Source organism: Rhodococcus sp. P4_F5, assembly GCF_056401315.1.
The window spans coordinates 1-41,378 of sequence record NZ_JBFUJP010000074.1; the positions used below are offsets into that span (position 1 = coordinate 1).

General features: G+C 71.1%; 42 protein-coding genes. 15 read left to right on the forward strand and 27 right to left on the reverse strand.

What is annotated here, in order from left to right:
- A partial coding sequence (locus AC1DU4_RS21775; RefSeq protein WP_477843371.1) for an HNH endonuclease signature motif containing protein occupies nucleotides 1-222 on the forward strand: 222 nt, incomplete at its 5' end.
- Between the two features lie 205 nt (nucleotides 223-427).
- Here AC1DU4_RS21775 and AC1DU4_RS21780 read toward each other — a convergent pair.
- From AC1DU4_RS21780 to dxr, 6 genes are all read right to left on the reverse strand, one after another.
- Complete coding sequence (locus AC1DU4_RS21780) at nucleotides 428-1,150, reverse strand: hypothetical protein (RefSeq protein ID WP_477843373.1); 723 nt, start codon at nucleotides 1,148-1,150, stop codon at nucleotides 428-430.
- Nucleotides 1,151-1,197: 47 nt separating this feature from the next.
- On the reverse strand, nucleotides 1,198-3,009 hold the full coding sequence (locus AC1DU4_RS21785; protein WP_477843375.1) for a penicillin-binding transpeptidase domain-containing protein: 1,812 nt from the start codon (nucleotides 3,007-3,009) through the stop codon (nucleotides 1,198-1,200).
- A 90-nt stretch (nucleotides 3,010-3,099) separates the two neighbouring features.
- Nucleotides 3,100-3,936 (reverse strand): GNAT family N-acetyltransferase, encoded by an 837-nt coding sequence (locus tag AC1DU4_RS21790; RefSeq protein WP_477843377.1) that lies wholly within the window; start codon nucleotides 3,934-3,936, stop codon nucleotides 3,100-3,102.
- Nucleotides 3,937-4,001: 65 nt separating this feature from the next.
- Complete coding sequence (gene ispG, locus AC1DU4_RS21795; protein ID WP_477843379.1) at nucleotides 4,002-5,159, reverse strand: flavodoxin-dependent (E)-4-hydroxy-3-methylbut-2-enyl-diphosphate synthase; 1,158 nt, start codon at nucleotides 5,157-5,159, stop codon at nucleotides 4,002-4,004.
- A 44-nt stretch (nucleotides 5,160-5,203) separates the two neighbouring features.
- Nucleotides 5,204-6,430: a M50 family metallopeptidase gene (locus AC1DU4_RS21800; RefSeq protein ID WP_477843381.1), complete on the reverse strand. Its 1,227-nt coding sequence runs from the start codon at nucleotides 6,428-6,430 to the stop codon at nucleotides 5,204-5,206.
- 7 nt (nucleotides 6,431-6,437) lie between these two features.
- Nucleotides 6,438-7,595 (reverse strand): 1-deoxy-D-xylulose-5-phosphate reductoisomerase, encoded by a 1,158-nt coding sequence (gene dxr / locus AC1DU4_RS21805; RefSeq protein ID WP_477843383.1) that lies wholly within the window; start codon nucleotides 7,593-7,595, stop codon nucleotides 6,438-6,440.
- 123 nt (nucleotides 7,596-7,718) lie between these two features.
- On the opposite strand from dxr, the gene AC1DU4_RS21810 reads away from it, so the two are divergent.
- Complete coding sequence (locus tag AC1DU4_RS21810) at nucleotides 7,719-8,072, forward strand: zinc ribbon domain-containing protein YjdM (protein ID WP_477843384.1); 354 nt, start codon at nucleotides 7,719-7,721, stop codon at nucleotides 8,070-8,072.
- Nucleotides 8,073-8,147: 75 nt separating this feature from the next.
- Entirely contained in the window at nucleotides 8,148-8,417 is a 270-nt protein-coding gene (locus AC1DU4_RS21815) for a DUF2631 domain-containing protein (RefSeq protein WP_477843386.1), read from the forward strand.
- Nucleotides 8,418-8,507: 90 nt separating this feature from the next.
- On the opposite strand, the gene rlmN is transcribed toward AC1DU4_RS21815, so the two are convergent.
- Nucleotides 8,508-9,617, reverse strand: a complete 1,110-nt coding sequence (gene rlmN / locus AC1DU4_RS21820) for a dual-specificity RNA methyltransferase RlmN (protein ID WP_477843388.1) — start codon at nucleotides 9,615-9,617, stop codon at nucleotides 8,508-8,510.
- 93 nt (nucleotides 9,618-9,710) lie between these two features.
- Between rlmN and AC1DU4_RS21825 the strand changes: the two genes are divergently transcribed.
- Both AC1DU4_RS21825 and AC1DU4_RS21830 read left to right on the forward strand, forming a co-directional pair.
- On the forward strand, nucleotides 9,711-10,115 hold the full coding sequence (locus AC1DU4_RS21825) for a lipopolysaccharide assembly protein LapA domain-containing protein (protein WP_477843390.1): 405 nt from the start codon (nucleotides 9,711-9,713) through the stop codon (nucleotides 10,113-10,115).
- A 3-nt stretch (nucleotides 10,116-10,118) separates the two neighbouring features.
- A complete protein-coding gene (locus tag AC1DU4_RS21830; protein ID WP_477843392.1) occupies nucleotides 10,119-11,027 on the forward strand; it encodes a cation efflux transmembrane domain-containing protein in 909 nt (302 codons plus the stop codon).
- A gap of 6 nt (nucleotides 11,028-11,033) precedes the next feature.
- Here the strand turns inward: AC1DU4_RS21830 and AC1DU4_RS21835 are convergent, their stop codons facing one another.
- The 8 genes from AC1DU4_RS21835 to rpsB all read right to left on the reverse strand — a co-directional run bounded on the left by AC1DU4_RS21835 (nucleotide 11,034) and on the right by rpsB (nucleotide 18,726).
- Nucleotides 11,034-12,398: an MFS transporter gene (locus tag AC1DU4_RS21835; RefSeq protein WP_477843394.1), complete on the reverse strand. Its 1,365-nt coding sequence runs from the start codon at nucleotides 12,396-12,398 to the stop codon at nucleotides 11,034-11,036.
- Between the two features lie 32 nt (nucleotides 12,399-12,430).
- Nucleotides 12,431-13,603 (reverse strand): alpha-galactosidase, encoded by a 1,173-nt coding sequence (locus tag AC1DU4_RS21840; RefSeq protein WP_477843396.1) that lies wholly within the window; start codon nucleotides 13,601-13,603, stop codon nucleotides 12,431-12,433.
- Between the two features lie 132 nt (nucleotides 13,604-13,735).
- A complete protein-coding gene (locus tag AC1DU4_RS21845; RefSeq protein WP_477843398.1) occupies nucleotides 13,736-14,461 on the reverse strand; it encodes a class I SAM-dependent methyltransferase in 726 nt (241 codons plus the stop codon).
- A 4-nt stretch (nucleotides 14,462-14,465) separates the two neighbouring features.
- Entirely contained in the window at nucleotides 14,466-15,338 is an 873-nt protein-coding gene (locus tag AC1DU4_RS21850) for a phosphatidate cytidylyltransferase (RefSeq protein WP_477843400.1), read from the reverse strand.
- A 5-nt stretch (nucleotides 15,339-15,343) separates the two neighbouring features.
- Entirely contained in the window at nucleotides 15,344-15,901 is a 558-nt protein-coding gene (gene frr / locus AC1DU4_RS21855) for a ribosome recycling factor (protein ID WP_072846324.1), read from the reverse strand.
- Nucleotides 15,902-15,956: 55 nt separating this feature from the next.
- The gene (pyrH, locus tag AC1DU4_RS21860; RefSeq protein ID WP_072846323.1) at nucleotides 15,957-16,700 is read right to left on the reverse strand and encodes a UMP kinase; all 744 of its coding nucleotides are present in this window, start codon (nucleotides 16,698-16,700) and stop codon (nucleotides 15,957-15,959) included.
- Between the two features lie 203 nt (nucleotides 16,701-16,903).
- Nucleotides 16,904-17,728 (reverse strand): translation elongation factor Ts, encoded by an 825-nt coding sequence (gene tsf / locus AC1DU4_RS21865; protein WP_477843403.1) that lies wholly within the window; start codon nucleotides 17,726-17,728, stop codon nucleotides 16,904-16,906.
- 101 nt (nucleotides 17,729-17,829) lie between these two features.
- Entirely contained in the window at nucleotides 17,830-18,726 is an 897-nt protein-coding gene (rpsB, locus tag AC1DU4_RS21870) for a 30S ribosomal protein S2 (RefSeq protein WP_477843405.1), read from the reverse strand.
- Nucleotides 18,727-19,010: 284 nt separating this feature from the next.
- Between rpsB and AC1DU4_RS21875 the strand changes: the two genes are divergently transcribed.
- Nucleotides 19,011-19,487 (forward strand): M23 family metallopeptidase, encoded by a 477-nt coding sequence (locus AC1DU4_RS21875; RefSeq protein WP_477843406.1) that lies wholly within the window; start codon nucleotides 19,011-19,013, stop codon nucleotides 19,485-19,487.
- A 12-nt stretch (nucleotides 19,488-19,499) separates the two neighbouring features.
- On the opposite strand, the gene AC1DU4_RS21880 is transcribed toward AC1DU4_RS21875, so the two are convergent.
- Nucleotides 19,500-20,450 carry a tyrosine recombinase XerC gene (locus AC1DU4_RS21880; protein ID WP_477843408.1) on the reverse strand — a complete coding sequence of 317 codons (951 nt, stop codon included), beginning with the start codon at nucleotides 20,448-20,450 and terminating at the stop codon, nucleotides 19,500-19,502.
- A gap of 84 nt (nucleotides 20,451-20,534) precedes the next feature.
- Here AC1DU4_RS21880 and AC1DU4_RS21885 point away from each other — a divergent pair, with 84 nt between their 5' ends.
- Nucleotides 20,535-21,746, forward strand: coding sequence for a multidrug effflux MFS transporter (locus AC1DU4_RS21885; RefSeq protein ID WP_477843441.1), 1,212 nt, complete (start codon nucleotides 20,535-20,537; stop codon nucleotides 21,744-21,746).
- Here the strand turns inward: AC1DU4_RS21885 and AC1DU4_RS21890 are convergent.
- Nucleotides 21,743-22,513 (reverse strand): siderophore-interacting protein, encoded by a 771-nt coding sequence (locus AC1DU4_RS21890; protein ID WP_477843410.1) that lies wholly within the window; start codon nucleotides 22,511-22,513, stop codon nucleotides 21,743-21,745. The two genes, AC1DU4_RS21885 and AC1DU4_RS21890, sit on opposite strands and share 4 nt — an antisense overlap.
- Before the next feature lie 154 nt (nucleotides 22,514-22,667).
- Between AC1DU4_RS21890 and AC1DU4_RS21895 the strand changes: the two genes are divergently transcribed.
- Entirely contained in the window at nucleotides 22,668-23,264 is a 597-nt protein-coding gene (locus tag AC1DU4_RS21895) for a hypothetical protein (RefSeq protein WP_139191145.1), read from the forward strand.
- Nucleotides 23,265-23,345: 81 nt separating this feature from the next.
- On the opposite strand, the gene AC1DU4_RS21900 is transcribed toward AC1DU4_RS21895, so the two are convergent.
- The 6 genes from AC1DU4_RS21900 to AC1DU4_RS21925 form a co-directional block, all read right to left on the reverse strand.
- A complete protein-coding gene (locus tag AC1DU4_RS21900; protein ID WP_477843412.1) occupies nucleotides 23,346-24,914 on the reverse strand; it encodes a long-chain-fatty-acid--CoA ligase in 1,569 nt (522 codons plus the stop codon).
- Nucleotides 24,915-24,921: 7 nt separating this feature from the next.
- The gene (locus tag AC1DU4_RS21905; protein ID WP_477843414.1) at nucleotides 24,922-25,536 is read right to left on the reverse strand and encodes a 3-oxoacid CoA-transferase subunit B; all 615 of its coding nucleotides are present in this window, start codon (nucleotides 25,534-25,536) and stop codon (nucleotides 24,922-24,924) included.
- A 1-nt stretch (nucleotide 25,537) separates the two neighbouring features.
- Nucleotides 25,538-26,305, reverse strand: coding sequence for a CoA transferase subunit A (locus AC1DU4_RS21910; protein ID WP_477843416.1), 768 nt, complete (start codon nucleotides 26,303-26,305; stop codon nucleotides 25,538-25,540).
- A complete protein-coding gene (locus AC1DU4_RS21915) occupies nucleotides 26,302-26,883 on the reverse strand; it encodes an RBBP9/YdeN family alpha/beta hydrolase (protein WP_477843418.1) in 582 nt (193 codons plus the stop codon). The genes AC1DU4_RS21910 and AC1DU4_RS21915 overlap by 4 nt, the downstream gene beginning before the upstream one ends.
- 178 nt (nucleotides 26,884-27,061) lie before the next feature.
- Nucleotides 27,062-28,117, reverse strand: a complete 1,056-nt coding sequence (locus AC1DU4_RS21920) for a beta-keto acid cleavage family enzyme (protein ID WP_477843420.1) — start codon at nucleotides 28,115-28,117, stop codon at nucleotides 27,062-27,064.
- A gap of 95 nt (nucleotides 28,118-28,212) precedes the next feature.
- Nucleotides 28,213-29,223 (reverse strand): AraC family transcriptional regulator, encoded by a 1,011-nt coding sequence (locus AC1DU4_RS21925; protein ID WP_477843422.1) that lies wholly within the window; start codon nucleotides 29,221-29,223, stop codon nucleotides 28,213-28,215.
- A gap of 122 nt (nucleotides 29,224-29,345) precedes the next feature.
- Here AC1DU4_RS21925 and AC1DU4_RS21930 point away from each other — a divergent pair, with 122 nt between their 5' ends.
- The 3 genes from AC1DU4_RS21930 to AC1DU4_RS21940 all read left to right on the forward strand — a co-directional run bounded on the left by AC1DU4_RS21930 (nucleotide 29,346) and on the right by AC1DU4_RS21940 (nucleotide 31,450).
- Nucleotides 29,346-29,873, forward strand: coding sequence for a hypothetical protein (locus tag AC1DU4_RS21930; protein ID WP_477843424.1), 528 nt, complete (start codon nucleotides 29,346-29,348; stop codon nucleotides 29,871-29,873).
- Between the two features lie 25 nt (nucleotides 29,874-29,898).
- A complete protein-coding gene (locus AC1DU4_RS21935; protein WP_477843425.1) occupies nucleotides 29,899-30,471 on the forward strand; it encodes a YdeI/OmpD-associated family protein in 573 nt (190 codons plus the stop codon).
- A 112-nt stretch (nucleotides 30,472-30,583) separates the two neighbouring features.
- Nucleotides 30,584-31,450, forward strand: coding sequence for a sucrase ferredoxin (locus AC1DU4_RS21940; RefSeq protein WP_477843443.1), 867 nt, complete (start codon nucleotides 30,584-30,586; stop codon nucleotides 31,448-31,450).
- Here AC1DU4_RS21940 and AC1DU4_RS21945 read toward each other — a convergent pair.
- Genes AC1DU4_RS21945 through AC1DU4_RS21955 form a run of 3 tightly spaced genes read right to left on the reverse strand, consistent with a single transcriptional unit; the run spans nucleotide 31,447 to nucleotide 33,635 of the window.
- Nucleotides 31,447-32,004 (reverse strand): cytochrome b, encoded by a 558-nt coding sequence (locus tag AC1DU4_RS21945; protein WP_477843427.1) that lies wholly within the window; start codon nucleotides 32,002-32,004, stop codon nucleotides 31,447-31,449. The genes AC1DU4_RS21940 and AC1DU4_RS21945 overlap by 4 nt on opposite strands.
- Complete coding sequence (locus AC1DU4_RS21950; protein ID WP_477843429.1) at nucleotides 31,994-33,097, reverse strand: catalase family peroxidase; 1,104 nt, start codon at nucleotides 33,095-33,097, stop codon at nucleotides 31,994-31,996. Before AC1DU4_RS21950 ends, AC1DU4_RS21945 begins: the two co-directional genes overlap by 11 nt.
- A 10-nt stretch (nucleotides 33,098-33,107) precedes the next feature.
- Nucleotides 33,108-33,635 carry a COG4315 family predicted lipoprotein gene (locus AC1DU4_RS21955; protein ID WP_477843431.1) on the reverse strand — a complete coding sequence of 176 codons (528 nt, stop codon included), beginning with the start codon at nucleotides 33,633-33,635 and terminating at the stop codon, nucleotides 33,108-33,110.
- A 212-nt stretch (nucleotides 33,636-33,847) separates the two neighbouring features.
- Between AC1DU4_RS21955 and AC1DU4_RS21960 the strand changes: the two genes are divergently transcribed.
- Together AC1DU4_RS21960 and AC1DU4_RS21965 are read left to right on the forward strand one after the other, a co-directional pair.
- Nucleotides 33,848-34,393 carry a sigma-70 family RNA polymerase sigma factor gene (locus AC1DU4_RS21960; RefSeq protein WP_477843433.1) on the forward strand — a complete coding sequence of 182 codons (546 nt, stop codon included), beginning with the start codon at nucleotides 33,848-33,850 and terminating at the stop codon, nucleotides 34,391-34,393.
- Nucleotides 34,383-35,054, forward strand: a complete 672-nt coding sequence (locus AC1DU4_RS21965; RefSeq protein ID WP_477843435.1) for an anti-sigma factor — start codon at nucleotides 34,383-34,385, stop codon at nucleotides 35,052-35,054. Before AC1DU4_RS21960 ends, AC1DU4_RS21965 begins: the two co-directional genes overlap by 11 nt.
- Nucleotides 35,055-35,138: 84 nt before the next feature.
- On the opposite strand, the gene AC1DU4_RS21970 is transcribed toward AC1DU4_RS21965, so the two are convergent.
- Nucleotides 35,139-37,250, reverse strand: a complete 2,112-nt coding sequence (locus AC1DU4_RS21970) for an MMPL family transporter (RefSeq protein WP_477843437.1) — start codon at nucleotides 37,248-37,250, stop codon at nucleotides 35,139-35,141.
- 143 nt (nucleotides 37,251-37,393) lie between these two features.
- On the opposite strand from AC1DU4_RS21970, the gene AC1DU4_RS21975 reads away from it, so the two are divergent.
- Entirely contained in the window at nucleotides 37,394-38,395 is a 1,002-nt protein-coding gene (locus AC1DU4_RS21975; RefSeq protein ID WP_477843445.1) for a zinc-binding alcohol dehydrogenase family protein, read from the forward strand.
- 145 nt (nucleotides 38,396-38,540) lie between these two features.
- Nucleotides 38,541-41,378 (forward strand): error-prone DNA polymerase (locus AC1DU4_RS21980; protein WP_477843439.1); only part of this gene is annotated, 2,838 nt, incomplete at its 3' end.

Genomic DNA, 41,378 nt, shown 5'->3' on the forward strand with positions numbered 1-41,378 from the left:
TGGACCGACGCCCACCATATTTGGCACTGGTCCAAGGGTGGTCCGACAGCGCTGTCGAACCTGGTGCTGCTGTGCAAGAAGCACCACACGATCATCCACAAGAACCACTGGGCGGTGGCCATCGGCGACGACGGCCACCCGTGGTTCACACCACCGGCGTGGGTCGACCCGGCGCGAAGACCACGGCCGGCCTACAACCGGCGCACCATCGACACGGCCTGACCCGCAGGCACAGGCCCCACCCCGTCACCCAGCAAAGACCTGCACCACCACAACCGGWCCGCGCTGTCCTGGGTGAGGTTGAGGCGCAGTGCGGCGCCGGCACTACGCTTCGATCGAGCACTCCCCCGCAGCGTCCGTCACCCAGCGTCCGTCACCCAGCGTCCCTCGCCCAGGCGCCCGTCACCGCAGCGCCCACCCCCCGCCGTCACCGACCCCTGCGGCGCCCGAACCAGCGCCTCCGGCGAAACAGCTCGTCGGCCATCGGGGCGTCTACCTCGGCGATGCGGAGGTCCGCCTCCGGCCCGCACCCGGAGATCCCCACGTGGCGGACCGACACGCACACTCCTGTCTGCAGATCGAGTCGGACCACCGAGTCCGCCGTCGGCACCCACGGGTCCGGATCGAGTTCACCGTTTCCGCTGAGCAGAGCGCAGCACGAGCACCGCGGCTCGTACTCCCCCGTCGGCCGTACCGTCGCCTCCCACGCGGGCCTGCCGTAGTGCTCCACCGCCGCCACCTCACCTATCTCGACACCCGCCGCAAGTTCCGCGGGATCGAGCAGTGCGACCCAGAAGTAGTCGTCGTGGAACGGCTCGTCGTAGTCGATGCCGATCCCGTCGGGTCGCTCGAGAACCAATCCGTCTGCGCCGTACACGGGTTCGACGTCCGTCGGCCAGACCCGCGTGACGCGCTCGCCGCCACCTTCCGAGTACCGCACCGCCGGCGACGTCATCGCATTGACGCCGTCGGTGGTGCGCAGCACCGCTCCGGACCGGTCCTCCACCCGCAGCCGATCGGGTCGCCGGATCCACGCGTGCTCCACCTCACCGGACCGGTCCAGCTCGAACTCGAGCGTGGACCAGCGCCAGGGCGAGGAGCGAGCGAGCGCACGGAACGCCTCCGGTCGGGGAACGAGTTCATCGGACATGGCCACCAGCGTGACCGTCGATGCCCTTCATGTCGAACGGGTTTCGCTCAGTACCCGGCCGGCAACGCCACGAGCATGTCCCGGGTCACCGCGACCGCGTTGTCGGAGCTGCCGCCCCGCACCACCAGCGTCGCGAAAGCGAGATCGCCCCGGTAGCCGACGAACCAGGCGTGCGAGCCGCCGTCGACCTCTGCCTCCCCCGTCTTGCCGTACACCTCGCCCTGGTCGGCGATCCGCTCGGCGGTTCCGCTGGTGACCACCTCGCGCATCATCCCGCGCAGACCGTCGACCATCGCGGGGCTGATCTCCGGGTGCGCCCCGGAGATCGTGGTCTCCTCGCCGACGATCAACTGCGGCACCGGCGTCGACCCGTGCGCGACGGTGGACGCCGCCAGCGCCATCCCGAAGGTGCTCACCACCACCTTGCCCTGGCCGAAGCCGTCCTCGGTGCGCTGCACCAGGTCCGAGGCCGGCGGCACCGAACCGGAGTCGGTGGGCAGCCCGGCGACGGTGTAGTCGGGGCCGACGCCGAACTTCGCGGCGGCCACCGTCAACGCGTCGGGCGTCATCTCGCTGGCCAACTTCGCGAAGGTGGTGTTGCAGGACCGCGCGAACGCGGTGCTCATCGACACCGTGCCCAGCGCAAACTCGTTGTAATTGGGCACCGTTCGCTCGCCGATCTCGATCCGGCCCGGGCAGCCGACCATGCTGCCGGGCTGGGCCAGTCCGTTGTCGATCGCCGCGCCCGCAGTGATGATCTTGAAAGTGGAGCCCGGCGGGTACAGGCCCGTCGACGCCACCGGCCCGTCACGGTCGGCGGCCTTGTTCTGCGCGACCGCCAGGATCGCGCCGGTCGAGGGCTGCATCACCACCATCATCGCCTGGTCGGGCCGGGCGTCGACGGCGTTCTGCGCGGCCACCTGGACGGGACGGTCCAGGGTCACCGAAAACGACGGCACCGGTTGGGGTTTGCTCTCGGTGAGCACGTCGATGTCGACGCCGTTCTTGTTCACGGTGACGACGCTCCAGCCGGCCTTGCCGTCCACCTCGTCGATCACCCGCTTCTTGACCTGGCCGATCAGGTCGGGCGCGAACGTCCGGTCGGTGGCGACCAGGTCCGCCTCCTCGACCACCGAGACGCCCGGCATCCCGGCCAGCGCCGCCGCGACGGACTCGTAGTCGTCCTGACGCAGGGTCATCACCGGGTAGACCCCCTTGACCGCGGTCGCCGACTCCACCAGCGACTGGGCGGTGAGGGTCTTGTCGAACGGCGCGAGTGTCGCCGCCAGCGCGGCCCCGACCGAGCCCACGTCGCCGGCCTCCCGCGGGTTGAATCCGATCCGCATGGTCGTGCCCGGCACCAGCACGTCCGAGCCCGCCCGCTCGTTGACCCGGGCCCGCGGCGCCGGGGTGGCCCGCAGCGACATCGTCTGGGTGTCGCCCAGTTTCGGGTGAATGTCGGTCGCGCTCCAACGCACCCCCCACTGCCCGTCCCGGCGGCCCATCTGCAGTTCGCCGGTGTAGGTCCAGACCCGCTCCTTGGGCAGGTGCCACTCGTAGGTGTAGCCGACGGTGGCGGTGTCCCCGTTCACCCGGACAGTCCCGGTCGACGCGGTGAGCGATTCCGCCTGCAGGTTCTCCCATGCCGAGTCGAGGGCCGCCTGCGCGGCGTCCGGACGGTCGGAGAGGTCCGCCGCGCGGCCGGTGTCGCGTTCCGCGACGGCGGTGAGGAACTGCTGTGCCACCGGTTCGGGCCCGGCCGGCTTGGGCGTGCAGGCTGCGAGGCCGACGGCAAGGGCCCCCGTCACGACCAGGACGACGGGCGGACGGAGGCGGCGGCGGACGGCTCGGGAGATCATCGGTGCCCATCCTAGGGGTGGGCCGACGGCGACAGGGCAAGGCGCGCATGGCCCGTCACCGGGGGACCCCACCGCCCGGGCCGGGCGGCGTCAGTCCATCAGGATGGTGGCGAACGTGGCCACCTGGCTGAACCCGACCCGGTCGTAGGTCTGCCGGGCCGCCCGGTTGAAGCTGTTCACGTACAGGCTCGCGATCCGACCCGAGTCGACGACGGCCTGCGAGACCGCCGCGGTGCCCGCGCCGCCGAACCCCTGACCGCGGAACCGCGGATGCACCCACACGCCCTGGATCTGGCCGACCTGCGCGGACATCGACCCGACCTCGGCCTTGAAGATCACCTTGCCGCCCTCGAACCGAGCCCACGCCCGCCCGGACGCGATCAGCCCGGCGACCCGGCGACGGTAGCCGCGGCCGCCGTCGCTGGCGCGGGGATCGATGCCGACCTCCTCGATGAACATCGCGACGGCGGCCACCAGGTAGGCGTCGAGCTCGTCCATCCGCACCAGCCGCACCCGCGGGTCCGGCGCGATCGCCGGCGGCCCCGCCAGCGCGAGCAGTGGCTGCTCGGCGCGAACCTCCCGGGCCGGCCCCCAGTCCGCCTCGAGCATCTCCCACAGCGGCATCGTCAGCTCGGCGCGGCCGACCAGCGAGGAACACATCCGCGGCACCCGGCAGGCGCGGTCGGCGAACGCCCGCAGGTCGCTCAGGTTGCCGCGCAGCGGCACCAGGTTCGCGCCGGAGAAGCACAGCGACTCCGCGGGCCCGCCACGGCTCCACAGCTCCCCGTTGATGGCGCGCGGCTCCACGCCGAGGTCCTGCACCCGAGCCGCGACCATGCATGTCGCGATCGGGTCGGCGTCGAGCACCTGCAGCACGTCGGCGCGGTCCCGCGTGCCGAGCTGCCTGGCACCGAGCAGTTTGAGCACCCAGTCACCCCCGGGTCCGTCGGAAAAATCGAGTGGACGTGTGACGCCCACCATACGGTGCTGTCCTAGCTGACGGTCACGACCGGCGTACCCGAGTCGGAACCGTCACCCATTTCCTCGGCAATGCGCATCGCCTCCTCGATCAGCGTCTCCACGATCTTCGCCTCGGGCACAGTCTTGATGACCTTGCCCTTGACGAAGATCTGTCCCTTGCCGTTGCCGGACGCGACGCCGAGGTCCGCCTCGCGGGCCTCACCCGGACCGTTGACGACGCAGCCCATCACGGCGACGCGCAGCGGGATGTCCATGCCCTCGAGCCCGGCCGTCACCTCGTCGGCGAGGGTGTAGACGTCCACCTGCGCCCGCCCGCAGGACGGGCAGGAGACGATCTCGAGCTTGCGCGGCCGCAGGTTCAGCGACTGGAGGATCTGGGTGCCGACCTTGATCTCCTCGGCGGGCGGCGCGGAGAGCGAGACGCGGATGGTGTCGCCGATGCCCTCGGCCAGCAGTGCCCCGAAGGCGACCGCGGACTTGATGGTGCCCTGGAACGCCGGACCCGCCTCGGTCACCCCGAGGTGCAGCGGGTAGTCGCACTTGGCGGCCAGCTGGCGGTACGCCTCGACCATGACCACCGGGTCGTTGTGCTTGACGGAGATCTTGATGTCACCGAAGCCGTGCTCCTCGAACAGGCCGGCCTCCCACAGCGCGGACTCGACCAGCGCCTCCGGGGTGGCCTTGCCGTACTTGGCCATCAGCCGCGGGTCCAGCGAGCCGGCGTTGACGCCGATGCGGATCGGGATGCCCGCGTCGCCCGCCGCCTTCGCGACCTCCGCGACCCGGCCGTCGAACTCCTTGATGTTGCCGGGGTTCACCCGCACCGCGGCGCAGCCGGCGTCGATGGCCGCGAAGATGTAGCGCGGCTGGAAGTGGATGTCCGCGATGACCGGGATCTGGCTCTTCTTCGCGATGGTCGCGAGCGCGTCGGCGTCCTCCTGGCGGGGGCACGCGACGCGGACGATGTCGCAGCCCGACGCGGTGAGCTCGGCGATCTGCTGCAGGGTCGCGTTGATGTCGTGAGTCTTGGTGGTGCACATCGACTGCACCGAAACCGGCGACTCGCTGCCGACGCCGACGTTGCCGACCTTGAGCTGGCGGGTCTGGCGGCGGGGCGCGAGCACTGCGGCCGGGCCGGCGGGCATGCCCAGTCCAACGGGGCTAGTCACGGGGTGTGCCTTCTTTCGTCGCTACAGGAAAAGTCTAGTTCTTGTCAGAAGATCTTGATCGGGTTGACGATGTCCGCGGTGAGCGTGAGCAGCATGAATGCGCCGCCGAGGACGATGACCACGTAGGTCAGCGGCATCAGTTTCGCGTAGTCCACCGGCCCGCCGGCGGGCAGCCCACGGCGGAACCGGAATGCGTTGCGGATCTTCTCGTAGATCGCGACCGCCATGTGCCCGCCGTCGAGCGGGAGCAGCGGCACCAGGTTGAAGATGCCGAGGAAGAAGTTCAGCGTCGCCAGCAGCAGGACGAAGGTCTCCCAGTTGCTGGCCTCGGCGGCCTGACCGCCGATCACCGAGGCGCCGACCACGCTCACCGGGGTGTCAAGTCCGCGCTCGCCGCCGGTGACGGCCGTCCAGAGGTCGACGACCTTGCTCGGCATCTGCACCAGGCCCTCCACGCTGCGCGCGAAGATGTCGCCGGTGAAGTCCGCGACGGCCGGGACGGCCGCCACCGCCGAGTACTTCACCAGCGGCGGCGGCGCCTTGATGCCGATCGCGCCGACCTCCTGGGAGATCGGCGGCCGGGGCGCGGCCTCGGTCGACGCCGGGTCGTTGACCCAGCGCTGGGCCTGCTGGACCTGCACCGGGACGCTGACCGTCCGCCCGTCGCGGTCGACGGTGAACTCAGCGGTCCCGGTCAGCGGCTGGGTCGCCAGCACCACGTCCCGGAAGGTGGAAGTGGGTGTCCCGTTCACGGCGATCACGACGTCGCCCGGTTCGATGCCCGCGGCCTGCGCCGGTCCGACCCCGTCACACTCCGCGAGCGCGAAGTCGGGCCCGGGGCCCTGGCTGGGAGAGACACAGGTGACGCCGTCCACGACGGCCCGCGTCTCGGGGTTCGGCAGGCCCCAGCCCATCGCCAGCACGAAGACCAGCACGGTGCCGAACACGAAGTTCATCACGATGCCGCCGGACATGACGACCAGCCGCTTCCACGTCTTCTGCTTGTACATCGCCCGGTCGACCTCGTCGGGGGCGAGCTCGTCGTGCATGGTCATGCCCGCGATGTCGCAGAACCCGCCGGCCGGGATGGCCTTGAGCCCGTACTCGGTCTCCCCTCGCCGGAAGGAGAAGATCTTCGGCCCGAAGCCGATGTAGTAGCGACGCACCTTCATCCCCAGCGCGCGGGCGGTCCACATGTGGCCGGCCTCGTGCAGCGCGATGGAGACGGTGATGCCGAGTGCGAACAGCACCACTCCCAGTACGAACACCATCTGTGGTCTAGCCCTCCTGCTCGACGAGCTCGTGTGCCCGCGCCCGCGCCCAGCCGTCCGCGGCGAGCACGTCGTCCACGGTAGCCGGTGCGGCGCTCCACCGGTCGCCACCTGCGAGAACGCGTTCGACCGTGCGCACGATCGCCGGGAAGCGCAGCGCGCCGTCCAGGAAGTACTGGGCCGCGACCTCGTTGGCGGCGTTGTACACCGCGGTCAGGCAGCCCCCGGCCTTGCCCGCGGCGCGGGCCAGGTCGACGGCCGGGAAGACCGTGGCGTCCAGGGGTTCGAACGTCCAGGTCGCCGCGGTGGAGAAGTCGCAGGCCGCGGCCGCGCCGGGCACCCGGTCCGGCCAGCCCAGGGCGAGCGCGATCGGCAGCTTCATGTCCGGCGGGCTGGCCTGGGCCAGGGTGGAGCCGTCGGTGAAGGTCGCCATGGAGTGCACGATCGACTGCGGGTGCACGGTGACGTCGATGCGGTCGTAGTCGATGCCGAACAGCAGGTGGGTCTCGATCAGCTCGAGCCCCTTGTTGACCAGGGTGGCGGAGTTCAGCGTGTTCATCGGGCCCATCGACCAGGTCGGGTGCGCCCCGGCCTGCTCGGGGGTCACTGCCTCGAGCGCGTCGGCGGTCCAACCGCGGAACGGTCCGCCGGAGGCGGTGAGCACCAGCCGGTCCACCTCGTCGGCGCGACCGCCGCGCAGGCACTGCGCGAGCGCCGAGTGCTCGGAGTCGACCGGCACGATCTGCCCGGGCGCCGCGGCGGCCGTCACCAACGGACCGCCCGCGACCAACGACTCCTTGTTCGCCAGCGCGAGCCGGGCACCGGAGGCGAGGGCGGCCAGGGTCGGCGCGAGGCCGAGGGAGCCGACCAGCGCGTTGAGCACCACGTCGGCCGGCGTCTCGCGGACCAGTTCGGTGACCGCGTCGGGGCCGCTGAGCACCCCGGGCAGGTCGAGTCGCGCGGCGGCGGCCGGGTCGGCGACGGCCACCCGGGTGACGCCGGTGGCGCGGATCTGCGCGGCCAGCAGGTCGATGTTGCCGCCGCCCGCGGCGAGACCGACCACCTCGAACTTGTCGGGGTTGGCGGCGATCACCTCGAGAGCCTGGGTGCCGATGGAGCCGGTGCTGCCCAGCAGCAGGACGCGAGTCGGTTGGTTGTCAGCCACGCGTCCATTGTTCCTGACGGAGCCTGAGAGAATTACACAGGTGCGCACAGGATTCCCCACCCACGTCGGCGGGGAGCGCTTCGGTGCGACCTCTCCCCCGCCGCCTCCCCTACGATGACCCGCATGGACGAGACCCTGCCGCCCTGCCCCCAGTGCTCCTGCGAGTACACCTACGAGATGGGCGCCCTGCTGGTCTGCCCGGAGTGCGCGCACGAGTGGGCGCCTGCCGCCGACGACGCCACGGACGACGCCGGCGACGGGGTGGTCCGCGACGCGGTGGGCAACGTCCTCGCCGACGGCGACACGGTCACCGTGGTCAAGACCCTCAAGGTCAAGGGCAGCCCGACCGGCATCAAGGCGGGCACCAAGGTGCGCAACATCCGCCTGGTGAACGGCGTCGGCGATCACGACATCGACTGCAAGGTCGACGGCATCGGTCCGATGCAGCTCAAGTCCAGTGTGGTCAAGAAGGTCTGACCCAGCTAGGTACGACGCCCGGTCGTATGCCACGATATGCACACACGCACACCCGTACGATCAGGAGGATCGACCGTGGCCGCCACCGAGCTGGACCCCAGCGTCAACGAGCCCCTCGTCGCCGCACACGTCGACACCGCAGAAGTTCCGTCCGCAGCCTGGGGCTGGAGCGGCGAGGCGCCGCGGCTGTTCCGTTTCCTCGGCTGGTTCTTCGCCGCGTTCCTGCTCCTGTACACAATCGGCAACCACGAGGGCAAGGTCGAGGACCTCTGGCTCGTCGGCATTTCCGCCTTCATGGTGTTCCTGCTGGTCCGTGACATCCTGCAGCGCCGCAAGCCGCGGTAGCGACCAAGACACAAACGACTGCGGCCGCGCGGTTCCCCTCGGGGAACTGCGCGGCCGCAGTCGTTGCATTCGGTGCCGCGGGAGGCGGCGTCAGTTCTCGGCGGCGAGCTGCCCGCAGGCGGCGGCGATCTCCTGGCCGCGGGTGTCGCGGACGGTGCAGGAGACGCCCTGCGCGATGACCCGGCGCACGAACTCACGCTCGACGTCCTTGGGGCTGGCGTCCCACTTGCTGCCCGGCGTCGGGTTCAACGGGATCAGGTTCACGTGCACCCGCGAGCCCAGCGCCTTGTGCAGCTTCTTGCCGAGCAGGTCGGCCCGCCACGGCTGGTCGTTGATGTCGCGGATCAGCGCGTACTCGATGGACACCCGGCGCCCGGTCTGGTCGGCGTAGTACTTCGCCGCGTCGAGCACCTCGGCGACGGTCCACCGGTTGTTCACCGGGACCAGGGTGTCGCGCAGCTCGTCGTCCGGAGTGTGCAGCGACACCGCGAGCGTCACCGACAGGCCCTCGTCGGCCAGCTTGCGGATCGCCGGTGCCAGGCCCACGGTGGAGACGGTGACCGAGCGCTGCGAGAGCCCGAGGCCCTCGGGCGCGGGCGAGGTGATCCGGCGCACCGCCGCCACCACCCGCTTGTAGTTGGCCAGCGGCTCGCCCATACCCATGAAGACCACGTTGGACAGGCGTCCCTCGCCGCCGGCGACCTCGCCGTCTCGCATCGCGGCGGCCGCCGCACGCACCTGGTCGACGATCTCCGCGGTAGACAGGTTCCGGGTCAGGCCGGCCTGACCGGTCGCGCAGAACGGGCAGGCCATGCCGCAACCGGCCTGGCTGGAGATGCACAGCGTCGCCCGGTCCGGGTAGCGCATCAGGACGCTCTCGAGGAGCGTGCCGTCGTTCGCCTTCCACAACGTCTTGCGGGTGGTCCCCTCGTCGCAGGCGACGTGCTTGACCGGGGTGAGCAGCGTCGGGAACAGCGCCGACCCGACCTTCTCCCGCACGGCGGCGGGCAGGTCGGTCATCTTCTCCGCGTCCGCCTCCAGCCTGGCGTAGTACTGGCGGGCCAACTGGTCGGCGCGGAATGCGGGAAGTCCGAGTTCCTTGACGGCCTCGCGGCGACCCTCCGCGTCGAGGTCGGCGAGATGCGTGGGCGGCATGCCTCGGCGCGGGGCATTGAACACGAGCGGGACTGGAACAGACATAGTGTCTCCCAGTGTCCCATCCCCCGGCCGCGACATGCGAATTCCCGGCGAGATGAGCGTGCAATCACACATCCGGTGCGTGATGATGTGGCCATGGCACAGACCGAAGGACCCGGCCCGGACCCTCGACTCGGCCCGACCGACGACACCCCCGAGCCGGCCCCGGCGGCGCCCGAGCCGGCATCGGAGCGGCCCCCGTCGGTGACGCCTGAAGAGGCCGCACTCGACCGGCACACCAGCCTCGGGCACACCAAGGCCGCCGCCACCTGGACCGGCCTGGTCATCGGCGCACTGGTGCTGGTGCTGCTGCTGGTGTTCATCCTGCAGAACCTCGACCAGGTGACGCTCAACGTGTTCGTGTGGGAATTCTCGCTGCCGCTCGGGGTCAGCCTGCTGCTCGCCGCCATCGCGGGCGCGCTGATCATGGCCCTCGCCGGCGGGGTGCGCATCGCGCAGATCCGCCGCATCGCCAAGAAGTCCCGTACCGCGGCGCGCTGACCGTTGGCATCCACCTCCGACGCCGCGAGGCGGGAACAGTCGGTCCTGCGGGTCTGCCTGGCGGCGTCCGCCGGCCTCGCCGCCCTCGCCGTCTGCTGGGGCCTGGTCTCCGGCTCGCAGGTCATCCTCCTCGACGGCGCCTACGCCCTGATCGGGATGGGCCTGACGTGGCTCTCGCTGGTGACGTCCCGGGTGGCGGCCTCGGGGCCGACGGCCCGGTACCCGTTCGGCCGCGAGTCGCTCACGCCGGTGGTCGTGGTGGTCCAGTGCCTCGCCCTGTTCGGCACCCTCGCCTACGCGGCGGCCGAGTCGGTCCGGGTGATCCTCGACGGCGGCGGCGAGGTCGCCGGCGGCTCCCTGCTCGGCTACGGCCTGGTCACCGCCGTGCTGTCGGCGACCGCCTACCTCTACGTCCGCGCCGCGGCCCGCGGGTCCGACCTGCTCGGCGCGGAGGCCCGCGGCTGGCTGTCCGGGACGGTGTTCAGCGCGGTGATCGCCGTCGGCGGCGTCGTGGTGATGGTCCTGCAGCGCACGGCCTGGTCCGACGCGGACCGCTACGTCGACTCGGTGCTGGTGTTGGTCACCTGCGCGCTGCTGCTGCCCCAGCCGGTCACGATGCTGCGGTCGGCGATGGTCGAGATCCTCGAGGGCGCACCGACGGACGCCGTGCAGGAACCCGTGCACCGCGCGATCGCCGAGGTCCGCGCGACGTTCGACCTGCCCGAGCCGGAGACCTCGATCAGCAAGGTCGGCCGCAAGATGTACGTCGAGGTGGTCTTCCTCGACCCGCCCGGCCTGTGGGAGATCACGGACGAGGACGCGGTGCGCCGCGCCCTGATCGGGCGGCTGAAGGAACTGCCGTACGAGCTGTGGGTGAACGTGGAGCTGACCACCGACCCCGAACTGGTGTGACCGGGCTCAGGCCACGCCCTTGATCCGGTAGACGAGTACCCCGGCGAGCACCGACAGCGCCCCGGAGAGCAGGTAGAGACCGGTGTAGCCGCCGAGGGAGTTCACCATGACCGCCGCGACGACCGGCGAGAGCACGTTCGGCAGCGCGATCGCCAGGTTGATGATGCCGATGTCCTTGCCGTTGCTCTCGGCCGCCGGCAGCACCTCCGTCACCAGGGCGAAGTCGACCGAGGTGAACACCCCGGTGCCGAGCCCGAGGATCACCGCCGCCAGCACGGTCACCGGGAAGCTCGGGACGAAGGCCATCAGCAGCGTCGCGACCGAGATGAAGAGGGCCGACGCCGACACGAAGACCCGGCGCCGCCCGACGCGGTCGGAGATGACACCGGCCAGCACCACCGTGACGAAGACCCACAGCGCGTAGACGACGGTGAGGACCAGCACCCCGTCGCTGACCCGGAGCCCGCCACCGGTCGCCGCGTCGTCGCGGGTCAGTCCCACCTCGTCCTGCAGGTAGTAGAAGAGGTAGAACAGCGCCGTCGCGGTGCTCAGGGTGGCGAGGAACCGGGTCAGCCAGGCCCAGCCGAAGTCCGGGTACCGGCGCACGTCCACCCAGTAGCAGGCGAGCAACTCGGCGAACCGGAACGGCGGCCGGTCGACCGGGGCGAGCGGCGGCCGGTCGACCGGGGCGAGCGGCGTCTCCCAGCGCGAGAAGACGAACGGCAGCATCGCCAGGACGCAGGCGGCCGCGCACAGCAGGTACCCCACCGTGATCCCCAGCGGACCCGCCCACACCGCGGTCGCGACGGTGCCGAGAGCGGTGCCGGCGACGACGGCGAGGGTGTAGGCGAATCCGTACCAGCCGGAGACCACGCCGCGCTGGGCGACCGGCACGTGGTCCGGCACCGAGGCCGACAGCGGCGAGATGACCGCGTTGATCGCGGTCTGCATTGCGACCCAGCTGAGCAGCACCGCCGGCAGCGACTGTGCGAACCCGGTGGCCACCAGCCCGGCCGCCACCACCACCATGCCCCCGGCCATCCACGGGGTGCGCCGACCCCAGCGGGAGGCCGTGCGATCGGACAGGGCGCCCCACAGCGGCGTCGACAGGAGCGCGAAGATGCCCGCGACGAAGCCGATGACGGCGAGGTTGGTCTCCTTGCTGGTGGCCGAGAAGAACCACGGCGCACCGTCTGTCAGCCGCTCCACCTGTGGCGACATCAGCACCTGCGTCGGACCCGACCACGCGATGTTGATGCCCACGTACGCGAGGGTGAACATCGTGATCCACCCGCGTGACGCCCGCGTGGTCGGTGCCGCGACGCGCTGCGGCGCGGTGGGCGCGACGGACTCGGGCGGCGAAACGGGCATCGGGGATCCCTTCGGGCGACGGTGTGCCCGCGTCATCCGGACGGGGAACGAACCAGCACCATCTCACGAGACTGCAGCGGCCACATGCCTTTCCGGTCGCGGACCGGGTGCCCGGTCCAGACGTCGATGCTGTCGTCGGCGAGCGGGCACAACACCCYGCCCTCGGGCAGCACCAGCGCGTCGTCGCGGACCTGGAGCGAGACCTCGCGTCGGCCCCGGTTGAGCACCCCGTACGCCACGCCGCCGCTCAGCTCGCGGCGCCACACCTCGACGCGCCCGAACCGTGCGACCCGCTCCCCCTGCCTGCCGAGCGCGTCCTGGGAGATCGCCAGCACCCCGGCATGGGTGAGCAGCCGGCGCGTCTGCTCGGTCATGGTGCGCAGGTCGTTTCCCGCGAACAGCGGCGCCGCCAGCATCGCCCAGAGCATGAGGTGGCTGCGGGACTCCACCTCACCGAGCCCGGGGTTGCCCACCTCGAGCATGTCGGGGTCGTTCCAGCCGCCGGGACCGGCGTACCGGGCCAGGCCGTGCTGACGGTCGACGAGCCGGAGCACCGAGCGCCAGCTCGGACCGATGTCCCCGGTGGTGCGCCACAGGTGCCCGTACTCTCCCGCCCACTCCCACGGCCGGGTCTGGCCGTACTCGGAGATGCTGTAGACGATCGGCCTGCCAGTGTCCGCGAGGGCCGCGGCCATCCGCTCGAAGGCCCCCCGGTGGTCGAGTCCGGTGCCGCCCCGACCGGCCCTGCACCAGTCGTACTTGAGGTAGTCGACGCCCCATCCCGCGAGGGTGTCCGCGTCCAGCTGCTCGTACCCGAAGGATCCGATGTCGCGAGCCGGGTAGCGGTCGTGGATCATCGCGCACGTCTTGCGCCCGGGCGCCAGATAGAGGCCGAACCTCAGTCCGCGGGCGTGGATCTGCTCGCCGAGGGCGGCCATCCCGCTCGGGAACCGTCGGGGGTGCGAGCGCAGCCGGCCGTCGTCGCCGCGGGCGAAGGCCTGCCAGCAGTCGTCGACCACCAGGTACCGGTACCCGGCGTCGCGCATCCCGCTCTCGACCATCGCGTCCGCGGTCGCGAGGACGACCTCCTCGGTCAGGTCGTAGCAACGGAAACGGTTCCAGCTGTTCCAGCCCATCGGCGGGGTGGGCGCGAGGGCCGGGTCCTTGCCCGGCGCCGTCCGCCCCGCGGTGTTGCCTGCACCCACGCCAGACTCCTTGGCACTATGACACTTTCGACGGACCCGTCGGTTCAGGGCGAACAGTAGCGACCAGGCAAGGCCTCCGCGGCCGATGGCCTCAGATTCTCTTCAGCCAGTTCGGCTTCGGGACTTCGGTGCTCAGAGGACAAGGCCGACCGGCGCGCGCCGGGTGTGGATCCGGTAGCCGACCTCGAGCGCCAGCCCGGGCGTCTGCGCGAAGGCCCGCTCCGCGGTGCGTTCGGTGAACTCGATGCCCAGCACCGACCGCATCGCCTCCCGGCTGTCGAACTCCCAGCGGGTCCGCACCCGCACCAGCCCGAAGCCCTGCGCGGCGAAGAACGCCTCCACCTTCGCCGGGTCGTAGTGCGGCAGGTCCGCGCGCATCCACTCGCCGTAGCCGCCGACCGTGGCGTCGAGGTCCACCACGGCGAGGACGCCGCCGGGCCGCAGCACCCGCATCGACTCGACGATCCCGGCGCCGCAGCCGGGGCCGAAGAAGTACGCGGTCCGCGCGTGCACCACGTCGACGCTGTCGTCGGGCAGCGGGATACGTTCGGCGGACCCGGCGAGCACCGTGACGGGCGGCTCGGCGGCGCAGACCCGGCGCAGTGCCAGGTCCACCAACGGGCGGTGCGGCTCGACCCCGGTCACCGACCGGGCGTCGCGCGCGAACTGCGGCAGGTGGAACCCGGCGCCGCAGCCGAGGTCCAGGATGTCGCGTCCGGACCAGTCCGCGACGTCCCGCAGCGCCGCGAAGATCGCGCCGTCCGCGTCCTGTGCCCGGTTCTCCACCTCGTAGATCTCCGGCCAGTGCCAGATGTTGGGGCTGGGGATCGGGCCGGAGCCGGCGCGCGCGGGTCTCATGGCGTCAGAGCAGCGCGGTGAGCACCAGCCACGTCACGAACGCGGACGGCAGCAGCGAGTCCAGCCGGTCCATGATGCCGCCGTGCCCGGGCAGCAGGGTGCCCATGTCCTTGATCCCGAGCTCGCGCTTGACCTGCGACTCGATCAGGTCGCCGAGCGTCGCGACCACCACCAGGAGCGCGCCCAGCAGGGCGCCGGTCAACGGGCTGGCGTCCAGGATGAGGGTGACGGTGAGGATCGAGCCGACCACGGCGAACACCAGCGAGCCGGCGAAGCCCTCCCAGGACTTCTTGGGGCTGATCGCGGGGACCATCGGGTGCCTGCCGAACAGCACGCCGGCCGCGTAGCCGCCGACGTCGGAGCACACCACCCCGATCATCAGCACGAAGATACGGCCGGGTCCGTCGTCCTGCAGCACCATCAGCGTCGCGAACGACGCCAGCAGCGGGATCCAGGCCGCGACGAACACGGTGATCGACACGTCCCGCAGGAAGTTCTGCGGGGCGGCCTTGAGGCCCTGGTCGAACAGCCGCCACACCATGCACACCAGCACGGTGCCCGCGAATCCCGCGAGCACGCCGGTGGCGCCGTAGGGCCAGCCGAGCCAGATGATGGCCTGCCCACCGAGGATCAGCGGGATCCGCGGCACCAGGATGCCGCCCTCACGCAGCCGCTTGGCGACCTCCCAGGTCGCGACGGCCATCGCGGCGCCCACGATGACGAACCAGGCCCGGGGAACGAAGAGCAGGGTGGCGATCAGCAGGGCACCGAGCCCCACCCCGACCCCGATGGCGGCCGGCAGGTTCCGGCCGGCCTTCGAGGGCGGGGCGGTGGCCGCGCCCGCCGAGCCGCCGGGCGCTGAGCCTTCGGTGGACAATGTGCCTAGACCTCCATCAATTCGGCTTCCTTGTGCTTGACCAGCTCGTCGATGCTCGCCACGTACTTGGCGGTCGTCTTGTCGAGCTCCTTCTCGGCGCGGGCGACCTCGTCCTCGCCGGCCTCGCCGTCCTTCTGGATGCGACCCAGCTCCTCCATCGCCTTGCGGCGGATGTTGCGGATGGCAACCTTCGAGTCCTCGCCCTTGCCCTTGGACTGCTTGACCAGCTCGCGGCGCCGCTCCTCGGTGAGCTGCGGGACCGAGATGCGGATGATGCTGCCGTCGTTGGACGGGTTCACCCCGAGGTCCGAGTTGCGGATCGCGTTCTCGATCGCGTTCAGCTGCGAGGCCTCGTACGGCTTGATGATGACCATCCGGGCCTCGGGCACGTTGATGCTCGCGAGCTGGGTGATCGGGGTGATCGAGCCGTAGTAGTCGATCACGATGCGGTTGAACATGCCGGGGTTGGCGCGGCCGGTGCGGATGCCACCGAGGTCGTCCTTGGCCACCGCGACGGCCTTGTCCATCTTCTCCTCGGCATCGAAGAGCGCTTCATCAATCACGGTGTTCCTCCAGGCTCGGCGGGTACGGCGGTGGCATTCACGATGTCACCGAAATTCACGATTTGACCAGTGTTCCGATCTTCTCACCGGCGACCGCGCGGGCGATGTTGCCCTCGGTCAGCAGGTTGAAGACCATGATCGGCATCTGGTTGTCCATGCACAGGCTGAACGCGGTGGCGTCCGCGACCTTGAGGCCCTGCTCGATGACCTCGCGGTGGCTGATCTCGGTGTACATGGTGGCGGCCGGGTCGACCCGGGGGTCCGCGGTGTAGACGCCGTCGACACCCTTCGCCATCAGCACCACCTCGGCGCCGATCTCGAGCGCCCGCTGCGCGGCGGTGGTGTCGGTGGAGAAGTAGGGCATGCCCATGCCGGCGCCGAAGATCACGACGCGGCCCTTCTCCAGGTGCCGACGCGCCCGCAGCGGCAGGTACGGCTCCGCGACCTGGCCCATGGTGATGGCCGTCTGCACGCGGGTGTCGACGCCCGCCTTCTCCAGGAAGTCCTGCAGCGCAAGGCAGTTCATCACGGTGCCGAGCATGCCCATGTAGTCGGAGCGGGCCCGGTCCATGCCGCGCTGCTGCAGTTCCGCACCGCGGAAGAAGTTGCCGCCACCGATGACGACGGCGACCTGGACGCCGGTCGCGACGACCTCGGCGATCTGCTTGGCGATCGTCTGCACGACGTCCGGGTCCAGACCCACCCCACCACCACCGAACATCTCGCCGCCGAGCTTGAGCAGGACACGCGAGAAGCCCTCGCGTCCGGTCGCGGATTCGGTTGGTGCGGGTTCGGTCATGGCTCTCCTCGGTCTCTGTGCCGCGTGGATGGTGCGGCCAGCATGAATCGGCCACCCGCGACCGAATCGGTCGCGGATTGCCTGTCCATCCTGCCTCATCGGCTCCCGACCAGCACTGCCGGGTCGGGTCCGCGTGGCGTACGCGACAGGGCCCCGTCTCCGAAATCGGAGACGGGGCCCTGTCGTTCGTCTGTTGCGCCGAACTAGCTGGCGCCGACCTCGAACCGCGCGAAGCGGGTGATGGTCACGCCGGCCTCGTCGAGAAGCGCCTTGACGGTCTTCTTCGAGTCGGTGACCGAGGACTGCTCGGTCAGGACGACGTCCTTGTAGTAGCCGTTGACGCGACCCTCGACGATCTTGGGGAGTGCAGCCTCGGGCTTGCCCTCCTCCTTGGCCGTCTGCTCGGCGATGCGACGCTCGGCCTCGACGACGTCCGCGGGGACCTCGTCGCGGGTGACGTACTTGGCCTTGAGCGCGGCAACCTGCATCGCGGCGGCGCGAGCGGCGGCCTCGGCGGCCTCGCCCTCACCGGTGTACTCGACCAGCACGCCCACGGCGGGGGGCAGGTCCGAGCTGCGCTTGTGCAGGTAGATCGCGACCGGGCCGTCGAAGGAGACGACACGACGCAGCTCGAGCTTCTCGCCGATCTTGGCGGACAGGGCCGCGACGGCCTCGTCCACGGTGCCACCGTCGACAGCGACGGCCTTGAGGGCGTCGAGGTCGGCCGGCTTGGCGGCGGCGGCCGCGGTGACGACCTTCTCCGCCAGCTCCTGGTACTCGGCGTTCTTGGCGACGAAGTCGGTCTCGCAGTTGAGCTCGAGCATCACGCCGTCCTTGGCGACGACGAGGCCCTCGGCGGTGGTGCGCTCGGCGCGCTTGCCCACGTCCTTGGCGCCCTTGATACGGAGCAGCTCGACGGCCTTGTCGAAGTCGCCGTCGGTCTCGGCGAGCGCGTTCTTGCAGTCCATCATTCCGGAGCCGGTGAGCTCGCGGAGCCGCTTCACGTCAGCGGCGGTGTAGTTCGCCATCGGGGCGAGCCTCCTTGAGTGAGTTTCGATGCCTGGGGTGGTGCAGGGGGCGAAACGGCCCTGACCCAGTCGTTCGAGATGACGGGTCAGGGCCGGATCGACTAGGCCTGCTTTTCGGCGTCCGCGATCTCCGCGGGGGCCTCGGCGAGCTTCTCCTCGGCCTCGGCGACAGCCTCACGCGGGGACTCGGGGCCACCCTCGGTGATGACATCGGCGGCGGGAGCCGCGGAGGAGAGCAGTTCCTGCTCCCACTCGGCGAGCGGCTCGCCTGCGCCGGCCTCGGGCTTGGCGTCGTCGCCCGCGTTGCGTCCGGCGCGCGCCTGGACACCCTCGGCCACCGCGGAAGCGACGACCTTGGTGAGCAGCGCGGCGGAGCGGATCGCGTCGTCGTTACCCGGGATCGGGTAGTCGACCAGGTCGGGATCGCAGTTGGTGTCCAGGATCGCGATGACCGGGATGTTCAGCTTGCGAGCCTCGGAGACCGCGAGGTGCTCCTTGTTGGTGTCGACGACCCAGATGGCCGACGGAACCTTGGCCATGTCCCGGATGCCGCCGAGGGTGCGGTCAAGCTTGGTCATCTCACGCGTGAGCATGAGGATTTCCTTCTTGGTGCGACCCTCGAAGCCACCGCTCTGCTCCATGGCCTCGAGATCCTTGAGGCGCAGCAGACGCTTGTGGACGGTGGTGAAGTTGGTGAGCATGCCACCGAGCCAGCGCTGGTTCACGTACGGCATGCCGACGCGGGTCGCCTCTGCGGCGATGGACTCCTGCGCCTGCTTCTTGGTGCCGACGAAGAGGACGGTGCCGCCGTGGGCAACGGTCTCCTTGACGAACTCGTACGCCTTGTCGATGTACGTGAGGGTCTGCTGCAGGTCGATGATGTAGATGCCGTTGCGGTCCGTCAAGATGAAACGCTTCATCTTCGGGTTCCAGCGACGGGTCTGGTGCCCGAAGTGGGTACCACTGTCGAGCATCTGCTTCATGGTTACGACAGCCATGGCTGTGTACCTCTTTCATTCGGTTGACGCAGGCGGTCGGGTGACCCCTGCCCTGGCGCCCGTAGAACCCTCGGACCTGCACGGGTGCAGGACCAGCCGAGGGCCGATGTTCTTGCGCGGACGCGCGAAGTCGGACTGCGCGAACACAGACCGCGTGGCAAGTGTACGGCTTGGGTCGCGCAGGTCATAACCAGGCGGTCGCGGGCCTGTGGAGGAACCTCCGCCGGTCCACAGGAGGCGGGAACGGGCTTCCGCGGGAGGGCGCGACGGCCGAGCGTGGGGGGATGCGCCTGCTCGCCGTCGTCGGACTCGCCGCCCTGCTCCTGCTCGCCGCGCCTCCCCCGGCTCCCGCGGCGAAGGCGTTCGGCTGGCCGCTGGACCCCCGACCGCCGCTCGGCCGGGGTTTCGACCCGCCCGCGCACGACTGGCTGCCCGGACACCGGGGCGTCGACCTGGTCGGCGAACCGGGCCGGCCGGTGCTCGCCGCGGGCGACGGGACGGTGGTCTTCGCCGGGACGGTCGCGGGCAAGCCGGTGGTGTCGGTGGACCACGCCGGCGGGCTGCGGACCACGTACGAGCCGGTGCGGGCCGCGGTCGCCGTGGGCCGACGGGTCACCCGCGGCACCGTGCTGGGCACCCTCGTGGCCGGCCACCCCGGGTGCGACGGCTGCCTGCACTGGGGGCTGCGCCGGGACCGGACCTACCTCGACCCGCTCGGACTGCTCCGCGCCACGCCGGTGCGCCTCAAGCCGCTGCGGTAGCGGCTCCGCCGGTCAGGCGCGGGGGTGGGCCTGGTCGTGCACGGCCCGCAGGCGCGCCACCGAGACGTGCGTGTACAGCTGGGTGGTGGCCAGGCTGGTGTGCCCGAGCAGCTCCTGCACCACCCTCAGGTCGGCGCCGCCCTCGAGCAGGTGCGTGGCGGCCGAGTGCCGCAGCCCGTGGGGGGCGAGGCTCGGCGCCCCGGGAACGGCCTCGAGCACCTCGTGCACCACCGACCGGGCCTGCCGCTGGTCGAGCCGTCGACCGCGTTTGCCGAGCAGTAGCGCCGGACCCGACTCGGCCCGCACCAGGTGCGGCCGGCCGGCCCGCAGCCAGGCGTCGAGTGCGTCGGCGGCCGGCCCGCCGAAGGGCACCGACCGTTCCTTGTTGCCCTTGCCCAGCACCCGCAGCACCCGGCGGTCCCGGTCGACGTCGTCGAGGTCCAGGCCGCACAGCTCCCCCACCCGGATTCCGGTGGCGTACAGCATCTCCACCACCAGCCGGTCGCGCACCGCGACCGGATCCATCTGCGCCGCACCGGATTCCGCTGCCCGCATCGCATCCTCGGCCTGCTCCTGCCGCAGCACCGCCGGCAACGTCCGGTGCGACTTGGGCGAGGCCAGCCGGGTACCGGGGTCACGGGTGATGCGTCGGGTGCGGGCCAGCCATGCGGTGAAGGTGCGCGCGGCGGCGGTGCGCCGGGCCAGGGTGCTGCGGGCGACGCCGGCGGCCGCCTGGGCGGACAGCCAGGACCGCAGCACCCGCAGGTCCAGGTCCTCGATCCCGTCCTCCGGCGCGGTCGCGACGAAGTGCGCGAGCAGCGAACGGGCGTCGGACAGGTAGGCGCGCACGGTGTGCTCGGAACGGTCCCGCTCGAGCCGCAGATGCTCGGAGTAGGCGTCGAGGTGCGCCGCCAGCCGGGGCGGCAGCTGCTCTGCGGGGTGGTCGCGTGCCTCGGAAGCCATGCCCGAAGATTCTCTCCCGCACGGGAATAAATCAAGCGTCCGCGCCGCTGGCTCATGCATGTGACCCGAGCCATCTCGATACCCATGCTGCTGGCCCTCGCCCTGCTCTCTGCGATCGCACCCCTCGCCACCGACATGTACCTGCCCGGCCTGCCCGCGCTCGGCGAGGACCTCGGGGCACCGACGGAGACGGTCCAGCTCACCCTCGCGACGTTCATGGCGGGTCTCGGCATCGGACAGCTGGTCGTCGGGCCGCTCTCGGACGGCTGGGGCCGACGACGGCTGCTGCTCGGCGGCACCGTGGCGTTCGCGATCAGCGGCGTCCTGTGCGCGCTGGCCCCCACCGCGGAGGTGCTGATCGCGGCCCGACTGCTGCAGGGCCTGAGCGGCGGCGCGGCAATCGTGTTGGCGCGCGCGGTGATTGCCGATCGCGCCAAGGGCGACGGGGCCGCGAAACTCTTCAGCGTCATGATGATCATCGGCGGTGTCGCGCCGGTGGTCGCGCCGCTGCTCGGCGGCGCGCTGCTCGGACCGATCGGCTGGCGCGGCATCTTCTGGGTGCTGACCGGCGCCGGCGTGGCGATGGTGGTCGGCGTACTGACCCTGATTCCCGAGACGCTCCCGGCGGAGAAGCGGCACGGCGGCGGTCTGGCCGCGCACGCGCACAACATGCGGTACGTGGTCGGCAACCGGCGCTACGTCGGCTATGCGCTCACCTTCGTGTTCGGGTTCGGCGCCCTGTTCTCGTACATCTCGGCGTCGCCGTTCGTGGTCCAGGACGTGCTCGGCATGTCGCCAGGCCAGTTCTCCGTGATCTTCGGCGTGAACTCGGTCGGGATCGTCGGCGGCAGCGTCGTCAACACCCGGCTCATCGGGCGCTTCAACGCCCGGCAGCTGCTCGCCTTCGGCGTCACGCTGCTGCTCGCCGCCGGCGTCATGCTGCTGCTCGAGGTCACGCTCGGCGGCACCCACACCGCGGTGGTGCTGCCGCTGCTGTTCCTGGTCACCACCAGCATCGGGTTCATCATGGGCAACGCCACCGCGCTGAGCCAGGCCCAGGTCACCAAGGCCGCGGGCACCGGATCGGCGGTGATGGGCGCCGGCCAGTTCGGCCTGGCCGCGCTGATCTCACCGCTGGTGGGCGGCTCGGCCGTGCAGATGGCGAGCAGCATCGTCGTGTGCGGCGCGGTCGCGACGACGGCGCTGCTGACCCTCGGCCGACCCGAGCCTCGACCCGTCGGCCGCCGAGGCGGCGTCCGCGCCCGCCTGAGACCCCCTACCCCGCAGCGTTCCTAGCCCTCGGTCTTCGCGAGGTCGGACTTCCAGACCCGGAAGCCCTCCTCGGTCCGGCCGCGCCGCCAGTATCCCGAGATCGACGCCCACTCCGCGCTCACCCCGCGCTCCTTGCGGATGTAGCCACGCAGGCCGTGCATGACGGCGTTCGCCTCGCCGTGCACGAACACGTGGGGCTGGCCGGGCAGCCACGGCGCCTGCCGGACGGCGGCGACCAGCGGCGCGTTGTCCCCGGCACGGTCGTCGCCCACCTCGTCGGCGGCCGCGCCGCGGTGCACCCAGGTGACCTCGACATCCGCGGCGGAGGGCAGGTCGAGTTCGCCGTCGGGACCGTCCACCTCGACGAACACCTTGGCGACCGCCGACGCGGGCAGCGCCTCGAGCGCCGCGCCGATCGCGGGTATCGCGGACTCGTCGCCGGCCATCAGGTGCCAGTCCGCGTCCGCCCGCGGGGCGAAGGCGCCGCCCGGACCGCGCAGCCGCAGGCTCTGACCCGGCTGCGCCGCCCGCGCCCACGGCCCGGCCACCCCCTCGTCGCCGTGGACGACGAAATCGATTGCGATCTCCCGCTTCTCGTCGTCCACACGGCGGACGGTGTAGGTGCGCAGCACGGGCTCCGCGTCGGTGCCGAAGACGAGCTTCACGTAGGCGTCGGTGTAGCCGTTCGCCACGAAGTCGTCGAAGCCGGGGTCGCCGAGGTGCACCCGCACCAGGTGCGAGGTGAGCCGTTCGGTGCGCAGTACGGTGAGGGTGACGAGCGGTCGGGTCATGCCGATACCTCCAACGGTTAGGGCCACCTAACTATAGCGGAGGTGGGATATCCGACGCGGAATCCGCGCGCGGCTGCAATACTGCACACCGCCGTGCCGACGGAGCGGAACGCTGCGCCCGTCGCCCAATCCCGTTCACACCATTCGGAGGATCATGAAAATCGCTCGCCGTGCCTGCACGTTCGCCGCAACCGTAGCGGTGGTGGGTGTCGCGATCGTCGGATGCTCTTCGGACTCCGAGCCGGCCGCCAACGCCTCTGCAGGCGGCACCACGACGTGCGCGGACGCGACCGCCGCCAACGCGACCGCGGCGGATCTCGTCGACGTGCTGCGACCGGTGCAGGTCGAGGACGCCGACGACGAGTACCGGAGCCTGCTGGCGCAGTTCGAGGAGGGCCGGGCGGACCAGATCGCACGCCTGGAGGCGAGCGAGGTCTTCCGCGCCGTGCCCGCCGGCGGCGACGCCGAGTTCGTGAAAGCGGTGTGCTCGCAGTCTCGTTGGGACGACGTGGTCGACGCCGACGGCAAGGCCGTCTCGAGCCCGCGGTCCCAGCGCGCCGCGATCGCGGCCACCGGCCACACCTACTGCGACGCCTTCGCCCAGCTCCAGCCCTCCGCCGCCTCCACCGGCGCCTGGACGGACTGGTCCGGCTACGTCGACATGATGACGCAGGGCGGCATGGAGGGCACCGACGAGGCGCGCCTGACCTACGAGGCGGCCCGGAAGAACCTCTGCCCCCAGTTCAGCTGACGAACGCGACGGCGGCGACGGCAAATTGCCGTCGCCGCCGTCGTCGGTCATCGCGGCCCCGTGCTCACAGGGGCGACGCGATCACAAGCTCGAGGCGACCTGACCGAGCTCACGCTTGAGGATCTTGCCGGTGGCGGTCATCGGCAGGACCGTGACGAACTCGACGAGGCGCGGGTACTTGTACGCCGCCATCTGCTCCTTGGTCCACTCGATCAGCTCGGCCTCGGCGGTCTGCGAACCCGGCTCGAGGATCACGAACGCCTTGATCTCCTCGCCGTGCCGTTCGTCGGGAACCCCGACGACGGCGGCCAGGGAGACCGCCTCGTGGGCCATCAGGACCTCCTCGATCTCGCGGGGGTACACGTTGAACCCGCCCCGCACGATCATGTCCTTGGCCCGGTCGACGATGTAGTAGAAGCCGTCCTCGTCCACCTTGGCCAGGTCGCCGGTGCGGAACCAGCCGTTGTCCGTCACCTCGCTGGTGGCCTCGGGGCGGTTGTAGTACCCCTTCATGACGTTGTGGCCGCGCAGGGCCAGCTCGCCGACCTCGTCGGTGCCGGTGACGGTGTTCCAGTCCCGGTCCACGAGGCGGGCCTCGATGCCCCAGACCGGGACGCCGATCGATCCCGGCCGCGGGTCGCGCTCCGGGTCGCTGAACAGTGCCAGCGGCGAGGTCTCGGACAGGCCGTAGCCCTCCAGGATCTGCACGCCGAAGCGCTCCTTGAACCGCGTGAGGATCTCCACCGGCAGCGCGGCGCCACCGGAGATGGCGCGTCGCATGTTCCGCGCGATCCGCTCGACGTCGACCCCCTCCTCGAGGGCGCCGAGCAGGCTCCAGTACATGGTCGGGACGCCGGCGAAGATCGTGATCGACTCCCGCTCCATCAGCTCGAGCGCGGCGGCGGGCTCGAACCGCGGCAGCATCACCAGCGTCGAGCCGACCGCGAGGCCCGCGTTCATGCTCACCGTCTGCCCGAAGGAGTGGAACAGCGGCAGCGTGAGCAGGCTGGTGTCGTGCCGCATCGGCGAACTGTCGAACAACCGGTTCGCCGCCATGGCGTTGAGCACCATGTTGGAGTGGGTGAGCTCGGCGCCCTTGGGCTTTCCGGTGGTGCCGCTGGTGTACAGGATCACCGCGGTGTCGGCGGGTTCACGCACCACGGTCTCGAACTGGACGGGCTGGGCCGCGAGAACCTGACCGGCGCTCTCGACCCCCTCGATCGCCGAGGGCACGGCCGGGTCCGCGGTGAGCACGAACATCTCGCGGCACTCGGGGGCCTGGGCAAAGCCGGCCTGGCCGTACTCCCCGATCGGAAGATCCGCCGAACCCTCGAAGCAGAAGTAGGCCTTGGCGTCGGAATCGGTGAGGTGGTAAGCGATCTCGCGTCCCTTCAACAGCACGTTGAGGGGAACGACCACGGCACCCGCCTTGAGGATCCCGTAGTAGACGATCGGGAAGTGCGGCAGGTTCGGGCAGGAGAGCGCGACCTTGTCGCCCGGCTCGATGCCACGGGAGACGAGCAGGTTCGCCACCTGGTTGGCGCGGTTGTTCAGCTCCTCGTACGACAGGCGTTCGTCGCCGAGGACCAGTGCCTCACGGGCCGGGTACCGGCGGGCGGAATCCTCGAGAAGCACGGACAGGTTGAGCATGAACTTCCTACTTTCGTTGTGTCGAAATCGTGGCCGGCACCGGGTCGCAGGGGGTGTCGGTGACGTCGATGACCGCGAGATTGGTGACGATCCGCTGCACCACGCCCTCACCCGTGAGCGGCAGGGTGCATTCCTGCACGATCTTGGAGGCACCGGACTTGTCGGTGTGCTCCATCAGCACGATCACCCGGCCGGCGCCGTGGACGAGGTCCATCGCGCCGCCCATGCCCTTGACCATCTTGCCGGGCACCATCCAGTTCGCCAGGTCGCCGGTCGCCGAAACCTGCATGCCGCCAAGGACTGCGGTGCCGATGTGGCCGCCGCGGATCATCCCGAAGCTGGTCGCCGAGTCGAAGAACGAGGCGCCCGGGTTGACCGTCACCGTCTCCTTGCCCGCATTGATCAGGTCGGCGTCGACGGCGTCCTCGGTCGGGTAGGGCCCGGTCCCGAGGATCCCGTTCTCGCTGTGCAGGGTGACCGTCACGCCCGCGGGCAGATGGTTCGGGATCATCGTCGGCAACCCGATGCCCAGGTTCACGTACTCGCCGTCGGACAGCTCCTGCGCGGCCCGGCCCGCCATCTGCTCGCGGGTCCAGCCGACGGTCTCGATCATGGTCGTCATCTCAGTTCCCCGTCCCGGCCACGGCAGAGACCGTTCGCTTCTCGATCTTCTTGTCCTGCGGTCCGGTGTGCACGACCCGGTCGACGAAGATGCCCGGCAGGTGCACCTGCGCGGGGTCGATCTCGCCCGGCTCGACGAGCCGCTCGACCTGTGCGATGCAGACCCGACCGGCCATCGCCGCGAGCGGGTTGAAGTTCATCGCCGCCTTGTCGAACACCAGATTGCCCTCGGTGTCCCCGATCAGCGCATGCACCAGTGCGAAGTCGGCGGTGATCGACTCCTCGAGCACGTAGCGCCTGCCGCGGAACTCGCGGACCTCCTTCGGCGGCGACGCGAGCGCGACGGATCCGTCGGCGTGGTAACGCCACGGCAGCCCGCCCAGGGCGATCGGGGTGCCGACGCCCGCCGGGGTGAAGAACGCCGGGATACCGGCGCCGCCGGCACGCAACTTCTCGGCGAGCGTGCCCTGCGGGGTCAGCTCCACCTCGAGTTCACCGGTCAGGTACTGGCGGGCGAACTCGCGGTTCTCCCCCACGTACGAAGCGGTGACCCGGCGGATCCGCTTGCCTTCCAGCAGGATTCCCAGACCGTGTCCGTCGGTTCCGCAGTTGTTGGAGAAGACCTCGAGGTTCTCCGCACCGCCGGACGCGATCGCGGCGATCAGCCGGTCCGGAATCCCGCACAACCCGAATCCGCCGACCGCCAGGGACGACCCCGACTCGACGTCGACCACGGCGTCGGCCGTGGACGCGACCACCTTGTTCGTCACCCGAGGACCGCCGTCTCCCGGATCAGGTCCTGGACCAGTTCCTCGGCCTGCGGCCAGTACCCGAAGCCGGATGCCGGGTTCAGGTGGCCGACGGCACCGGCGTCGACACGCTTGCTGCCCCACGCCTCGGCGAACCCGACGACCCGCTCGTAGCCCGCCAACGGATCGTTGGTGCTCGCGACGACGGTGCTGGGGAACGGCAGCGGCTGCAGCGGGGTGGGGTTCCATCCGTTGTTCTCGAGGTCCTCGGACGACGGGTAGCCCGCGGGCAGCGGCGATGCGAAGTCCGGCGGGGCGGCCAGCAGCGCGCCCTGGACGGGGCGGTCGTGCTGCGCGGCCCAGTGCACGGTGATCATGACGCCGGCGCTGTGAGCAACGAGCACGACGGGCCCGGAGACCTCCGAGAGGACGTGGTCCAGCGCGGCCACCCGGGCCGACAGGCTGAGCTTGTCGTGCTCGAGCGGCGGCACGGTGACCACCTTGTCGAGCTTCTCGGCCAGGAGGGTCTGCCAGTGATCGGCGACGTGGTCACGCAGACCGGGGACGATCACGACGGTCGGGGATTCGCTGTTGTTCATTACCTACTCCGGTTGTCGGTTGTGGATCAGTGAGGTGGCCTCGCGCGCATTGCCGCGAACCGCGTGACGGTCTGCGCGACGGACTCGTCCGCCGGCCGGGATACGCCAGGTGGGGGCATGGACTCGTCGGTCCATGCCCCCTGCCGCGTGGCGACGTCCCGGTCAGCTCATGACTCGATCAGGAGTGCTGGGTGAAGCCCTTCTGGCCGGGCTTGCGGTTCGGCGCGTAACCGAGCTTCGCCAGCGTCTCGTCGGCGTCGGCGTAGGTCTCGCCGATCCGGTAGATGTCCCGGGCCTCCTTGGCGGTGGCCACCTCACGACCGAGCTCGTTGGCGACGCGCACCAGCTGGCGGACCTGCTCGGCGGAGGTGATCTTGACCTCGCCGTTCGGGGCCCACAGGTTGTCCTCGTTGCCGCAGCGCGGGTGCAGACCCATCGCGATGGCCATCGTGTTCACCGGCAGCACGCTGCGCATCAGCGTCTCCAGCGTCAGGCAGGCGCCGTCCGGGACCCGGTTGACGAACTGCATCATGTTGTACGGGTTCGGGCCGTCGAAGCCGCCGCCGATCGCGACCCAGGTCAGGTTCAGCGGGCCGGTGTAGAAGCCGCGGCGGATCAGGCGCTCGACGGTCTCGAGCTGCGGGATGGACGAGAGCTGGAAGTGCGGCTGGATGCCGGCGGCCTGCAGGCGACGCAGGTGCTCCTCGACCCACTCSGGGCCGGCGGGGACGGTCATCTCGCGGTAGGTCGTGGMCAGCTCGGCGTTCTCCAGGGAGGTGCCCTTGATGTCGCCCGGGGTCATCAGSTCCATGATGTTCATCTGGCTGGTGTTGATCGCGATGGTGACCTGGTCCGGCTTCGGGTCCAGCTCGGCGAGCATGTGGCGCACGTCGTCGGAGAGCCACTTGGCGTCCGCGCCGTCGCCCTCGGGGGCGAAGGAGATCGAGCCGCCGACCTGCAGGATCATCTCCGGCACGGCCTCGCGGAGGCGGCCGAGGAGCTCGTTGAACTTCGACAGGCGCTTGGAGCCCTTGCCGTCCTCCTCGCGGACGTGGATGTGCAGCACGGTGGCGCCGGCCTCGAAGCAGTCGACGGCCTGCTGGACGTGCTCGTCCATCGTCAGGGGCAGGTCCTCGGGGAAGTCCTCGACCGCCCACTCCGGGCCGTAGGGCRCAACGGTGATGACCAGCTTGTCCTGGTTCTCCGGGAAGAGTGCGTCGTCGTGGAAATTCATGCCAGGACTCCATCTGTGATGCGGGCTACGGCCGGGGATTGGGGTGACGTGAATCACTGTAGGCAGCCCGGCGGCGTCACATTTGACGGATTAGGTCAATATTGTTGACGTTCTGGGACAGGCTGGCCCTGGTCGACCGACCAGGCCTTCGGGCTGACCCCGAACTGTTGGCGGAACCACCGGGAGAACGCGCTCAGTTCCGAGAACCCCAGCTCCGAGGAGATCTCGGTGAAGGAGCGGTCTCCCCGCGCGATGGACGCCGTGGCGTGCTCCTTGCGAACCGAGTCGAGGATGGAGGAGTACGTCTCGCCCGACTGCGCCAGTCGCCGGTGCAGGGTCCGCCTGTCCATCCGCAGGCTGTGTGCGATGCGGGTGACCGAACAGTGCTCCGTCGGCAGCAGGGTGGCGATCAGGTCCCGAACCTGCCCGGCGGTGGAGGAGTTCTCGCGCGGCGCCAGCAGCCCGAGGTACTCCTGCGCGAACGGTCGCAGGACCGGGTTCGACAGGCGGTTCGGTGCGTCCAGGTCGCCGGTCGCGGTGATGATCCCGTCGATCTCGTGGTCGTAGTAGATCGACGGGCCGAAGACGCGGGCATGCACCTCCCCGTTGGCGGGGGCTCCGTGGGCGAAGCAGGTGGCCACGGGCAGCCATCCGTCGGGCAGGAAGTCGGACAGGATCCGGAAGATCGACGCGACGACCAGTTCGGTGGACTGGCGTCCGAGTGCCATGTCGGTCGCCGGCCGGACCTGGATCGTGGCCAGGCCCCCCGATTCGGTCAGGTCCAGGAGGATCGCCTCGTTGTGCAAGCTCATGTGGCGCAGCACGATTCCCATCGCACTGCGCACGTCCGGCTCCTCGCGGGCGATCAGGCCGACCGGGCCCAGGTTCGACACGCCGCGGTTGCCCAACATCCTGACGCCGAAGTCGTCGCAGCCGGACTGCAGCGCGGAGAGTTCGAACAGCTCGACCACGCACTTCGCCTCGATCCACCCCTCGGTGGCGGAGAATGTCGCCGGGTCCAGACCGGAGACCCGCATCAGCGGGTACGGGTTCAACCCGACCGACTTCGCCACCTCGAGGTATCCGTTCAAGACCGCGCTACGCAACCTCGGCAACTGTGCTCTCCCGTCCCATGCCGTCAAACACCGCGTCCCGATCCGTCAACATCGACGACGTGAACAACGGTAACGCCCGGATCGGGCCGGCGCATCGAGGCTAGGGTCGCGGCATGGCACTGACGGCTCTCGACGGCAAACTCATCGGATGGTCGGCGGCATACGTGCTGTCGCAGGCCAACATTGCGCGGCTGCTCGGCCCGACCGCGCCGAAGCTCCTGCAGACCCAGACGGCGTTGTCCGCGCGGTCCTACCGGGCGGTGCTCGACAGCATGGACGAGTCCGAGACCGCCCGCTTCCGTAGCCATTTCGCGCCGGACATGGTGCACCCGGTGATCTACGCCGTCGCCCTGTGCACCGGCGCGCGGCGGCTCGGGCAGCTGACCGACCTGTCGTCGGCCACCCGGCGCGCGCTGGCCGTCGCGCCGGTGGCGGCCGCGGTCGCCGACTACGTGGAGAACGTGGTGGACCTGCACCTGCTCGACCACCGCGAGGCGATCACCGACGCCCGGGTGCGGGCGATCTCCACGGTCAGCATCACCAAGTGGGTGCTGAGCATCGGCGCGCTCGCGTACCTGTCCCAGGGGTTCGTGCGGGTGTGGGCGGGCATGGCGGCCGGGCGCCGGAATCGGCGCGATTGAGCGGGCGTCCGCCTACGGTGAGGCCATGGCCGTCGAACGCAGCATCGAGTACTTCCCCGACCCGGAGGCGTTTCGCGCCTGGCTCGCTGAACAGCACGACCGCTCGCCCGGGATCTGGCTCAAGTTCGCCAAGAAGGACTCGGGGCACACAAGTGTCAGCTACGACCAGGCACTGGACATCGCCCTGTGCTTCGGCTGGATCGACGGCCAGGCCCGCCCCCTCGACGACGAGTTCTGGCTGCGGGGCTTCACCCCCCGCCGGGCCCGGAGTCCCTGGTCGAAGCGCAACCGGGAGAAGACCGAGCGGCTGATCGCCGACGGGCTGATGCAGCCCGCCGGGCAGGCCGCGATCGCGGCGGCCCGGGCGGACGGGCGCTGGGACCGTGCCTACGAGGGGCAGGCCACGGCGACCGTGCCGCAGGATTTCCTCGACGCGTTGGCGAAGGTGCCCGCGGCGGAGGAGTTCTTCGCGACGATGAACAAGTCCAACCGGTACGCCGTCGTCTATCGCCTGCAGGACGCGAAGAGGCCGGAGACCCGGGCCCGCCGGATCGAGAAGTTCGTCCAGATGTTCGCGGAGGGCACTCCGCCGAACTGACGACCGCCGCGGGCACAATGGTGCGGTGACCGAGCCAGCCCGCACCGCAGACTACGACGCCCCCGGCGTCGACGAGACGACCGCCGCGGCGGTCGCGTCGACCTGTTCGGCGATGTCCGCGGTGGACGAACCGCTGCCCGGCACCGCCTCGCAGACCGCGGGCTGGCTCTGCCTGGAACATCCGGGGGCGTGGGGCCGCGACGTGTTCGGCGGCGAGGCCTTCGACCCGGACCTGTCCGAGGCGCTGCAACGGCACACCGAGGCGGCGGGGGTGCGACTGCTGCTGATCCGTCGTCCCGGCCGCGCCGCCTGGCCGGCCCGCCGCACCGTGCTGTTCGGCCGCCCGGACCCGGCCGGCGGGTGGTGCGAGCGGTTCGACGTCGCCGACCCGGCCGACCTGCTCGACCTCGACCTGACGCTGACCGCGGCCTCGCCGGGAATCGGGACGCCGGTCAGCGACCCGGTCGCGCTGGTGTGCGCGCACGGCAAACGCGACCTGTGCTGCGCGGTGCTGGGCCGTCCGGTCGCCGCGACGCTCGCGGACCGGTTCGGTGACGCGGTGTGGGAGTGCTCGCACACCGGTGGGCACCGGTTCGCGCCGTCGCTGATCCTGCTGCCGACCGGACTGACCTACGGCAGGCTCGGCCCCGAGGCCAGCGTCGAGGCGGTGCTCGCGGCGGGCCGGGGCGAGGTGTACCTGCCGGGCCTGCGCGGGCGCAGCTGCTGGAGCCCGGACGGCCAGGTCGCGGAAATCGTGGTGCGGGAACGGGTCTCGGCGTCCGACGCGGACCTGACCGTCGAGGACGTCCTGGTGGGAGGGCGGGAGGCCGGGGCGTTGGTGCGGCACCGCGACGGCCGGTCCTGGGCGGTCGAGACCACCCGCGTCGAACTCGAGGCGCGACCGCCGAGTTGCGGCGCACTGGCGAAGTCGGTGACCGCGGTGGTCGCCGCCGCGGTCACCGAGCGCGCCGGACCCTAGTCCGACCGGACCGGCAGCGGCGTCATCCGGTCGAGGAGTCGGTCGCGCAGCACCAGGGTGTGGAACGCGACTGCGCACATGTGCGCGGTGAACGTCAGGAACAGCAGGTAGGCCAGAACCGTGTGGGCCTGTCGCAGCATCGCGTAGGTGCCCGCGTCCTGCGGTGCGATGGCCGGCAGGTGCAGGCCTTCGTAGATCACGATCGGGGACCCCGCGCTCGAGAGCATGGCCCATCCGATCAACGGCTGCGCCAACATCAGCGCGTAGAGCAGGTACTCGGTTCCCTTCGCCACGAGGCGTTCCAGGGGTCGCATGGTGGACGGGAACGGCGGCGGCCGGCGACGCAACCGGTTTCCGATCCGGATCACCACCAGGACGAGGATCGCGATCCCCAGCGGTTCGTGGACGGCCCGCAGTCGCGCGTAGTCGGTCAGCGAGGCGATCATGGCGGCGCCGACGACGAGTTGGGCGATGACCAGGACCGCCATGACCCAGTGCAGCAGGCGCGACGGAAGGGCGTACCGGGCGGGGCCGGGGGTCGGCTCAGCGGGCATCGAGCACCTCCTGGACGGTGACGGCGCTCGGCCGGGTGGGTTCGCCGGATCGGCGGGTGAAGGACCGGGCGTAGACCGCCGACCGCGCGTTGAGCAGGGGGTCGTCCGACGCCGAGATGCCAGCGGGGAGCACGAGCGGGTCGAAGTTGACGTCCCGGGCGTTGCCCGCCTCCTCGGTCTGCACCGAGTCGATCGTCACGGTGCCGACGTCGACGGTGCGCCTGCCCTCGGGCCAGGCCTTGGTGGCGTCGTGGGTCGGGTCGCCGGGTTCGCCGATGGTGAGGACCAGGCGCCACCGCAGCGGTTCGGCGGCGACCGCGCGGATCACCTCGTCGAAGAGGTAGTTCTTGCCGGGCTGCGCCTGGCCGGCCGGCGCGGGTGGTCGCTCGGGGACGAGCATCCAGCGCACCGGAGCGGTGACCCCGGCGGCGTCGGTGACACGGAACGCGTTGAGTCCGCGGAAGGTGCTGTCGCCGAACCCGGAGGTCGCCGGGTGCTGCCGGACGACCTGCATGGCCGCCGCGGTCTCCGGGTGCCCGGCCAGGAACTCGGCCATCTTCTCCGGATCGGGTTTCCCGGTTGCGGCAACGGGTTTGGAGGCGAGCAGTCGTTCGTAGAAGCCTTGTGGGGTGCTGTCGAGGAAGACCGGGAGGTTGACCATCGCGGTGCGCCACTGCTCCCCGTTCGGCAGCGCGAACGCCAACCCCAGGCCGCGGACGGTGGCGCTCGCGTCGGCGGCGTCGGGCAGGCTTCCCGAGAGCGAGAACCGGCCGGTCACCGGAACCCGTCCGGGCTGGAAGACGACGGCGGTGGACACCGCGGCGCCGGCCCCGTTGCTGTCGAAATGCCCAGTGGCACTGAGTCCTTTGGCGTGGTTGCGCCGGAACCCTTCGTGCTTGCCGCCCAGCTGCTCGAAGCGGTCGGCTATTCGCGACGGCGTCAGCGTGTCCGGCGTCAACCAGCCCTTGGCGTAGAGGAAACCGCCGACGTCCACCGCGGCGATCCCCCCGACGGCGGCCAACCCGAGGAGGACGCCGCGCCGACTGATGTCCGTGCGTGACCGAAGGATCCGCCGCTCGGTGTCGTCCGCCATCGCCTCCTCCCTACTGGCCGGCGGCGGGCGCGGTCGGCGCCGGGGTCACCAGGGCGACGTGCCACTGGCCCTTGACGCCCTCGCCGTTGGTCTGGCCCGGCGCGTCGTCCTTCGCGAACCGGTACAGCGGGCGGCCGTCGTACACCGCCTGCTGCGCCCCGCCGTCGGGGCGGGTGACGGTGCCCAGCGTGCCGGGGAGATCCGTCCCGGCGGCCGCCTTCGGGGCGCCGAGCGTCGGCGGCCAGATCGTGGCGCACTGCCCGACGCAGGCGGACGTCGTCGGGGTGTCCTGCGTGAACCAGTACAGCGTGTAGCCGGCCGCGTCGGTCACGACGTCGCCGAGGGCGGTGCTGGTGGCGCCGAGCTGCGCCACGGGGACGGCGTCGGAGGGGGTGGGGGAGGCCGGGGCGGCGGAGGCCTTCGGGGCAGGGCTGGTCGGCTGGGCGTCCTGCGTGGCGGTGTCGCTGCCGCAGCCGGACAGCAACACCAGCGCGGCGCCGAGCCCGACGGTCTGTGCCAGGGGCGTTCGCTTCTTCATCGTTGTCTCGCTTCCGTTCGTGATCGCAGTTGTGCGAGCTGACCGGGAATACGGACGCGGGCGCCGCGCACGTTCACTCCGTGACTGTGTGACATGTCACTCGCTTGTCGTCCCGGCGGCGTGAAGGATTCGAGGGACCGATCCGTATACCCGGGTGAGAACTTCGCCGGTGACCGGCGCGTTGGGGACACGATGGTGCGGAGGTGAAAGGCATGCGGCTGATCTCGCAACACCGGCATGCCGGCGGGCTCGGCGACGAGGCCGCGCTGCGCGCGGCGTACGAGGACCACGGCGGCGAGCTGTTCCGGTTCGCGCACCGCTCCCTGGGCGACGCGGGCGGCGCGGAGGAGGCCGTGCAGGAGACGTTCCTGCGGGCCTGGCGGGCGGCGCACAGCTTCCAGCCGGACACGGCGTCGCTGCGCACCTGGTTGTTCTCGATCTGCCGCAACATCGTCATCGACATCAGCCGCGCCCGGGCCAGCCGGCCGCCRCTGGCCGCCGCCGAACCGGCCGATGCCCCCAGCGCCTCGCAGCCGCTGGAGGAACTGGTGGTGGGCCTGCAGGTGGAGGAGGCCCTGCGCCGGCTGTCCGAGCAGCACCGGCAGGTTCTCGTCGAGGTGCACCTGCGCGACCGGCCGGCCGCCGAGGTCGCCGCCGCGCTCGGGATCCCCGAGGGCACCGTCCGCAGTCGCGTCTACTACGGTCTCAAGGCCCTCAAGCTCGTACTGGAAGAAATGGGGTGGCACGGTGACTACTGACCAGTGCCCGCAGATGCGAACCCAGCTCGGCATGTACGCCCTGGACCGGCTCGAACCGGCCGCGGCGGTGGCGCTGCAGGCCCACCTCGACGGCTGCCCGGACTGCCGGTCCGAACTGCGCGAACTGCGCGGCGTCGCCCGGGCCCTGCGCCGGGCCGACCCCGAGCGGGTCGACGATCAGCCCGCCGGTCCGCCCCCGGCGCTGCGCACCGCGGTGTTCACCGCGGTCGAGCAGGAGCGACGCCGGAAGCGCTCGGTCCGGACCGTGCGGCTCGCCGCGGCGGCGGCGGTGCTGGTCGTCGCGCTGGGAGGAGTCTTCGTCGTCGCCGGGCAGCGGAACTCCCAGCCGGGCAACAGCTCTCAGTCGGTCGCCTTCGCCGAGCCGCCCGCCGGTGTACAGGCCTCGGCCAGCGTGGAGAACCGCAACTGGGGCACCAGCATCGCCCTCGACGTCACCGGCCTGCCGCAGGGCCAGCGATACGCGGTGTGGCTCGAGCGTCCGGACGGGAGCAGGATGCCCGCCGGCAGCTTCGTCGCGGGCGGCGAGAAGAAGATGTCCATGCAGATGGCGGTCGGACTGCCGATGCACGAGGCCGCGGCCCTGGGCGTCAGCACTCCCACCGACCCGAGCCCCGTCCTCCTGGCGCCGCTGCACTCCTGACCCGGCTGCACTCCTGACCCGGCTGCACTCCTGACCCGGCTGCACTCCTGACCCGGCGCGCGGTCCGCGCGCCGGGCCCCGTGACTAGTGCCCGATGCCGACCTTCTCGTACACCCGTCTCATCCAGGCCGGTGCCCACCAGTTGGCCTCGCCCATCAGCTTGACCAGCGAGGGCACCAGCAGCATTCGCACCACGGTGGCGTCGATGATCAACGCGACGATCATGCCGACGCCCAGGAACCGCATGATCGACAGCCCGGACAGGGTGAAGGCCCCGGTCACGATGATCAGCAGCGCGGCCGCCGCCGTGACGATCCGGCCGGTCCGTTCGGTGCCGATCCGGACGGCGTCCTCGGTGCTCGCGCCGTTCTCCCGGGCCTCGACCATCCGGGACATCAGGAACACCTCGTAGTCGGTGGACAGTCCGAAGACCACCGCCAGGATCAGCACCACGAACGTCGGTTCGAGTGGGTTCGGGGTCACGCCCAGCATCGCGGCGCCGTGACCGTTCTGGAACACCCAGGTGAGCACGCCGAAGGTGGCGGCCAGGCTGAGCCCCGCCATCGCGACGGCCTTGACCGGCAGCACCACCGACCCGAAGGCCAGGAACAGCAGCACGAGGGTGGAGCCGACCATGATCGCGATCATCAGGGGCAGGTTCTCGGCGATGGAGGTGTTGCCGTCGAGGGTGAGCGCCGCACCACCGCCGACCTTCACGTCGGTGCCGGCCGGCGCGTCGATGGCGCGCAGTTCCTGCACGGTGTCGGCGGGCGCCGTGCCCTCGGCGTAGGTGGCCTGCAGCAGCGCGAAGTCGTCGGCGGCCGCGACCATCCGCACCTGGCTGACCCCGTCGAGGGCGCGGGCCTGGGCGCCGACGTCGGCGAGCTGCGCGGTGGTCGGCGGTGCCCCGTCCTCGCCGCGCACCAGGACGCTGGCCGCCTCGCCGGTGGTGGGGAACTCGGTGGCCAGGGTCTGCGAGGCCGCCCGGGCGGGGTCGTCCGGGGGCAGTGCGGTGTAGGTGATCTCGCCGAGGGAGGCGCCGAGCAGCGGGGACGCCAGCAGCAGCAGGCCCGCGACGATGGTGACCGCGAAGGTGACCGGCCGGCGCATCACCCGGGTGACGACGCCGCCCCAGAACCGGGTCGCCCGCTCCTCGCCGCGCTCGACGGCGCCGCGCCGCCAGGCCAGCGAGTTGATCCGGTGGCCGAGGACGGCGAGCAGGGCGGGCACCGCGGTGAGCGAGAGCAGCGCCGCGCTGATCACCGCGGCGATCGCGCCGAAGCCGAGCGACCGGATGACCGCCTGCGGGAAGACGAGCATGCCGGCGAAGGCGCACACCAGCAGCAGACCGGAGAACAGCACCGTCCGGCCCGCCGTGGTGACGGTCCGGCGCACCGCCTCGCCCGGTTCGCTGCCCGCGGCGAGTTCCTCCCGGTACCGGCTGACGACGAACAGGCCGTAGTCGATGGCCAGACCCAGGCCCAGCAGCGAGGCCACGTTCAGGGCGAACGAGCTGACCTCGGTGAACATGGTCAGGATGCGGAGCGTGGCGAACGCGCTGAAGACGGTGAGCATGCCGACGAACACCGGGACGGCGGCGGCCACGACGGTGCCGAAGACCAGCACCAGCAGCAGCAGGGTGATGGGCAGCGCGATCGCCTCGGCGCGCACCAGGTCCTGCTGCAGGTGCTGGCTGAACGAGTTCCCGACCACGGTGCCGCCGCCGAACTGGGCGTCGATCCCCGGTGGGCTGAGCGCACGGGTCATCTCGTCGAGGTCGGCGAGCTGCGGCCCGGCGTCCCAGTCGATCGAGACGGTCGCCACGGCCTTGGTGCCGTCGTTGGAGGTCAGCTGCGCCGCGGAGGCGGGGTCCACGGACCAGTACGAGACGACGGACCGCGTCGGCACCTGCTCCTTGAACGCGGCGAGCGTCTGCTGGACCTCGGGGCCGATGTCGGCGAGCGTCCGGCCCTCGGGTGCGGTGTAGATCGCCACGATGTCGGGGGACTGCGACCCGAGGCGGTCGTGGACCAGCGAACTGACCTGGGCCGCCTCACTGTTCGGGTCGACGTACCCGCCCTGGCTGAGCTTGGAGAAGACGCCGAGTCCCCACAGCCCGCTGACCACGACGGTGAGGACCGCGAGGACCAGTACCCACCATTTCCGGGAGACGACGAACGAGGCCCAGCGCGTCATAGATGTTGCTGCTCTCTTCAGGTGGGGTCGGGACGGCGCCACGACTCTACCGACGGCGTCCGGGTTTTCGGTCGGTCACCTCCGGACGCTGGTGCCGGGCGGCGCAGGGGTGCAGAGTTGTCCGCATGGACGTTCCCGGCGTCATGACCGGGTGGCAGGTTCGCCGGCCCGGGCCGATCCGCGGCAGACCGCTGGATCAGGTGTCGATGCCGGTGCCGTCGCCCGGGCCGGACGAGCTCCTGGTGCGGGTCCGGGTGTGCGGCGTGTGCCGGACGGACCTGCACGTGGCCGAGGGCGACCTGCCGGTGCACCGGCCCGGCGTGGTGCCCGGTCACGAGGTGGTCGGCGAGGTCGTGGACTGGGGCGGCGAGGTGGGCCCGGGATTCGGGCTCGGCGACCGGATCGGCATCGGCTGGCTCCGGCAGACCTGCGGGGAGTGCCGGTACTGCCTCGCCGGGCGGGAGAACCTGTGTCCCGGTTCGCGGTACACCGGCTGGGACGTCGACGGCGGCTACGCGGAGTACGCCGTCGTGCCGGCCGCGTTCGCGCACCGGCTGCCCGACGGCTACCTCGACGAGGAACTGGCGCCGCTGCTGTGCGCCGGGATCATCGGGTACCGGGCACTGGCCTGTGCCGAACTTCCGGAGGGTGGCAGGCTGGGCATCTACGGGTTCGGCGGCAGCGCACACCTCGCCGCGCAGGTCGCCCTCGCGCGGGGCGCCGAGGTGCACGTGATGACCCGTGGGGCGCGGGCGCGGTCGCTGGCGCTCGACCTCGGGGCGTCGTCGGCGCAGGATGCGGCGGATCCGCCGCCGGTGCCGCTGGACTCGGCGATCCTGTTCGCCCCGGTCGGCACGCTCGTTCCGCCCGCGCTCGAGGCACTGGACCGCGGCGGCACGCTGGCGGTCGCGGGCATCCACCTGTCCGACATCCCGCGGCTGAACTACCAACGGCACCTGTTCGAGGAGCGTCGGCTGCGGTCGGTCACCGCCAACACCCGCGCGGACGCCCGGGAGTTCCTCGAGTTCGCGGGCGCGCACCGGCTCCTCGTCACCGCCAACGCCTACTCGTTCGACGAGGCGGACCGTGCGCTCACGGACCTGCGAGAGGGCCGGGTGAGCGGCGCCGCCGTGCTCGTCGTGTGACGTGGCGGGGACGCCGCGGCCGACCCCGCCGGTTGACACCCCGCCGCCCCGCGTCGCAGAATAGAACGCACGTTCGATGCGACTTCCCCGCTCGGGCACCGCAGGCAGAGCTCTCTGCTGCGGATGCGGACGGGAAGGAGCGGCAATGGGCTGGGGCAACGGGCCGCCGACGTGGTCGGAGATGGAGCGGGTGCTCTCGGGTCGTCCGGGGCGGAACCCGCCGGAGGCGATGTACCCCGGCGACGGCAGCGACAGCCCGGCCTGGTCCCGCAAGCGCGGTGAGTACCGCGGCGGCGCCATCGTCCCGGACGCGGCGCCGACCGTGCCCTACGCGGAACTGCACGCGCACTCGGCCTTCAGCTTCCTGGACGGCGCGAGCCCACCCGAGGAGCTGGTGGAGGAGGCCGTCCGGCTCGGCCTCGAGGCGGTCGCGCTGACCGACCACGACGGGCTCTACGGCGTGGTGCGGTTCGCGGAGGCCGCCAAGGAGCTGGGCATGCGCACCGTCTTCGGGGCCGAGCTGTCCCTGCCGCCACAGGGTTCGGGCTCGGCCGACCCGCGAACCGGCGCCGCGGACCCGGACGGCACCCACCTGCTGGTGCTGGCCCGCGGCGGGGAGGGCTACCGGCGGCTGTCCCGGCAGCTCGCCGCGGCGCACCTGGCCGGTGGCGAGAAGGGCCGGCCCCGGTACGACCTCGACGCGCTGACCGCCGCCGCGGGCGGGCACTGGCAGATCCTCACGGGCTGCCGCAAGGGGCACGTGCGCGCGGCGCTCGCGGAGGGCGGCGCCGCGGCCGCCGAGTCCGAGTTGCGGGGGCTGGTCGAGCGATTCGGGTCCGACCGGGTCACCGTCGAGCTCACCCATCAGGGCGTCGCCGAGGACGACGAGCGCAACGCCGTCCTGGCCGACCTCGCGGACCGCTGCGGGCTGCCCGTCATCGCCTCCACCGCAGCACATTTCGCGCGGCCGTCCCGGCGACGGCTGGCGATGGCGATGGCCGCGGTGCGGTCCCGGCGGAGCCTGGACGAGGCGGCAGGCTGGCTGGCCCCGACCGGGGGCGCGCACCTGCGCTCCGGCGCGGAGATGGCGCGGTTGTTCGCCGCACACCCGGGCGCCGTGCTCGCCGCCGCGGAACTGGGCCGCGAGTGCGCCTTCGACCTGCGGCTGATCGCGCCGCGGCTGCCGCCGTTCGACGTCCCCGACGGGCACACCGAGGACAGCTGGCTGCGGGAGCTGACGATGGCCGGCGCGCTCCGGCGCTACGGCACCCCCGAGCAGCGTCCCGACGCCTACCGGCAGATCGAGCACGAACTGACAATCGTTGCCCAGCTGACGTTTCCGGGCTACTTCCTGGTGGTCCACGACATCGTGTCCTTCTGTCGCCGCAACGACATCCTCTGTCAGGGCCGGGGGTCGGCGGCCAACTCGGCGGTCTGCTACGCCATCGGGATCACCAACGTCGACCCGGTGGGGAACCGGCTGCTCTTCGAGCGGTTCCTCTCCCCGGAGCGGGACGGCCCGCCGGACATCGACGTGGACATCGAGTCGGACCGGCGGGAGGAGGCCATCCAGTACGTCTACGGCAGGTACGGCCGCGACTACGCCGCGCAGGTCGCCAACGTCATCACCTACCGCGGCAAGATGGCGGTGCGGGACATGGCCCGCGCGCTGGGCTACTCGCAGGGCCAGCAGGATGCGTGGAGCAAACAGGTCAGCCGGTGGAGCGGCGTGAAGGACGAGACCGGCACCGACATCCCGCGAGCGGTGCTCGAGCTGGCCGGCGAGATCGAGGGATTCCCACGGCATCTCGGTATCCACTCCGGAGGGATGGTGATCTGCGACCGGCCGATCGCGGACGTGTGCCCGGTGGAGTGGGCGCGGATGGAGAACCGCAGTGTGTTGCAGTGGGACAAGGACGACTGCGCCGCGGTGGGCCTGGTGAAGTTCGACCTGCTCGGTCTCGGCATGCTCTCGGCCCTGCACTACATGATCGACCTGGTCGCCGAGCACGAGGGCGTCGAGGTGGACCTGGCGCGGCTGGACCTGTCCGAGGCCGCGGTCTACGAGATGCTGTGCCGGGCAGACTCGGTCGGTGTGTTCCAGGTGGAGTCCCGGGCCCAGATGGCGACCCTGCCGCGGCTGCGGCCCCGCACCTTCTACGACCTGGTGGTGGAGGTCGCGCTGATCCGGCCCGGCCCCATCCAGGGCGGCTCGGTGCACCCGTACATCCGGCGCCGCAACAAGCTCGAGCCCGTCACCTACGACCATCCCTCGCTGGAGAACTCGCTCGAACGCACCCTCGGCGTCCCGCTGTTCCAGGAGCAGCTGATGCAGATGGCGGTGGACGTCGCCGGGTTCACCGCCGCCGAGGCCGACCAGTTGCGCCGGGCGATGGGGTCGAAGCGGTCGCCGGAGCGGATGGAGCGGCTCAGGGGCCGGCTGTACGACGGCATGCGCGAGCTGCACGGCATCACCGGCGAGGTGGCCGACCGGATCTACGAGAAGCTCTACGCCTTCGCCAATTTCGGCTTCCCCGAGAGCCATTCGCAGTCCTTCGCCTCGCTGGTGTTCTACTCGGCCTGGTTCAAGCTGCACCATCCGGCGGCGTTCTGCGCGGGGCTGCTGCGAGCCCAGCCGATGGGTTTCTACTCGCCGCAGTCGCTGGTGGCCGACGCCCGCAGGCACGGGGTGCGGGTGCACGGGCCGGACGTGAACGCCTCCCTCGCCCACGCCGGACTCGAGCGTGGGGGCGCCGAGGTGCGCCTGGGTCTCGGCGCGGTGCGGCACATCGGGTCGGCGCTCGCGGAGAAGATCGTCGAGGCCCGGAAGGAGGGCGGCCCGTTCGCCTCGCTGCTGGACCTGACGGGCCGGGTGGGGCTGAGCACCGCGCAGGCCGAGTCGCTCGCCACGGCCGGCGCACTGGGCTGCTTCGCCGGCTCGCGGCGGCAGGCGCTGTGGGCCGCCGGCGCGGCGGCGGGGGAG

Bases quoted from the DNA above. Each gene is read 5' to 3' on its own strand.
- AC1DU4_RS21950 (WP_477843429.1), bottom strand. From the start codon at position 33,097: ATGGCGGACGACACCGAGCGGCGGATCCTTCGGTCACGCACGGACATC.
- AC1DU4_RS21845 (WP_477843398.1), bottom strand. From the start codon at position 14,461: ATGAGACCCGCGCGCGCCGGCTCCGGCCCGATCCCCAGCCCCAACATC.
- rlmN (WP_477843388.1), bottom strand. From the start codon at position 9,617: ATGTCTGTTCCAGTCCCGCTCGTGTTCAATGCCCCGCGCCGAGGCATG.
- AC1DU4_RS21825 (WP_477843390.1), top strand. From the start codon at position 9,711: ATGGCACAGACCGAAGGACCCGGCCCGGACCCTCGACTCGGCCCGACC.
- AC1DU4_RS21955 (WP_477843431.1), bottom strand. From the start codon at position 33,635: ATGAAGAAGCGAACGCCCCTGGCACAGACCGTCGGGCTCGGCGCCGCG.
- AC1DU4_RS21900 (WP_477843412.1), bottom strand. From the start codon at position 24,914: ATGCTCAACCTGTCCGTGCTTCTCGAGGATTCCGCCCGCCGGTACCCG.
- AC1DU4_RS21835 (WP_477843394.1), bottom strand. From the start codon at position 12,398: ATGCCCGTTTCGCCGCCCGAGTCCGTCGCGCCCACCGCGCCGCAGCGC.
- AC1DU4_RS21935 (WP_477843425.1), top strand. From the start codon at position 29,899: ATGGCCGTCGAACGCAGCATCGAGTACTTCCCCGACCCGGAGGCGTTT.
- AC1DU4_RS21915 (WP_477843418.1), bottom strand. From the start codon at position 26,883: ATGAACAACAGCGAATCCCCGACCGTCGTGATCGTCCCCGGTCTGCGT.
- AC1DU4_RS21810 (WP_477843384.1), top strand. From the start codon at position 7,719: ATGGACGAGACCCTGCCGCCCTGCCCCCAGTGCTCCTGCGAGTACACC.
- AC1DU4_RS21785 (WP_477843375.1), bottom strand. From the start codon at position 3,009: ATGATCTCCCGAGCCGTCCGCCGCCGCCTCCGTCCGCCCGTCGTCCTG.
- AC1DU4_RS21970 (WP_477843437.1), bottom strand. From the start codon at position 37,250: ATGACGCGCTGGGCCTCGTTCGTCGTCTCCCGGAAATGGTGGGTACTG.
- AC1DU4_RS21945 (WP_477843427.1), bottom strand. From the start codon at position 32,004: ATGCCCGCTGAGCCGACCCCCGGCCCCGCCCGGTACGCCCTTCCGTCG.
- AC1DU4_RS21885 (WP_477843441.1), top strand. From the start codon at position 20,535: ATGCTGCTGGCCCTCGCCCTGCTCTCTGCGATCGCACCCCTCGCCACC.
- rpsB (WP_477843405.1), bottom strand. From the start codon at position 18,726: ATGGCTGTCGTAACCATGAAGCAGATGCTCGACAGTGGTACCCACTTC.
- AC1DU4_RS21940 (WP_477843443.1), top strand. From the start codon at position 30,584: ATGTCCGCGGTGGACGAACCGCTGCCCGGCACCGCCTCGCAGACCGCG.
- AC1DU4_RS21905 (WP_477843414.1), bottom strand. From the start codon at position 25,536: ATGACGACCATGATCGAGACCGTCGGCTGGACCCGCGAGCAGATGGCG.
- AC1DU4_RS21890 (WP_477843410.1), bottom strand. From the start codon at position 22,513: ATGACCCGACCGCTCGTCACCCTCACCGTACTGCGCACCGAACGGCTC.
- AC1DU4_RS21930 (WP_477843424.1), top strand. From the start codon at position 29,346: ATGGCACTGACGGCTCTCGACGGCAAACTCATCGGATGGTCGGCGGCA.
- AC1DU4_RS21875 (WP_477843406.1), top strand. From the start codon at position 19,011: ATGCGCCTGCTCGCCGTCGTCGGACTCGCCGCCCTGCTCCTGCTCGCC.
- AC1DU4_RS21880 (WP_477843408.1), bottom strand. From the start codon at position 20,450: ATGGCTTCCGAGGCACGCGACCACCCCGCAGAGCAGCTGCCGCCCCGG.
- AC1DU4_RS21895 (WP_139191145.1), top strand. From the start codon at position 22,668: ATGAAAATCGCTCGCCGTGCCTGCACGTTCGCCGCAACCGTAGCGGTG.
- tsf (WP_477843403.1), bottom strand. From the start codon at position 17,728: ATGGCGAACTACACCGCCGCTGACGTGAAGCGGCTCCGCGAGCTCACC.
- AC1DU4_RS21800 (WP_477843381.1), bottom strand. From the start codon at position 6,430: ATGGTGTTCGTACTGGGAGTGGTGCTGTTCGCACTCGGCATCACCGTC.
- pyrH (WP_072846323.1), bottom strand. From the start codon at position 16,700: ATGACCGAACCCGCACCAACCGAATCCGCGACCGGACGCGAGGGCTTC.
- AC1DU4_RS21975 (WP_477843445.1), top strand. From the start codon at position 37,394: ATGACCGGGTGGCAGGTTCGCCGGCCCGGGCCGATCCGCGGCAGACCG.
- AC1DU4_RS21780 (WP_477843373.1), bottom strand. From the start codon at position 1,150: ATGTCCGATGAACTCGTTCCCCGACCGGAGGCGTTCCGTGCGCTCGCT.